We start from the raw sequence: 45,375 nt of genomic DNA, 5'->3' as shown, positions 1-45,375 counted from the left end.
CTATTCATTATTAATTAATTTCAAAGCTTTCCAACCGCAGCCCCTTCTCACTGTCCGCCACAATCTGCCAGCCCAGCTTGCCCCAATCACCCAACACCCAGCGTTTTCCCTGGCCATCGGCCAGCGCGACGTCATGGATGTTGGGACGGTGGGTGTGACCGTGGATCAGGTGTTTGACGCCAGCTTCGTCCATCACCCGGACGACTTCTTCCGGGGTCACGTCCATGATGTTTTCGGCCTTGTTGGCGTTATTGCCCTGGCTTTGCATGCGCATGCCCTGGGCGATCATACGGCGTTCTTCCAGGGGTTTGGCCAGCATACCCTGCTGCCACTGGGGGCTGCGGGCCATGGTGCGGAATTGCTGATAGGCCGTATCCAGGGTGCACAGGCTGTCACCGTGCATCAGCAGGGCAGAGGTGCCATACAGATCGACCACGGTGCCTTCTTCCAGCAGGTTGCCACCACAGGCGGCAGCGAAGCCCTCACCGAGCATGAAATCCCGGTTGCCATGCATGAAATAGAGCTGGCTGCCGTTGTCGCTGAAACTGCGGAAGGCACTGATGGCTTCCTGATTGAACGGCGTGTCATCGTCATCGCCGATCCAGGCCTCGAACAGATCGCCCAAAACATAGAGCGCATCTGCCTTGCCGGCATGGGCTTCCAGCAGTTTGCCCAGAGCTTCCAGATGTTCCGGTCGGGCCGGGTCCAGATGCAAGTCGGAAATAAACAGGGTGTAGCTCATGGTTACTGAGGCCCTTTCTCTGTGTCACCGGCTGCATCCAGGCGGTAGGCCCGGGTAATCAGAATGGGCACTTCCGGCACATCCCGTGCCATCATGCCATTAAGGCGCTGGCTGGTGGTGCGCTCGCGGGCGATATTGTCCACCACGGACATGCCGTCCGTGACTTTGCCGAACACGGCATAGCCCCAGCCGCGCGCGTTCTTGCCGGAAAAATCCAGATTGCCGTTGTCGACCAGATTGATAAAGAACTGGGCAGTGGCGGAGTGCGGGTCGCCGGTACGGGCCATGGCCAGAGTGCCACGCTCATTGCTCAAGCCGTTGTCCGCCTCATTCTGGATCGGGGCGCGGGTCGCCTTGCGTTGCCCGTTCTGGTCAAAACCGCCACCCTGAATCATGAAACCCCGAATGACCCGATGGAACAGGGTGCCGTCGTAGAAGCCCGCATCCACATATTTGAGGAAGTTGGCGACTGTCAGTGGGGCCTTGTCCTCGTAGAGTTCCACGGTGACAGGCCCGGCAGAGGTTTCCAGGCGAACCTGCGGGTTGGCGAGCAGCAGGGTCGGTACCAGGGTAAGCAGGGCGATGGCCAGAACGCGCATGGGCTCAGTCCTCGATCAGTTCAGCGGATTCGATCAGCACGGGTTCCACCGGCACATCCTGGTGGAAGCCGCTGTTACCGGTGGGCACATTGCGGATCTTTTCCACCACGTCCATGCCCTCGACCACAGCGCCGAAGACCGCATAGCCCCAGCCATCCTGGCTGCGTTCCTTGTCCAGGAAGTGGTTATCGGCCACGTTGATGAAAAACTGGGCGGAGGCGGAATGCGGGTCCGGTGTGCGCGCCATGGCGATGGTGCCCACCTTGTTGGACAGACCATTGCCCGCCTCGTTCTGGATGGTGTCGCGGGTGGGTTTTTGCTGCATATCTTCGGTGAAACCGCCGCCCTGGATCATGAAATTGCTGATAACACGGTGGAAGATGGTGCCGTCGAAGTGGCCATCCTTGACGTATTGTACAAAGTTCTCGGTCGTGATCGGCGCCTTCTCTGCGTCCAGTTGCAGGGTGATTTTGCCGTAGGTTGTTGTCAGCACCACTTTCATCAGGTTTTCTCCGCAAGATGGGGCCGCTGGGCTTTTTGTTCCCGGGCTGGCCCTGAGTCTTTGACTGTTGGGGGGCGTACAGTACACTAGCGCACCTTCATTTTCACCGTGAGAGCCTGCCCATATTGAGGCTCTCAGCCTTCCGGACTGGCCAAGACCCATGAGCGAAACGAAAGCGCCCAGCAATTTTATCAGACAGATCATCGACCGTGACCTCGCAGAAGGTAAAAACGACGGCCAGGTGGTGACCCGTTTTCCGCCGGAACCCAATGGCTACCTGCATATCGGTCATGCCAAATCTATTTGTCTGAACTTCGGTATTGCCGAAAGCTATAACGGTACCTGCAACCTGCGCTTCGACGATACCAACCCGGAGAAGGAAGAAGACGAGTACATCCAGTCCATCAAGCAGGATGTGCAATGGCTGGGCTTCACCTGGCATGGCCAGGAACGGTTTGCCAGTGACTATTTTGATCGGCTTTATGAGCTGGCAGTGGAGCTGATCCACAAGGGGCTGGCCTATGTGGACAGCCTGAGCCCGGAGCAGATTGCCGAGTACCGGGGCAATTTCACCACCCCGGGCAGGCCAAGTCCCTACCGCGAGCGAAGCGTGGAAGAAAACCTGGCGCTGTTCGAGCAGATGCGCAGCGGCGAGCTGGATGAAGGGGCGGCGGTACTGCGTGCCAAAATCGACATGCAGAGCCCCAACCTGACGTTACGGGATCCGATTCTCTATCGAATCCGCAAGAAAGTGCATCACCAGACCGGTGACAAATGGGTGATCTACCCCATGTACGATTTTACCCATCCGCTGTCCGATGCCCTTGAGGGGATTACCCACAGCCTTTGTACCCTGGAGTTCGAGGATCATCGCCCCTTCTATGACTGGATCATTGAGAACACGTCGGTGCCCGCCAACCCGCGCCAGTATGAGTTTGCCCGGCTCAACCTGAATTACACGGTGACCAGCAAGCGCAAGCTCAAACAGTTGGTGGATGAGGGCCATGTGGAAGGCTGGAACGACCCCCGCATGCCGACCATCAGTGGCCTGCGGCGTCGCGGTTACACCCCGGCGTCCATCCGTACCTTCTGTGAGTCCGTGGGCGTCAGTCGAGCGGATTCCGTGGTGGATATGGGCATGCTGGAAGCGGCCATTCGCGATGATCTGAATCACCATGCACCCCGCGCCATGTGTGTGCTGCACCCCTTGAAAGTCGTCATCGAAAACTGGCCGGAAGGGCACGAGGAGTCCCTCACTGCGCCGGTTCACCCGCAGAATGAAACCATGGGAACCCGGCAGGTGCCCATGACCCGTGAGGTGTATATCGACCGGGAAGATTTCCGCGAAGAGGCCAACAAGAAATTCAAGCGTCTGGTGCTGGGTGACCGGGTGCGCCTGCGCTATGGCTATGTGATTCGTGCCACGGACGTTGTGCGCGATGACAATGGCGAGATTCTGGAAGTACGGTGTACCTATGACCCGGATACCCTGGGCAAGAATCCGGAGAACGCGGAGGATCAGGGCAAGCTGCGGGGGGTGATCCACTGGGTCAGCGCCAGCAAGGGAGTGCCTTGCGAAGTGCGTCTTTACGACCGCCTCTTCACTGCCGCGAATCCCAACAAGACCGAAGAAGGGCAGACCTTCCTTTCCCACATCAACCCTGATTCCCTCAACGTGCTGGAAGGTTGCTGGGTGGAGCCGGGTCTGCGAGGGGCGCTGGCAGAAACCCGCTACCAGTTCGAACGTGAGGGCTATTTCTGCGTGGATCAGGAGAGCAAAGAGGACAAGCTGGTGTTCAACCAAACGGTGGGACTGCGTGAGTCCTGGCCCAAGGAGGCCTGATTCCGGCGACAGTCTGAAAAAAGGGGCCGCACAAGCGGCCCCTTTTTGTATCAATCAGTCAGATCGTCTACGGGGGCATCCGGGGCATTGTTTTTGACGGACTCGATGCCGTTTTCCATGCCACTGGTGCTTTTGTACATCTGGCTCTGGCCAATGATCTGGTGGTTGGCCGCTTTCAGGGAAAAATAATGCCTGCCGTCCTTGGCCTCCTTGCGTTCGTAGCGGCTGTCGTCCGGGGCATTCTTTTTTACTGAGTCCACACCGTTCTCACAGGCACCTTTGCTGGTGTACTGCTCGCTGGAGAGAATAATTTCTCCGTTACCGGCTTTCAGGCGAAAGATGTACTGCCCGTTGCTGGCCTTATCGATCTCGAATTTCCCTGCCATTGTCGTTCTCCCTGGGGCGATTGAAGGGCCTCGCGGATGAGGCTCGAGAAACTATAGGCCGCGGGAGAAGACAATAATGTTACCGCCGGTCGTGACTGCGTAGCGTAGCGTTGCTTTGCTGGAGGGTATCGCAAACAGGGAGAGGACGGTGCCACCTGTGGCGGCACCGCGGAGCGGGGAGGGGTTAGCCGAGCGCTTTCTCACCAGACTGAAGGGTCTGGAAAATCAGGGTATTGATCGTCATTGGACCCACGCCGCCGGGTACCGGGGTATAGGCGCTGACCCGGTCCACCAGAGGCGTAAGCTCGATATCGCCACATTTCTCCGGGTGGAAGCCGGCATCAACTACGACGGCTCCATCCTTGATCCAGTCCGCCTTGATGAATTCCGGCTTGCCCACGGCGCCGACTACAATATCCGCTTGCTTGACCAGGTCCGGCAGGTTGCGGGTGCGGCTATGGCAGATGGTCACGGTGGCGTTGGCTTCCAACAGCATCATCGCCATGGGCTTGCCCAGGATGGCACTGCGCCCGACCACCACGGCGTGCTTGCCTTCCAGCTCAACCCGATAGTGCTCCAGCAGGCGCATGATGCCTTTCGGTGTGGCGCAACCGTAGGCCGCTTCGCCCATACTCATGCGACCAAAACCCAGGCAGGTGACGCCGTCCACATCCTTCTCCAGGCTGATGGCGTCGAAACAGGCCCGCTCGTCAATCTGCTCGGGCACGGGGTGCTGCAGCAAAATGCCGTGTACATCCGGGTTATGGTTCAGTTCACTGATCTTGGCCAGCAGTTGTTCGGTGGTGGTCTCCGCGGGCAGCTCGATGGCTTCGGATTCCATGCCGACACGGCGGCAGGCGTTCCCCTTCATCTTGACATAGGTGGCCGAGGCCGGGTCGGCGCCGACCAGGATAGTGGCCAGAATAGGAGTGCGGCCGCCGGCCTTGGCCTTCAGGGCGTCAACACGCTCACGCATTTCCTCTTCAAACTGCTGGGCCAGGGCTTTGCCATCAAGAATCTGGGCGGTCATGATCGGGTCTCTCTAACATTGGCTGAAAATAGGCAAGGGAGTTGGGGCGAAAACGGCGCGATTCTCGCACGCACCGGCCATGGGCGCAAAAGTTGTCTAAAATCTGTACGTTAGGCATATTTTTGTTGCCAGGTCCGTTGACGCTCCCGGGGGTGGCGAGTATTATGCGCGCCTCGCTTTCAAGCTATGTAGGCGTGAAGAACATCGGGGTGTAGCGCAGCCTGGTAGCGCGCCTGCTTTGGGAGCAGGATGTCGGGGGTTCGAATCCCTCCACCCCGACCATTTTAGAGAAGGCGAAACCTGCAATGCGCCTGTAGCTCAACCGGATAGAGCAACGGCCTTCTAAGCCGTCGGTTGCAGGTTCGAGTCCTGCCAGGCGCGCCATTAGCCATTGCGGCGACGCGCAGGACAAACAATGTGGTTTATGGTGACTGTAGCTCAGTTGGTAGAGCCCCGGATTGTGACTCCGGTGGTCGGGGGTTCAAATCCCCTCAGTCACCCCAATTGAAAAGCCTCCGGGAACTCCCGGAGGCTTTTTCGTATGGGCCCCGGTAGAAGCTATCGCTGGGCTCTGTAGGCACAGTGGGCGCCTTTTGATTATAATCTGCGCCCGCTGAGCCTGATTGGGATCTGTACACAGCGTTTTAGCGACAACCGGAAGGGCCGGGCCCCTTATTGCCGCCAGGCTGCGATTACGATTGTTTATGTAGAGTGACTACAGCGCGCAATCGTAACTACGACCTGGCGACACACTCTAACGGGTGAAGAGGGACGCCGGCACGGCTGTGTATAGATTCCAATCAGGCTCATTCAGGCCGTCTGCTCTATCATGCGACGGCGAGCAGCAAAAAGTCTTTTTAAAGAGGATGTTATGCAGGTTTCTGTTGAAACGACTTCAGGTCTTGAGCGCCGTCTGACGGTGGGTGTGCCGGCGGAGAAAGTGGACTCTGCAGTAGAAGGCAAGCTCCAGGAAGCCCAGAAGAATGTCCGTCTGGACGGTTTCCGCCCGGGCAAAGTGCCCATGCGTGAAGTAAAGCGTCGCTTTGGCAGCGCCGTGCGTAACGAAGTGCTGGCCGATGTGATGCGTGAAGCGTTCATCGAAGCCGTGGAGCAGGAAAAACTGCAGCCAGCGGGTATGCCGGGCTTTGAAGCCACCAAGAACGAAGCGGGCCAGGATCTGGAATTTGTTGCCACCTTCGAGGTATACCCGGATGTGGAGCTGTCTGCCTTTGATTCCATCGAAGTGGAAAAGCCCCAGGCAGAAGTCACCGATGCTGACGTGGACACCATGATCGAAACCCTGCGTCAGCAGCGTGCCCAGTTTGAAGAAGTGGACCGTGCTGCGGAAAGCGGTGATCGCGTTAACATCGATTTCAAGGGTCTGAAAGACGGTGAAGCCTTCGACGGCGGCAGCGCCGAAGGGCAGAACCTGGAGCTGGGCTCCGGTCAGATGATCCCCGGTTTTGAAGACGGCATCGTCGGCATGAAAGCCGGTGAGGAAAAGGATATCGATGTGACCTTCCCGGAGGACTACCAGTCCGAAGAGCTGAAAGGTCAGGCTGTGGTCTTCCAGATCAAGGTCAACAAGGTAGAGGGCAAGGCCCTGCCGGAAGTGGACGCCGAGTTCATGAAGGCCTTTGGTGTTGAAGATGGCGATGAGGCCAAATTCAAGGCGGAAGTGCGCAAGAACATGGAACGCGAGCTGAAGAATGCGGTCACCGGCAAGGTAAAAGAGCAGGCGATGGATGGCCTGGTCAACTTGCACGAGTTTGACCTGCCGGGCGCCCTGGTCACCCAGGAAATCCAGCGCATGCGTCAGCAGATGATGCAGCAGTTTGGTGGCGGTCAGCAGTTTGACGCTTCCATCCTGCCGGATGATCTGTTCAAGGAGCAGGCTGAGCGCTCCGTGCGTCTGGGTCTGGTGGTTCGCGCGATTCTCGACAAGCACGAAATCAAGGCTGATGCCGACAAGGTCAAAGCCCGTGTAGAAGAGATTGCCGAGCAATACGAGAAGCCGGAAGAAGTCGTTAACTGGGTGTACAGCAACCCCCAGCAGCTGCAGCAGATTGAAGGTGCGGTGCTGGAAGAGCAGGTTGTCGACCTGGTACTGGATAGTGCCAAGGTGGAAGAAAAAGCCATGTCCTACCAGGACGCGGTGAAGCCCCGCGAGCAAGCGCAAGGCTGATTCTTTCCGCTTTTTGACACCAAAACGGGGCCTTCTGGCCCCGTTTTGCGTTATTTATGCACAATTTGCGCAAGTTTTGCGCATTCAGACCCCGCCTGAGCCCACTTTTATAGACGCCCCCCATACACCGTCATAAGATGCTGGAAGACCTGTTCGTCCGGCCTGCCTTGTTTTCGGCTATGCCAGCCCCCATTGCAGCAATCAGGATGAGGTCGGCTACCGCCGATACCAACAAATCACAAGAGCGTCCCCGGACGATCGACGAGAAGGAAAGCGCTACATGATCGACTTGAGCCGTATCAACTCCATGACCCCGGAAATGCAGCAACTGAGCAAGGACCCCACCAATCTGGGTCTGGTGCCGGTGGTGATCGAGCAGACCGCCCGTGGCGAGCGTTCTTTTGATATTTATTCCCGCCTGCTCAAAGAGCGGGTGATTTTCATGATCGGCCAGGTGGAAGACCACATGGCCAACCTGATCGTGGCCCAGATGCTGTTTCTGGAGTCCGAAAACCCGGACAAGGATATTCACCTGTATATCAACAGCCCGGGTGGCTCTGTGACGGCGGGTATGTCTATTTATGACACCATGCAGTTCATCAAACCGGATGTGTCCACCATGTGCGTCGGGCAGGCTGCCAGCATGGGCGCCTTCCTGTTGGCTGCCGGTGCCGCTGGCAAGCGTTATGCCTTGCCGAATGCGCGGGTGATGATTCACCAGCCGCTGGGGGGGTTCCAGGGCCAGGCGTCGGATATCGAAATCCACGCCAAGGAAATCCTCAAGATCAAGGGGCAGCTCAACAGCTTGCTGGCGCACCACACCGGTCAGCCGCTGGAGCGGCTGGAGAAAGACACGGACCGTGATAATTTCATGGGCGCTGAAGAAGCCCAGGAATACGGCATCGTTGACGCGGTGTTGCGTCAACGTCCGGTGTAATTCGGTAAGCGTCGTACAAAAAGTGTCCTAACGGAAGGCCTGAGAGGCCCGGCGGGCTTGAAAAACCCCCCGTCTCCCTGCATCTTCAAAGAGACGCAAATACTCAAATACACAGGTTTAGAGGCGATTCAATGACCGACTCCACTGGCAAGGGCGACGACGGCAAGCTGCTGTACTGCTCTTTTTGTGGCAAAAGCCAGCATGAGGTCCGCAAACTGATTGCGGGGCCCTCGGTCTTTATCTGCGACGAATGCGTGGATCTGTGTAATGACATTATCCGCGAGGAAGTGCAGGAAGACACCGGAGATACCGGCGGAGAGAGCCTGCCGAAGCCCAACGAAATCAAGGAAACCCTTGATGAGTATGTCATTGGGCAGGAGCGAGCCAAACGTGTTCTCGCTGTAGCGGTGTACAACCATTACAAGCGTCTGCGCAGTACTGGCAAGGGCCGTGATGAAGTGGAGCTAGGCAAGAGCAATATTTTGCTTATCGGCCCCACCGGTAGTGGTAAGACACTATTGGCAGAGACCCTGGCCCGACTGCTCAATGTGCCTTTCACCATTGCGGATGCCACCACCCTCACCGAAGCTGGTTACGTGGGTGAGGATGTGGAAAACATCATCCAGAAGCTGCTGCAGAAGTGCGACTACGATGTGGACAAGGCCCAGCGCGGCATTGTCTATATCGATGAAATCGACAAGATTTCCCGCAAATCCGACAACCCGTCCATCACCCGTGATGTGAGCGGGGAGGGTGTGCAGCAGGCTCTGCTCAAACTGATTGAAGGCACGGTGGCTTCCGTGCCCCCGCAGGGCGGTCGCAAGCACCCCCAGCAGGAGTTCCTCCAGGTGGACACCTCCAACATGTTGTTCATCTGCGGCGGTGCGTTTGCCGGGCTGGACAAGGTGATTCGCGAGCGTTCCGAGAAAGGTGGGATCGGCTTCTCCGCAGAAGTGAAGAGCAAGGACGATGCCCGTAACCTGGGCGAGCTGCTGGTGGATGTGGAGCCGGAAGATCTGGTCAAGTATGGCCTGATTCCCGAATTTATCGGCCGTCTGCCGGTGATTGCCACACTGGAAGAACTCAGTGAAGAGGCTTTGGTGCAGATCCTGACCGAGCCTCGCAACGCCCTGACCAAGCAATACGCCCGCCTGTTCGAGATGGAAGGGGTGGAGCTGGATTTCCGCGATGATGCCCTGCGGGCCGTGGCCCACAAGGCCATGGAGCGCAAGACCGGGGCTCGTGGCCTGCGCTCCATTCTGGAAAGCGTGTTGCTCGATACCATGTATCAGGTTCCGTCCATGGACTCTGTCGCCAAGGTGGTTATCGACAGCCCCACCATCAAGGGTGAATCCGATCCGTTGTTGATTTACGAAAACAACGAGCAGTCTTCCAAGGTGGCACCGGATTAAGGTGCCGCCACGGCAATAGAGGCAATACGTGCTGAAAGATATCCCGCTTTTACCACTGCGTGACGTAGTGGTGTATCCCCACATGGTGATCCCGTTGTTTGTTGGCCGGGAAAAGTCCATTGCTGCGCTCGAAACAGCCATGGCCGACGACAAACAGATCATGCTGGTCGCCCAGCGCAATGCCTCCGACGACGACCCGGGCGTGGATGACATCTACCGGGTTGGTACTGTTTCGACCATCCTGCAGCTGCTGAAACTCCCTGACGGTACCGTCAAGGTGCTGGTGGAAGGCGGGCAGCGCGCCCACGTGGTCAAGGCCGAGTTCGGTGATCAGGGTGGTATCGCGGATGTGCGCGAGCTGGAAGAGGGGCTGCCTGAAGAGGGCGAGCAAGAAGCCCTGTCCCGTTCGTTGCAATCCCAGTTTGAGGATTACGTAAAACTTTCCAAGAAAGTCGCGCCGGAAGTCACCGGCTCCGTGTCTTCCATCGATGAAGTCAGCCGTCTGGCCGACACCATTGCCGCGCATCTGCAGCTGAAACTGGAAGAAAAGCAGGATGTCCTGGAGATGGTGGATGTCCGTGAGCGTGTCGAGCATCTGATTGCCCTGATGGAATCCGATATTGACGTGCTCAAGGTGGAAAAGCGTATTCGTGGGCGCGTCAAGAAACAGATGGAGAAAAGCCAGCGCGAGTACTATCTGAACGAACAGATGAAAGCCATCCAGAAAGAGTTGGGTGATCTGGACGACAGTGGCAACGACCTGGAAGACCTGGAAAAGAAAATTGAAAACGTGGGCATGCCCAAGGAAGCCCTCGAGAAGTCCATGAATGAGCTGAACAAGCTCAAGATGATGTCACCCATGTCTGCGGAAGCCACGGTAGTAAGAAGCTATCTTGACTGGATGACATCGGTGCCATGGAAAAAACGCAGCCGCGTTCGCCATGATCTGGCCCATGCCAAGGAAGTGCTTGATCGCGACCACTATGGTCTGGAAGAAGTGAAAGACCGTATTCTGGAATTTCTGGCCGTGCAAAGCCGTGTGGGCAAGGTCAAGGGGCCGGTATTGTGTCTTGTGGGCCCTCCCGGTGTGGGCAAAACCTCCCTGGGACAATCCATTGCCCATGCCACCAATCGCAAGTTTGTGCGAATGGCCCTCGGCGGGGTGCGCGATGAGGCGGAAATTCGTGGACACCGTCGCACCTACATTGGTTCACTGCCTGGCAAAGTGGTCCAGAAATTGTCCAAGGTCGGCGTAAAAAACCCGCTGTTCCTGTTTGATGAAGTCGACAAGATGGGCATGGATAACCGTGGTGATCCGGCCTCCGCGTTGTTGGAAGTGCTCGATCCCGAACAGAACGATACCTTCAGCGATCATTATCTTGAAGTTGACTACAATCTGTCGGAAACCCTGTTTATCTGCACCTCTAACTCCATGAACATTCCGGCACCCTTGCTGGACCGCATGGAAGTGATCCGTCTGCCAGGCTATACGGAAGACGAAAAGGTCAATATTGCCCTCCAGTACTTGGTCCCGAAACAGATCAAGAACAATGGCCTGAAGAAAGACGAAGTGGTTTTCGACGAGAGCGTGCTGCGCTATGTGGTTCGTCACTACACCCGTGAAGCCGGGGTTCGTGGGCTGGAGCGGGAAGTGAGCAAGATTTGCCGCAAGGTGGTCAAGGAGCACTTGCTGGCGAACGAGGCCAAGACCGTTACCTTGTCTGAAGAGCTGATCGAACATTACCTTGGTGTGCGCAAGTTCAGTTTCGGTCGTGCGGAAGAGCAAGACCAGGTTGGACAGGTTACCGGGTTGGCATGGACCTCCGTTGGCGGCGAGCTGCTCACCATCGAAAGTGTTTCCACTCCGGGCAAAGGCCGCGTAATCTCTACCGGTTCCCTGGGTGATGTGATGCAGGAGTCTATTCAGGCTGCATGGACAGTTGTGAAAAGCCGTGCCGGTACCCTTGGAATTCGACGCCGCACACTGGAACGCAACGATCTGCACATGCATGTGCCAGAGGGTGCGACTCCGAAAGATGGGCCCAGTGCAGGTATTGGCATGTGTACCGCCATGGTTTCTGTACTGACCGGGATCCCGGTCCGTGCGGATGTGGCTATGACCGGTGAAATTACCCTGCGCGGTCAAGTGCTTCCCATCGGTGGCCTGAAAGAAAAATTGCTGGCCGCTCACCGTGGTGGCATCAAGACGGTATTGATACCGGAAGAAAATGAGAGGGACCTCAAAGAGATCCCTGACAATATCAAGTCGTCCCTGGATATCCGTCCTGTCAAATGGATTGACCAGGTGCTTGATGTGGCGCTAACTCATCAACCCAGCCCGCTGAGCGAAGCGGAACAGGAAGAGGATTTGGCGCTCGCAGAAGAGAAAAACCAGGAAGGCACAAAGCGTCCCAGTACACATTAACGGGTCGGATTTGAAGCTTTTTAAATTATTGATCTATATGGTTTTTCATTTTTTTTAACTTGGGTGCGATGATACCTTTCCTTTCTTGACGCTCCTTATACCCGTTGGTATAAAGGCGGCTTGCTCAGGAGGAGAGTACATCACGCCTCGACCATAAAACCGGGAAAAACAGAAAGGGGAACTTTGTGAATAAGTCAGAGTTGATTGATGCGATTGCCGCTAGCGCGGATATTTCCAAGGCCGACGCAGGTCGTGCACTGGATGCTACTTTGGAAGCGGTAACTGGCGCCCTGAAAAAAGGTGACAGCGTTTCTCTGGTAGGTTTTGGCACTTTTGCTGTGAAAGAGCGCGCTGCTCGTGAAGGCCGCAACCCGCAAACTGGCCAGACCATTCAGATCGCCGCCGCCAAAGTACCGGGCTTCAAAGCCGGTAAGGCACTGAAAGACGCGGTGAACTAAACTGTTTGCGGGAGCGGTAGTTCAGCTGGTTAGAATACCGGCCTGTCACGCCGGGGGTCGCGGGTTCGAGTCCCGTCCGCTCCGCCAGTTTGAGGAAGCGCAGCCGTAAGCGGGTGCGCTTTTTTCCGTTTAGGGAACCTGCAGTCATTATTGCGGTTCTCATATAACAAGATTGAATTCGACAGTTTTTACCTGAGGCCATGTTGAAGTGACCGGCTCAGGTTTTAATAAGAGTCCCTACGGAGTATTTTCATGCAGGAGTTCAGACGGTTTGTCCGCGGTCCCGTGGGCAAGGTCCTGCTTGCCGCGATTATCCTTCCTTTTGTCATTTCCGGCTTCTATGGGTATTTCACCGGAGGCGGAAGCGGGGATGTGGTTGCCGAAGTGGAAGGCAACAAAATCACCCGAAGTATGGTCAATCAGCGCGTTGAACGCGTTCGTGACATGCTGCGACAGCAAAGTCCGAACATTGACCCCTCCATGCTGGATTCCTTTGTGCGTCCTGAAATGGTTCTTGAGGGGCTGGTCAATGAACAGCTGATTCTGGCAGCAGCACAAAATGCCAACCTGGCATTCAGTGAAACCCAGGCCGCACGCGATATTTATCAGATCCCCCTGTTTCAGGAAAATGGCAAGTTTTCCGAAACCCGTTTCGAGCGGGAGCTGCGTAGCCGGGGTATGACTCCGCAGAGCTACATTCAGGGCCTGCGTCAGGATGTGATCAAAGAGCAGTATCGTAGTGGCTTCGTGGCGACCAATTTCGCGCTTCCTGCGGAGTTGAGCGAACAGCGCCGCCTGGGCGAACAGGTTCGTGATATTCGCTATGTGGCCCTGGATATGAATGCCCTGCGTAGCGAGTTCACCGTGACCAGCGAGGACGTTCAGGCCTACTACGATGAAAACCAGGCAGAGTTCATGCGCCCGGAGGAATTCCGCATCAGCTATGTGAGGCTGGCGGCTGAGGATTATGCGGATCAGGTCTCTGTCAGCGACGAGGACGTGGCGGCAGAGTATCAGGTGCGTCGTTCCATCATGGAAGAATCCGGAGCCGGTGCGGCCCGTAAAGTGGCGCATATTCTGGTGGAAATTAACGGCGACAGGGACCTGCAGCAGGCGCAGGCGCGTGCCAGCGAGGCGGCTCAGGCTATCGCTGCGGGGGCATCTTTTGCTGATGTGGCTGCCGAGTATTCCGACGATCCGGGCTCCGCCAATGCTGGCGGTGATCTGGGTGTGGTCTCCAAAGGCGCGCTGCCTGAAGAGATGGAAGAGGCCATTGCCAGTCTTGAGCCCGGGATGGTTTCCGAGCCGGTTGTCACCGATGCGGGTGTTCACCTGATCAAGGTGTCCGAGGCTGTTCGTGAGCAGGACCTGCCCACACTGGAGGCGCTTAGCGAACAGATTCGTGCTGATCTCAAGCAGGGTCGTGCAGAAACCCTGTTGAATGAAGATGTGGCGCGTCTTGAAGAGCTGCTGTACGAACACAGTGATATGGCTGTTCCGGCCGAACAGGTGGGGGCAGAAGTCCAAACCACCGAATGGGTTGCCTTGTCAGCCCTGCCAGCGCCACTGTCTGCGCCCCAGGTTCAACAGGCACTTAACAGCGATCAGGTGCGTAAGGATCGCCATAACAGTGATCTGATCGAAACGGCGCCGGGTGAGTATCTGGCGGTTCGCATTGCTGAAGAAAAGCCTGCCGAAGCTCTGCCACTGGAGGACGTTGCCGCTGTGATTCGCGAGCGGCTCAAGGCCGAGCTGGCAGCGGACAAGGCCCAGCAATTGTCCGCCCAGGCAGAGGAGCAATTACAGCAAGGGGCAACACTGGATGAGATCGCCTCCCTGTTTGGTAGCGAAATCGAGGAACAGGAAGGGCTTCAGCGCGGTGGCGCCGAGCCGTTCATGGAAGTGGTCAACGGTGCTTTTGCCTTGCCCAAGAGCAATGAAGGTGCTCCTTCCTCCATCGAGCTGACTCGGGTGGGAGATGGTTCCCTGGTTGCTTATCAGGTAACCCGTGTGGAAGACGGTAACGTTGAGCCTCTGTCCGAAGTCCAGCAACAGGCCGCGCTGCTTCAGCTTGGTAATATTGAAGGGCAACGCAGTTTCCGCCAGGTGGTGGCACTGCTGCGCGATGAGGGCGACGTGGACCTCAACCTGGGACGGCTGAGCAGTAACACTGCCGATCAGTAGCCTGACCAGGGCACAAAAAAAAGCTCACCATCGCTGGTGAGCTTTTTTTTGTGCTGAATGATCTGTTTTGGGGTTACTCGCTATCCATTTCGAAAGGCATGGATACGGTGCTTGCCCCGGCATCGACGTAGGTGATTTCACCGGTAATGCCGGAAGCCAGATCAGAGCACAGGAAAGCGGCTACGTTACCCACTTCCTCGATGGTCACATTGCGACGCAAAGGCGCTTTGGCGGCATTGTAGTCCAGCATGCTGCGAAATTTCTTGATACCGGATGCTGCCAGGGTGCGGATGGGGCCGGCAGAAATGCCGTTCACGCGGATGCCATCCGGGCCCATACTGGAAGCCAGATACCGGACAGAGGCTTCCAGGCTGGCCTTGGCCAGACCCATCACGTTGTAGTTCGGCACGGTTTGTCGGGCGGCATGATAGGTCAGGGTCAGCAGGGAACCATTGCGGTTGGCCATCATCTGGCGACCGGCCTTGGCCAGGGCAACGAAGCTGTAGCTGGAAATATCATGGGCGATACGGAAGCCTTCCCGGGTGGCTACGTCGGCAAAGTTGCCATCCAGCTCATTGCCGGGGGCAAAGCCCACCGCATGGATAATGCCATCCAGGCCGTCCCATTGCTTGCCCAGGGAGGTGAACACTGCCTCGATTTCTTCATCGCTTGCCACATCGCAGGGGTAGCACAGGGCTTCGCTACTACCATAGCGTTCGGCCGCTTTCACGACCCGGCTTTTCAGTTTCTCGTTCTGGAAGGTAAAGGCCAGCTCAGCACCCTCGCGATGCATTGCTTCGGCGATACCTGTGGCAATGGAGCGGTCACTGGCGACGCCGACAATCAGGTAGCGTTTGCCTGCTAGAAATCCCATGGTCATCCCTCGTGGTTCTGGTTGTTCCGATTGGTGGCCAACATAACGACTGGGCCAAGTATAGGCAATTAAAGCGGGTTTGACGTCTCTTCACGGGCTGACAAATGCAACGGTGTGTTTCCCGGTGCCTTCCTCAGGCAAAGGCGGCGGACATCAACTTAAGGGTGTAACCGTGTTGCGGCTGGTCGAAAACGGCCTCGGTCTCGCCGTGTTCCACCACTTTGCCATCTTTCATCACCATAACCCGGTGACAGATGGACCGTATGACTTTCAGATCATGGCTGATAAACAGATAGCTGAGATCATGTTTCTTCTGAAGAGACTTCAGTAGCTCGAGAATCTGATATTGGACGCTCCGATCCAGGGCTGACGTGGGCTCATCCAGAATCAGCAGCTCCGGTTCCATGATCAAGGCCCGGGCGATGGCGATACGCTGTCGCTGGCCACCGGAAAACTCGTGGGGGTAACGGGTCTGTGCCGATGCCGGGAGATCCACTTCCTCGAGGATCTGCGCCACCTTCATGTCCCGTTCCTGGCGGGACAGGTTGCTGGCATGTACTGCCAGGCCTTCCGCCACAATCTGGCCCACGGTCATGCGGGGGTTGAGGCTGCCGAACGGGTCCTGAAAGACCACCTGCAGGCGACGGCGCCAGTCACGCATCTGGCGCTGATTCAGGCTATGCAGGTCGTGGCCGTCCATGATGATGCGCCCCTCGCTCCTGATCAGCCTCAGCAGCGCCAGGGCCAGAGTGGACTTGCCCGAACCTGACTCGCCGACAATGCCCAGGGTCTCCCCGCGGCGAAGGTTGAGATCAATACGGTCCACGGCATGGAACAGTGGGGCAGGTGAAAAGAGGCTGCGTCGACGTTCCTTGAAGGTCACGGCGATGTCACTGGCATCGAGCAGGAGAGGGGCGTCATCATTCAGCGGGGGCATCTTTCCCCGCGGCTCCGACTCGATCAAATGACGGGTGTAGGCTTCTTTGGGTGACTGGAGCACCTGAGCGGTGGGCCCGGCCTCTACCTTTTTGCCGTTATGCATAACGACAATATCATCGGCAAAACGGCTGACGACGCCCAGGTCATGGCTAATCAGTAGGATGGAGAGTCCCAGCTCATTCTGAAGGCGTTTGATCAGGGTAAGGATGGTTTCCTGAACCGTCACATCCAGTGCCGTGGTGGGCTCGTCGGCAATCAGAATCTGGGGATCGTTGGCCAGCGCCATGGCGATCATGACACGTTGCCGCTGGCCGCCGCTGAGCTGATGCGGGTAGCGCGCCAGCATCTCGTCGGTGGTGGGCAGCTCAACCTGCCCAAGCAGTTCCAGGCAGCGCTCACGGGCTTTCTGCCGACTCATGCCCTGGTGGACGAACAGGCTTTCACTGATCTGCTTTTCCACCGTGTGTAACGGATTCAGCGCGGTCAGCGGTTCCTGGAAAATAGTGCCGATACGGCCACCACGCAGGGAACGCTTGCGATTCTCGTTGAGACCCAGCAGGTTCTCACCGCCCAACGTCAGCGTCTCGGCTTCCCAGATGGCGCTCTCGGGCAGTAAATCGAGCAAAGACATGGCAGTGAGCGACTTGCCGGAACCGGACTCTCCTACCAGTGCCAGCATGTGGCCTGGCTCGAGATCCAGTGACATATCATCGACAACCCGCTGTTGCCCAAAGCGGATGGTCAGGCCACGTAAGGTCAGCAAGCTCATTGCAGGAACTTCCTCGTGTCGAATGCATCCCGGACGGCCTCACCGATGAAGACCAGCAAGGTCAGCATCAGCGTCAGCGTGGCAAACACACTGATACCGATCCACGGAGCATGCAGGTTGGCCTTGCCCTGGCCGACCAGGCGTCCCAGTGAAGGGGCATCGGGTGGCAGCCCGAAACCGATAAAATCCAGGGAGGTGAGGGTGACCACCGCGCTATTGAGAATGAACGGCAAGAAGGTCAGCGTTGCCACCATGGCATTGGGCAGCATATGGCGAAACATGATGACCGGTGTCCCTACGCCCATGGCTTTGGCGGAACGGACATAGTCCATGTTGCGACAGCGAAGAAACTCCGCCCGTACCAGATCGACCAGTGTCATCCAGGAGAACAGCAGCATGATGGCCAGCAGTGTCCAGAAACTGGGAATCAGGAAGCTGGAAATAATGATGATCAGGAAGAGGGTGGGCATGCTTGACCAGATTTCGATGAAACGCTGCCCGAACAGGTCCAGCTTGCCGCCATAGTAACCCTGGATAGCGCCGACAATGATCCCCACGATGCTCGAGAGGATGGTCAGTATCAGCCCGAACAATACCGAAATACGAAACCCGTAGATCAGACCGGCAAGAATATCGCGGCCCTGATCGTCAGTGCCCAGCCAGTTTTCTGAAGAGGGCGGTGCCGGGGCGGGAACGTCCAGGTCGTAATTGATGGTGTTGTAGCTGAAACGAATGGGAGGCCAAAGCATCCATCCCTTGTCGTTGATCAGGTCCTTGACCACCGGATCCCGGTAGTTGGCTTCGGATTCGAAAAAACCGCCGAACGTGGTTTCCGGATAAACCTTTGCCACCGGCACATAGAACTCACCCTCGTAGCTCACCAGTAATGGCTTCTCATTGGCTACCAGCTCGGCGCCCAGGCTGAGGATAAACAGAAATAGAAATAACCACAGGGACCAGTAGCCACGCCGGTTACTGCGGAATGCCTGCCACTGCCGGGCCCACACGGGATTCGACCAGGCTGGCTTGAGGAACGTGGACAGAGGCATCAATGATCCCTCCGCTCGAAATCAATACGCGGGTCCACCCACATATAGGTCAGATCACTGATCAGTTTCATCACCAGACTGAACAGGGTGAAGATGAAGAGGGTGCCGAACACCACCGGGTAATCCCGACTGATCACCGATTCGAACCCCAGCAGTCCGAGACCGTCCAGCGAGAAGATATATTCGATCAGCAGCACACCGGTGAAAAACATGCTGATAAAGGCCGCCGGAAAGCCGGCGATGATGATCAGCATGGCATTGCGAAACACATGGCCGTAAAGCACCTGTTTTTCGGTAAGTCCCTTGGCACGGGCGGTCTGCACATATTGCTTGCGAATCTCGTCCATGAAGGAATTCTTGGTCAGCATGGAGAGGGTGGCAAAGTTGCCGGCGACGATGGCGATGGTGGGCAGAGTAATGTGCCAGAGATAATCGCCCACCTTGCCCAGCAGGCTCAATTCATCGAAATTATCCGAGGTCAGCCCCCTCAACGGGAACCACTCGAAGTAGGAGCCGCCCGCGAAGAGGACGATCAGCAACAGGCCGAGCAGGAAGCTGGGAATGGCAAAACCGATGATGATGGCAGTGCTGCTCCACACATCGAAGCGGCTGCCGTCCTTCACTGCCTTGCGGATGCCCAGCGGTATGGATACCAGATAGGCGATCACGGTACTCCACAGACCGAGAGAAATGGACACCGGCAGACGCTCCAGGATCAGTTCGGTCACCGAGCGGTCACGGTAATAGGATTCACCAAAATTGCCGGTGAAGTAATTCTTGATCATTAACCAGAAACGCTCGTGGGCGGGCTTGTCGAAGCCGTACATTTTCTCGATGCGCTCCACCAGCTCAGGGGGCAGGCCCTTGGCATTCTGGTAGTTGCCCCCCGTCATGGTGTCGGCGCTGCTGCCGGCAAAACTGCTGCCGGCACCGCCGGTGCCAACCCCCTGGAGTTCGGCCAGTGTCTTTTCAACCGGGCCACCCGGAGCGGCCTGGATAACGACAAAGTTCAGCAGCAGAATACCGAACAGGGTCGGCAGCACTAACAGCAGGCGTTTGCTGATATAGAGTTTCATTTCGCGGTGCTATCCCACCAGGTATCCAGCGAGGTATCGAGTGGGACGTACTTGCCAAACTCCGGGTGTCGCAGCCGCGACTGGTAGGCGATACGGTGCTGATCCGTGTACCAGTTAAGCACACTGTAATAATTCCATTGCAGCACCCGATCCAGGGCCTGGCAGCTGGTAACCAGTGCCTCCCGGCTCGGAGCGGCAATAATCTTGTCTACCAGAGCGTCAACCACCGGGTTCTGGATGCCGATCAGGTTGCGGCTGTCAGTCTGTTTGGCGGCTTCCGAGCTCCAGTATTCTTTCTGCTCGTTACCCGGGGAGCTGGACTGGCCGATACGGCCCACCACCATATCGAACTCAAAGTGCCGAAGGCGTTCCACGTATTGGGCGGAATCAATGGTAACCACATTGGCCTTGATACCGAGGGCCTTCAGATTGCGGGAGAAGGGCAGCACGATCCGTTCAAACGCGGGGGAACCCAGCATGATTTCAAATTGCACCGGGTTACCATCGGGCGTGTACAGGGTGCCTTCACGAAATTGGTAACCGGCGGCTTTCAGCAGCTCCTGCGCCGTGCGCAGGTTTTCCCGGGGCCTGCCTGAACCGTCGCTTTTCGGGGGCTGATATTCCCGGGTAAAGACTTCTTCCGGGAGTTGGTCGCGGTAGGGTTCGAGCAGGGCCAGCTCGGCTTTGGAGGGAAGTCCGGTGGCCGCCATATCGGAGTTTTCAAAGTAGCTCCGGTTACGCTTGTACTGGCCGTAGAAGAGATTGTTGTTGGACCATTCGAAATCAAAGGCATAGCCGATGGCCTTGCGCAACGTCTTGTCCTGAAAAAGCGGTTTGCGCAGATTGAACAGGAAGCCCTGGGCGCCCCAGGGATTATGATGCGTGACGGATTCGGTCTTGATCTCACCCTTGGCGAACGCGGGTCCCTTGTAGGCGGTGGCCCACAGTTTGGAATTGTTTTCGTGGCGCCAGTCGTAGTTGCCGCTTTTGAAGGCTTCCAGTGCCACGTTGGATTCCAGATAGTAATCATAGGTGATGGTGCCGAAGTTATTCCGGCCTTTCATCACGGGAAGGTCCCTGGCCCAGTAATCGTCGCGGCGCTGATAAACGATCTGTTTGCCCGGATCTGCCTTGATAATGCGGTACGGGCCGGACCCCACGGGAATGGCCATGCCGTCCTTGCCGAATTCTTTTTCCTCCCAGATATGCTTGGGAAGAATCGGTAACTGGCCAATGATCAGTGGCAGCTCCTTGTTGACGCTGTCGTTGGCGAAGTGAAAGGTCACGGTAAGCGGGTCCTGCACTTCCACCCGGTCTACTTCCGCATAGTAGTAGCTGTAGAAGGGGCGCCCTTTTTCTAACAGGGTATTGAAGGTCCAGGCCACGTCTTCCGCGCGCACCGGGTGGCCATCCGAGAAAGTGGCCTCTTCGTGCAGGTGGTAGCGGACCCAGCTGCGGTCATCGGGCCATTCGATGGTTTCTGCCAACAGGCCGTATTGGGTGAAAGGTTCATCTTCGCCGCGAACGGTCAGTGAATCGTAAAGGTACGAATTGTCGGTGGCGCCCATGCCGGCGGCAGGCCGTCCCTTGGGCACAAAGGGGTTGAGCGAGTCAAAGCTGCCGACAACGTGCAGGCGCAGCTCGCCGCCCTTGGGGGCATTCGGGTTGGTGTAGTTGAAGTGGGTAAAATCAGCGGGGTAGAGCGGCTCGCCATGCATGGCGATGGCATGCCCCCTGTGAATCTCGGCATTTGCCAGGCCGGTGCAAACACACAGACCAAGAAACAGCCCACGCAGCATTCGCGTGCGAATGGTGCCGTGAATGGCCATATCGACTCCTTGTTATTGTTTCATCCACCAGGTATCGAGACCCAGGCCATAGGGGATTGGTTCCGGGGGCCTGGCGAACTTGTCCCACCAGGCGATCCTGTGATGGCGGATATGATAGTTCAGTACACCGTAGTGCTGGTAGCGTAAACGACGGTCCAGCGCTTTCAAGGCAAGGGTATAGTCGGCTTCGGTATCAGCCGCCAGCGCACGTTTGGCCAGGAAGTCCACCACCGGGTCGGCAATGCCTGCCAGGTTACGGCTGCCGGAAATGTCAGCACTGCTGGACAGGAAATAGTCTTTCAGTTCCGGGCCGGGGTAGTCACGCATGGGAAGCACGAAGAGCACCACGTCGTACTGGAAATTATCCAGTTTTTCCTTGTAGGCCGAGGGGTCGACCTCCCGATAGTCGGCATCGATTCCCACGCGTTTCAGGTTGCGAAACCAGGGGGCCAGAATGCGGTAGATGCCGGGATTGTGGTAGTTGAGAACCGTAAAACGCAGCGGTTTGCCGGCATCATTCACCAGTCGGTTACCTTGCAGCTGCCAGCCGCTCTCTTTCAGCAAGGCCAGCGCTTCACGCATGCGGTTGCGAATCTGGCCGCTACCATCATTGACCGGAGGGGTAATGTCTGCGGAAAAGTAGTCCGCCGGCAGCGTCTTGCGGAAGTCCTCCAGCAAGGCCTGCTCTTCGGCGCTGGCCGGAATATCGGCAGAGTAGGGGCTATTGGGAAACCAGCTCACCGTGCGTGTGTAGGCATCGGCAAACAGGTTGCGGTTGGACCATTCAAAGTCGAACAACAGGGCGGCAGCTTCACGGACATTGGGGTCGTCAAAGGGGGCCCGCCGAGTGTTGAAGAAGAAGGCCTGCACCGGTCGAGGCACGCTGTGGGGAATTTCCGCCCGTTTCACTCTGCCATCCTTCATGGCCGCAAAGTCGAAGGCAGTGGACCAGCGTTTTGAGCTGTAGGTGTAGTGAAGGTCATAGGCACCGGATTTGAAGGCTTCGAATCCCACATCCGCATCCCGATAGAATTCGAATACCACTTGGTCAAAGTTGTACCGTCCCCGGTTCACCGGCAGGTCTTTGGCCCAGTAATCCGCCACCCTCTGGAATGTGACCTGCTTGCCGCCCTGAACGTCGGCAACCCGGTAGGGCCCACTGCTCACCGGCGCTTCCAGGGTAGACCGTTCAAAATCATGGGTCTGCCAATAATGGCGGGGCAGGATCGAGATGGCTCCCACCAGCAGAGGCAGGTCGCGGCGGCCCTCGGTAAAGGTGAACCTGACCGTGCGTTCGTCCAAGGCTTCAACGCTGGCCACATCCGCCAGGCGAAGACTGTATTCGGGGTGACCCTTTTCGCGCAGGATATTGAAGGTGAATACCACATCGTCAGCACGGATCGGCTCACCATCATGGAAACGGGCCTGGTCACGGAGGCGGAATACGCACCAGCTCCGGTCCTCGGGGTATTCCAGCCACTCAGCGATCAGACCGTAGGCGGCACCGGCTTCATCGCCCAGGGAGTTATGTGGCTGGCTGCCCATCAGCAGGCTGTCCGCCAATTCGGTCACCCCGTACATCTGCATGCCGGGGGTGTCCGCAGGGCTGCGACCCTTGAGGATATAGGGATTGAGGCTGTCGAAGGTGCCGTTGCCGAACAGGGTGATGGAGCCCCCTTTCGGGGCGTCGGGATTCACGTAGTCGAAATGGCTGAAATCGGCGGGATACTTCAGGTCCCCGAAGGGATGATAGCCGTGGCTGCGGGTTACCTCGGCGTGGCAGACCACGCCGAGGAACAGGGCCACAAGGGCAAGGAAGGGTCTAGAACGTTTTGCGAATATCAACGTAGAGTGTCAGCCGTTGCCCGGGTTGAATGTAACGATTGCTGGCAACGCGGTCGTTCCAGCTCTTGATGTCATTGACCGATACATTAAAACGGTCTGCGATGGCATACAAGGAGTCACCATTGCGAACAGCGTAGCGCAGCTTGCGGACCATCTTGTCGTTTTCCGGTGGAACGGCGCTGGCGGCCTGGCGGGATTCGCTCCACACAGCCAGGGACTGGCCGATACGCAAGCTGTCGCCGGGAGCCATGTTGTTCCACTTGGCCAGCTCTTTTACGCCCACGTTATAACGTCTGGAGATATCCCAGAGGGTATCCCCGGACTGTACCGTGTAATTGATCCGTTGCCGGCCTTTGCGCTCCCGGGACTGGTTGGCAGTCAAGCGCGCCTCTTCACTCAGGCTGTAGTCGTCATCACCGGAAGAGGGGCCCGGAATCAGCAAGGTTCGCCCGGCGATGATGGTGTTGCCGTTGAGTTTGTTGATGCTGCGCAGTACCTGGGGGGTGGTGCGGTGTTTGCGGGCAATGGCGCCCAGGTTGTCACCGGGACGAATTTCATAGCGAGCCCAGCGCATACGCTGATCTTTCGGTAATTCGGCCAGGCCAGTCAGAAAGCGTTCCTCCCGGTCTGCCGGGACCAGAAGCCGGTGAGGGCCATCCGGGGAGGTGGCCCAACGATTGTAGGCCGGATTCAGCAGGTAGAGTTCTTCCACGGAAATATCAGCCAGTCGCGCAGCCTGAGCCAGATCAATCTGGCCGCCCGTATCCACGGTGCTGAAGTAGGCCTCGTTGCGGATCGGGTGCAGGGTCACGCCGTAGCTGTCCGGGTCCTGAACGATCTGGGCAATGGCCAGAAGCTTGGGAACGTAGGCGGTGGTTTCCCGTGGCAGGCTCAGGTTCCAGAAATCCGTTGGTTTGCCGGCTTCTTCGTTGCGGCGAATGGCCCTGGATACCGTACCGCCGCCGGCATTGTAGGAGGCCAGCGCCAGCAACCAGTCACCCTCAAATCGGTCGGACAGCTGCTGAAGGTAATCCAGTGCGGCATTGGTGGACTTGAGAATGTCCCGTCGCTGGTCCTGCCACCAGGTACGCTTCATGCCGAAGTAGTCGCCAGTGGAAGGAATAAACTGCCAGGGCCCGGCGGCACGACCATGGGAATAGGCGAAAGGGTCGAAAGCGCTTTCCACGATAGGCAGTAATGCCAGCTCGAGAGGCATATCGCGGGCTTCGGCTTGCTCGATGATGTAATGCAGGTAGCGTTCGGAGCGGGTGGTGACGCGGGTGAAATACTGCGGGTGGCGGGCGTACCAGTCTCGTTGTACGCGGATACGATCGTTTTCTATCGACAGATCAAGGCCATAACCCTGTCGAAGCCTAACCCATATATCATTGTTTTCCTGCGTTTTTTCCTTTTTTCTCTCCAGAGGAGAGGGTTCTGTCATGCCGTTGGCGAGATTGACATCGTCCACCGAAGGCTCGGCGGCTGGCATGGGCGGGAGTTCATCCAGTGACTGTTTCGAGGCACAACCACTGAGGACTCCCAGGCCCACACAAAGGGCGAGAGTAATAATTCTTTTCATAAATATAACGACAGCAAAATATTTCAATCATTCTAGGGGCAGGGAAAGGGGCGCCACAAGCCGTGTCGGTCAAAAGTTGTCTTTCCAGCGACGCAAGGTGGCAAAACACTGCATATCACTGTTGCCAGCCCCGGGTTCCCGTGCCTCACAGGCATGCTTGAGGGCCGGTTCATGGGCACGCAGGAAAGGGTTGCTGCGTGCCTCTTCGGCAAGCGTCGATGGCAGGGTGATTTGCCCGGCGTCACGGGCCTCTTTTACGGCCTCAAGCCGTTGGGTCACTGCCGTGTCATCCGGCGTCACTGCGGCTGCAAAGGTGAGGTTGGCGAGGGTGTATTCGTGGGTGCAGTACACCAGGGTGGAGGCGGGCAGGCTGGCCAGACGTTGCAGTGAGCCATACATCTGCTCTGGAGTGCCCTCGAAAAGGCGACCACATCCCCCGGCGAACAGGGTGTCGCCGCAAAAAAGCCAGTTCAGGTCAGCATTGTGGAAGGCGATATGTCCAAGGGTATGGCCGGGGACTTCCATGACTCTCAAGCTGATGTCGAGTCCGGCGGGTTGAATGACATCGCCTTCAGCCAGTGGGTGGGTCATTGCGGGGATGGTTTCCCTGGCAGGCCCATACACGGGGATCTCCCGTTGCTTGAGCAGAGCCGGAATGCCGCCCACATGGTCCGGGTGATGATGGGTAATCAGAATACTGGTGAGTTGCAGACCGTTTTCCTGCAGGAACTGCTCCACCGGTTCTGCATCGCCAGGGTCCACGACCACGCAGCGGTCTTCCTGGCGAATGGCCCAGATGTAATTGTCTCTGAATGCGGGGATGGCAGTAGGGCTGGGCAACATGTCGTGCTACGCTCCTGATAAAACGGCAATCTTTTGTGGGAGTCATTGTCCGTCATGCAGCTGCCTCCACTCAACCGTATTTCCTATAACGCCTCTTCCCCGGAGCTGGGGCGCAATTTTGATAACTGGCTGGACAGTGAGCCCGGTCAGGCCTTGCTTGCAGCGGAGCGTGAAATGCTCGGTGAATGGTTGCGCAGTCAGGCGGGCCAGCGAGCGGTCGCCCTGTACAGCGGCACGGGGAGAGATTTGCTGGCGGAAAGCCCGCTGCCCTGGCAAACCAGTATTTCCACAGAGGGTTTTGGCGGCACCCGGGTTCAGGCCCGTTTGGAGTTGTTACCCTTGGCGAAGGCCAGTGTGGATCTGCTTCTGCTGCACCATGTCATGGATTTCAGCCAGGACCCCCATCAGGTACTACGGGAAGCAACGCGCAGTATCGCCCCGGGCGGCAAGGTGGCCATCATCGGCTTCCATCCGGTCAGCTTGATGGGGCTGGCACGCTGGTTTTTCTGGCGGAAACGGCCGGGCTGGTCCGGGCGGTTTTATCGCCCCAATCGTCTTACCGACTGGTTGCAGGTATTGGGATTTGAGGTCGATGGTATGGCCAGCGGCTTCTATACTATGCCGCTTTCCGGTCGCGGCCGTGAGCGTCTGCGGCTGCTGGAATGGTTGGGTAGCCTGCTTTGGCCTCGCCATGGCAATACCTATCTGCTGGTTGCCCGCAAGCGGGCCGGTATGGCCAAGCTATTGCCCAACCGGCAAAAAAGGGTGCCGCGAAATACCGTTGTCCCGGTACCGGTTGCCCGCTGGGGGCAGCAAAACAAGGAGTCCTGATTCATTGAAGCAAGTGATGATATTTACCGACGGCGCCTGCCGCGGCAATCCCGGCCCCGGTGGCTGGGGCGCCGTGCTGCGTTATGGCAGTACCGAAAAGACCCTTTCCGGTGGGGAGCCTGATACCACCAACAACCGGATGGAACTGATGGCGGCGATCATGGCCCTGGAGGCCCTGACGCAGTCCTGTGAGGTGGTGCTGACCACCGATTCCCGCTATGTCATGGATGGCATCACGCAGTGGATGGCCAACTGGAAAAAGCGGGGCTGGAAAACGGCGTCGAAACAGCCGGTAAAGAATGCGGATTTATGGCGGCGTCTGGATGCGGCCTGCAGCAAGCACACCATTGAATGGCAATGGGTGAAGGGGCACAGCGGTCACCCCGAGAATGAAAAAGCCGATGCGCTTGCCAATCGTGGCATCGATGAACTTCTCCAGAAAAAAGGAATGCCAAGCTGATGCGTCAGGTAGTACTGGATACGGAAACAACGGGTCTTGAACCCAACGATGGCCACCGGGTGATCGAAATTGGCTGTGTGGAAGTGGTCAACAGACGTCTGACCGGCAATAGCCTGCATTTGTATCTCAATCCCCAGCGAGAGATTGATGAGGGCGCCCTGGCGGTCCACGGGATCAGCACTGAATTTCTCGCGGACAAGCCGACGTTCGACAAGGTGGTGGATGAGTTTCTGGCTTTTGTGGACGGTTCGGAACTGGTGATCCATAACGCGCCGTTCGATGTGGGCTTCCTGAACCATGAGTTACGTCGCCTGGGCAGCCGTTATGGCACCATCGAGCAACGCTGTGGTGTCCTCGATACCCTGGTGATGGCACGCCAGAAACACCCTGGCCAGAAAAACAACCTGGATGCGCTGTGCCGGCGCTATGGGGTCGAGAACAGCCATCGCGAGTTGCACGGTGCCTTGCTGGATGCGGAGATTCTCGCCGACGTGTATCTGGCCATGACCGGCGGCCAGACCCGCTTGTCACTGGATGGTAGTGACGGTGCCAGCCAGGGCGGGGAAATGGCTGCTGAGGCGATTCGCCGCCTGGATGGTCAGCGCCCCGGGCTGAAGGTTGTACGAGCCTCTGACCAGGAGCTGCAACGGCATCGCGACAAGCTGGCCGCCATTGCCGACAGCAATGGTGAAACCACGTTGTGGGACCGCCAGAAGGAAGAAAGCCCGCTTCATTAAGCGGGCTTTCCGGGGTCAGTGACTCTTGTTCGGTGACAGCTGGAACTCGCTCACATCGTGGTGTTCGATCCACTCATTCTCGTAGAGGTAATCCGTGGCCGGCCCCAGTGCCATCATGGACATCAGTAAGCCGGTAATCGACATGACGATGGTGTAGGGCAGGGCCATGACCACCATTCGTCCGTAAGAGAGCCGCACAAGGGGAGCCAGCGCCGAGGTGAGCAGGAACAGGAATGCGGCCTGGCCATTGGGGGTGGCCACCGAAGGAATGTTGGTGCCGGTGTTGATTGCCACCGCCAGCAGGTCAAAAGTGTCCCGGTCGATCTCGCCTTTCAACAGTGCCTGGCCAACCTCATCCACATAGACCGTGGCCACGAAAACGTTGTCGGAAACCGCCGAAAGCACCCCGTTCGCCACATAGAATGCCGGCCCCTGGATCTGCTTCTCCAGACTCAGCACATACTCAATGACCGGGGCAAAGAGCTGTTGGTCTGCAATAACCGCCACCACGGCGAAAAAGACCGTCAGCAGGGCGGTGAACGGGAGAGCCTCCTCAAAAGCGGCGCCCAGTCGGTGTTCCTCAATGATGCCGGTAAACGAGGTAGCGAGAATAATCACCGTCAGGCCCACCAGCCCCACGGAGGCGGCATGGGTGGCCAGGCCGACCACCAGCCACACGGCGGTGAGCGCCTGTATGACCAGCGCAGCCCGATTTTGTACGGTGCGTTTGCGGTCCTGCTCCAGCGCGTACTGGCGCATAATGCCGCGCACCTTTTCAGGAATGTCCTCGCCGTAGCCGAAGCTGCCGCTGATTTCCAGGAAGACACAGGTCAGCAGGCCCATTACCAGGACAGGCAGGGTAATCGGCGCCATGCGCAGGAAAAACTCACCAAATTCCCAGCCGGCCTTGTTGGCGATAAGCAGGTTCTGGGGTTCGCCGACCAGGGTGCAGACTCCACCAAGGGCAGTGCCTACTGCAGCATGCATCAGCAGGCTGCGCAGGAAGGCCCGGAAGCGGCGCAGGTCTTCCCGGTGCAGGTCTTCGACGCTGGTATCGTCGCCATGATCATGCTTCTGCTGAAAGGTCTTGCCGGAAGCCACTTTGTGGTAGATCCCGTAGAAGCCGGTACACACCGCGATGACCACGGCGGTGACGGTGAGCGCATCCAGAAACGCGGAGAGGACGGCCGCCGCGACACAGAACAGCAGGCTCAGGCGAACCTTGGACTTCACCCCCAGAAGGATGCGAGTAAAGAGGAACAGAAGCAGATCCTTGAGGAAGAAAATCCCCGCCACCATGAAAATCAGCAGCAGCATGACTTCCAGGTTGCTTTCTACCTTGTGCAGCACGGTCTCAGCGGAAGTCAGCCCGATCAGCACTGCCTCAATGGCAAGCAGCCCGCCCGGCTGGAGCGGGTAGCACTTGAGGGCCATGGCCAGGGTGAAGATAAACTCGGCCAGCAGCAGCCAGCCTGCGACAACGGGGCCCAGTGTCAGAAAAATCAGCGGATTGACGGCCAGAAAGGCAATGATGGTGTATTTGTACCAGGCAGGGGCTTGCCCAAGGAAATTGTGCAGAAAGGCACGGCCAAGCGTGGCGGACATGGCGAAATCCTGTGCGAGGGATGAACGGAGTCGAGGCGGCCGCAATCATACGGATTTGCTGTGCCCCGGTACAGTGCAGAAAGGCAAGAAGTGGCCAGGACCATGGTCGGGATTGACAGGGTTATGGCGGGATTCGGGTTAGGGGCCGATTAAGTGCCGTTTCCAGAGTGTGGCCAGGTTAACAAATAGCCAATAAATCAGTTGCTTACAAATGAAAGTTGACGCATTGTTTGATGACGTGCAAAAGTTGATGCGCCTTTCGCGGTGGGTGTCGAAAGTGGGCTTCAGGCCTTTTCGGCCCGCCTTATTGGTAGATTCTGCCCACGCTGAACAGAGTCAATTGCGATGACTCTGTTGATGGGGAAGGGGCCTTTTTCTTGTCTGCCAAGTGGGTTTAAACCCTATGTCGACACTTCTATGATGAGAAATGCGGCGTATGCGGGGGTTGCACGGCGTACGACCGATGATAATAACAGTTGGGTGCTTGCGGAGAGTCCATGGTCGCCATAACGAATACCACCTCCCTGACTTTTCTCAAGGAAGCGATTGACGCCACCCTGACGGAAGCGGAAACCAGCCTGGAGGCGTTTTCCGACGATCCCTCCCGTCAGGAGGAGCTGGCACGGTGTGCCGAAGACTTCCAGCAATTACGGGGTATCTGCCAGGTGGTTGAGCTGCCTGCAGCGGCGCTGATGAGTGAAGAAATGGCACTCGCCGCCCGGGAGCTGCGTGAAAAGCAGTCTGATGCCCGCGTTCAGGCCCTCAGTAATGCCATTGTCCTGCTGACCCGCTATTTCGATTACGTGCAACTCAAGAACCGCACGCTGCCGGCATTGCTGATCGGCGGTATCAATGAATTACGTCGCGCTGGTGGCAAAGCACTGATTCAGGAAAGCCATTTTTTCAGTGCCAATCTGTCTCGCCCGCGCACACCGCCCGCCCCCGAGAGTGATTTGCCCCGCGCCGAACTGCCGGCCCTGGCCCGGCGCCTGCGGCATATGTATCAAACCGGGTTGTTAGGCGTACTCCGGGACCTGAATCCCTCGGTCAACCTGCGTCTGATGGGCCGCGCCATGGTGCGCCTGGATCGCGCTGCCGGCGACTGTGGCCTGAGTCGTTTCCTGTGGATTGGCCAGGCGGTGATTACGGCCATGGTGGCGGACGACATGGCCATCACCCCGGCCAGGAAGGCCTTGCTCTCCCAGTTCGACAGGCAATTGAAGAAGCTGGTTTACGGTGGCGATCAGGCGCTCAGCGAAGAAGCGCCGCTTTTGATGATCAAGGAAAGCCTCTACTTGGTGTCCCTGTCTTCTCTGAATTCCGGGGTTGTCGGGCAAGTGAAGCAGGCGTTTGCCCTGGACAGCGATGTGTCCGATGCCATCCTGCAGCGTGAATTGGCGTTGATGACCGGAGCCAGTGGTTCGGTGATCCGGTCGGTTGCCAGTGCCATGCGTGATGAAATCAGTGAACTCAAGGAAAGCCTGGATATGGCATCCCAGGGTGTGGCAGATACCAATTACCAGTCTGTGGCCGCCAGCCTTAATCGCCTCGGCAGTACCCTGGCCATGATCGGCAAGGATGATGAGGCCGGTGTCATCAAACAACAGGCCACCAAGGTCAATGACTGGCAGGCGGACCAGAATGTGGAGAGCGACGCTTTTCACTCGCTGGTGGATGACCTGCTGATGGTGGAGAACGTTGCCGCCAATCTCGAGCGCAGTATCAGCCCGGAAGATGATATCCACCGTGGCAGCAACAACAGCGGCATTTCCCTCTATCAGCTGGACGATGCCCGGATGACCGTGGTGGGGGAGTGTCGCGCCGGCCTGGCCCTGGCAAAACGCTCCATCAGCTCGTTCATGGATAACAACTGGGATGCCATGCACCTTTCCAATCTTCCGGGTACCTTCGCATCCATTGCCGGGGGGCTGATGTTCCTGGAGCTGCAGCGGGCCCGTGGTGTGACGCAGGCCTGTCATCAATATATTGTTCACCAGCTCATCGAGGGGGGCACGCCTCCTACGAGAGAGAACATGGAAACCCTCGCGGACGCTCTGACCGGAGTCGATTACTACCTGGAAAGCATGGAAGAGCAGAAGCCTATTGGTGACGGCGTGCTTGAAGTGGCCGAAGAAAGCATGAAAGCGCTGGGTTACCCGGTTGCCAAAGTGGCCTGATGCCCATGATTGATCTGTCCAGCCCCGAACCGAAGCACGCCGAGCACGCACGCTGCTATGTGATTCATGAACAGAATATCCTGATTGCTGCGGATCCGTGGCAATTACCGGTCTTACCGGCGTACATGCTGCGTCAGCATCCGCATTACTATTATCTTGGCCTCCTTAATGGTGAGCCCTGCTACGTCTGTGAGCTGAGCAACCACGAGCTCGACGACGGCTCCCTGCAACCGGTGCCGTTGCGGCGACTGATCGCCGGTGGGCTCGATGAAGCCGGGTTTACCATGGTCAGTCGGGCCCTGCAGTTCTTGAGTTGGCAGAAAAATCACAGGTTCTGCAGTCGTTGTGGTTCGCCCACCGAGCCCCATCACCGTGATCTGGCAATGACGTGCCCGGCCTGTGGCTATTTTCAGTACCCGAGAATCACGCCTTGCATCATTGCGCTGGTGACGCGCGGGGAACATGCCCTGTTGGGGCGTTCGACACGCTTCCCGGAGGGCATGTATTCCTGTTTGGCCGGTTTCATGGAAGCCGGGGAGTCCGCTGAACAGGCTCTGGCCCGGGAAGTCCGGGAAGAGAGCGGTATCGAGGTGACCAACCTGCAATATCTGAGCAGTCAGTCCTGGCCGTTTCCTCACTCCCTCATGTTGGGATTCCATGCGGATTATGCCGGCGGGGAAATCTGCATTGATGATGACGAAATTGTCGCGGCGGACTGGTTCCACTACCAGTCATTGCCGATGATACCGCCCCCGGGCAGTATTGCCCGGACACTGATTGACCATTGGGTAGCGCGCTTCCAATAAGGGATAGAATCAATGAATTACACACTCGCGCCTCTGGTAATATTTATTTTCAGCCTGGTGTTCGTATTGCTGGGCGCCTGGGTGCTGCTGCGACAGCAATGGCTGCTGCAATGGCTCAAAGGCACAGCCGGCCTGCTAATGGTGGGGCTGGCCATTTACCTCAGCCTGTTTGCCCTGAATATCTACGGTTATCGGGAATACGCCCAGGAAGTCTCCGTAGCCACAGTGAGCTTCCGCCAGTCAGGTGATCAATCCTTTATCGCCACCGTGACCCGCACGGACGGAACCACCGAAGATTTCCGCCTGAAAGGCGATCAATGGCAACTGGATGCCCGCATTATCAAGTGGAAGATGCCATTCAGCCTGCTGGGCCTGCAGCCGGGCTATCAACTGGATCGCATCTCAGGCAGATACTATGCCCTGGAGGATGAACGCTCCCGTGATCGAACCGTCTACAGTCTCCATCGTGACCCGGTGGGCATTGATGTCTGGGAAATGGCGCGAGAGGGCTGGAGCCTGCTGGTCGATGCCAGCTATGGCAGTGCCGCCTATTTGCCCATGGCTGAAGGGGCCTTGTTTGAGGTCAATGCAGGCCCCACTGGATTGGTCGCTCGCCCCATGAACGGCAGTGCCCAGCAGGCCATCTCCGGCTGGGATTGAGGTTTTCCGTCACCACAGGCCCTCCCTGTGGTGACTGCCATACCCCATTGGGGCTCTGTTAGGTAGAATCACCCCACTTCTTTTCATCTGTCGATATTGGGCAGGTGCCAATCCCACGGACAAGCAGGTAACCAGTGATCGCGTTTTTATCCGAATACGGCATGTTTCTGGCCAAGGTTGCCACCCTGGTGGTGGCAATCTTGTTTGTGATCGGCGGCATCGCCGCCACCGCGTCCCGTGGCCGGCAAAAGGCCGGCCAGGACGGGGAGCTGAAGGTGCGTCACCTCAATGAGGAATTCGAGGACCTGAAGGATTCCCTGGAGGCAGAGATTCTCCCCGAGGCCCAGCGCAAGAAAGCGCACAAGGCAAAGCGCAAACAAGAGAAACTGGAGGCCAAGCAGAAGAAAAAGGCCGGAACGGAAGACAAGGTGGAGCCGCGTCTGTTTGTACTGGATTTTGATGGCGATGTGCAGGCCAGTGCGGTGGATCATCTGCGACGTGAAATCAGTGCAGTGCTGCAGGTTGCGACCCAGAATGATGAGGTGCTGGTACGGCTGCAGAGCCCGGGTGGGCTGGTACACAGCTATGGATTGGCCGCGTCGCAATTACGCCGTATCCGCAATAGTGGCATCAAACTGACGGTCACCGTTGACGAGGTGGCTGCCAGTGGCGGTTACATGATGGCCTGCATTGCTGACCGCATTGTCGCTGCGCCATTCGCCGTCATCGGTTCCATTGGCGTGGTTGCCCAGATTCCCAACTTCCACCGGTTGTTGAAGAAAAACGATATCGACGTGGAGTTGATGACCGCTGGTGAATACAAGCGGACCATGACCATGCTGGGGGAAAATACCGAAAAAGGCCGAGCCAAGTTCCAGGAAGAACTGGAAGAGACCCACCAGCTGTTCAAGTCCTTTGTCCGCGATAACCGCCGTGGTCTGGATCTGGACAAGGTGGCCACCGGCGAGCACTGGTTCGGCTCTCAGGCCAAGGAGCTGGGCCTGGTCGATGAGATCATGACCAGTGATGAATTGTTGCAACTGCGGCAGAGTTCCCATGCACTCTATCAGGTACAGTGGGAAGCCAAGCGCAAGCTGGGAGAGCGACTTGGATTCTCCCTGGAGAGCAGCCTGCAGCGTGCTGTGGAGAAATTCTGGCACCGTGGCAGTCAGCGCCAGATTCATTAACGCTTAGCCTTAGCGAGTTATCCCGTGTTGTAGGGGCGTCGCTGGCGCCGCGATAACCCGACAGTCACGAGAGACGAGCAGCGAGTTTCGAAAACCAAAACCCGGAAGTCGGAAAAGTCAGGTTTTCGCTGCTCGCTCCCCCGTCTCTCGCAACGCAAAGGAGTCGACCATGAGTTTCCAAGCCCTGCTGACCCGCGAAACCGAGAACGGCTATGAAAACGCGGTTGAAGAACGCGAACTGGCCGATCTTGGGGAGGAGGGTGTGCTGGTGCGGGTGCACTGGTCATCCCTGAACTACAAGGATGCCCTCTCCGCCACCGGCAACAAGGGCGTCACCCGCCAGTTCCCTCACACGCCGGGGATTGACGCGGTGGGTGTGGTGGAGGAAACCTCTGACGGCCCGTTCAGTGTGGGGGATGCCGTAATCTGCACCGGTTATGACCTGGGCATGAATACGGATGGAGGTTACGGCCAGTATATCCGTGTACCGGCCGAATGGTTGGTTCCTTTGCCCGAAGGTCTGGCTCCCCGTGATGCCATGGTGCTGGGCACCGCTGGACTGACCGCAGCCCTGTGCGTGGAATCCTTGCTCGATACCGGCCTCAATCCGGATCAGGGCCCGGTGTTGGTAACCGGTGCCACCGGTGGTGTGGGGAGCATCACTGTGGCCATCCTGGCCAAGCTGGGCTTTTCCGTCAGCGCCGTCAGCGGCAAACAGGCATCCCATCAGTGGCTTCAGTCCCTGGGCGCCAGTGAGGTGATTGACCGCGACCGTTTTCTGGAAAATACCGGCAAGCCCATGCTCAAAGAACAATGGGCCGGGGCCGTGGATTGTGCCGGTGGTGACATGCTGACCACGGCACTGAAAAGCCTGAAGTATGGTGGCTCTGCCGCCTGCTGTGGTCTGGCGGCGTCCCCCAAGCTGGAAATGACCGTATTACCGTTTATCCTGCGCGGCGTGAACCTGCTGGGTGTGGACAGTGTTGAGCTGCCCTGCGAGATAAAGCAGCAGATGTGGCAGTTGCTTGCGGACGAATGGATGCCCGCGGATCTGGCCTTGCTGGAAGCGGATGAGGTAGCGCTTGATGGCGTCAATGCCTGGGTGGAAAAAATCCTTCAGGGCGGTGTTCAGGGGCGAGTCGTGGTGCGGTTGCCTTGATTCATTGATGTGGTGCCAGTGAAAGTAAAAAAGCGCGAATTACCGCGCTTTTTTATTTGTCTGACGAAATCTGCTCACGCATTCTATGGGTAACAGAACACAGGGGCATAGGCCGCAATGAGTGACAACAACTGGCTGAAAATTGCACTTCAGTTGACCGGAAACGGGGGCGCACAGCCACTGGACCCCCAGCAGCAACTGGCTGACACCACGGGTTACTGGGTTCACCTGGATTATACCCGGGAAGAGAGCGAGCAGTGGCTGCAGAACGAAGCCGTTCCCCAAGCCGTCATAGATGCCCTGACCGCCGCGGAAACCCGTCCCCGGGCATCGGAAGTCGCCGGGGGGGTGTTGGTGTATCTGCGGGGTGTGAATCTTAACCCGGGGGCACGGCCGGAGGACATGATTGCTTTGCGCATGTGGGTGTCACCGGGAGGATTGATCAGCACACAGAAGCGCACCTTGCTCAGTGTCGAGGCGGTCCGGAAGACTCTGGACAGTCAGCAAGGGCCGGAATCCATTAGTGCGCTGGTGGCAGAGTTGATCGACCAACTTATCTGGCGAATGGAAGAGGTCATTGAGAATCTTGAGCTGGAGGTGGAGGCCTGTGCCCAGCAGCTGGAGGAATCGCCCACCGCCAGCCTGACGTCACATTTGAGTTTGCTGCGTCGCCGGGCGATTACCCTGCGGCGATACCTGGCGCCACAGCGGGAAGCTCTGATCAAGCTGCAGAACGAAAGTCTCTTTGCGGCAGCCGATACCCTGTTGATCCGTGAAGCCACGGACAGGCTGCAGCGCTTGCTGGAAGATCTGGATGCGGCAAGAGAGCATGCCACGCTGCTTCAGGAAGAAGTGTTCTCGGTACAGAACGAGGCGATCAATGATCGCATGTATCTGTTGGCAATTATTTCGGCTTTATTTTTGCCGTTGGGGTTTCTCACCGGTCTGTTCGGCATCAACGTGGGCGGTTTGCCCGGTGTCGAGGATCCAAATGCGTTCTGGTGGTTCTGTTCCGGTGTCGCAGTGATTGCCCTTGGAGTGGGTGTCTGGATGCGAAAACGCCGCTGGTTGTAACCAGCGGCGTTTCAGAATCTACCGTCAGAGCCTGATCAGGCACGTCGATAAATTGGTCTCGGGTCGTTCACGTCTGCCTGGTAGGTGACGCTGAAGTCCTTGAGGCCTTGTAGTGCTTCTTCAATATTACGATCTGCACGAACCTCGAAGGCATTGAATCCGCAACGGGTCATGTAGAACAACTGGTCACGGAGTACGTCGCCAGTGGCGCGCACCTCACCGTCAAATTTGTAGCGGGTACGCAGCTCCCGGGCGTAGGAGTAGCCGCGTCCGTCCTTGAAGGCAGGGAAGTGGATTGCCACCAGCGGCAAAGCGGCAAGGTCGTCTTCAAGATCTTTCGGCTCCTCGCCGGGGGCCAGCCAAACCGCCACGTCGCCACGGGCGATCAGGGCTTCGCGATTTTCCTGCCAGTAGGCCAGCGGCACAATGATCTTGCCCTGTGCCGGGACGCCATTTTCCAGCGCATCTGTTTCCAGACGCTGCCACTGGTTGTCCACGATGGCGCCATCGATGATCAGCTTACCCATAGATGCGCTCCTTGAATGGTTCCATGCCAATCCGCTCGTAGGTGTCGATGAACGGCTCGTTTTCGAGGCGTTTTTCCACGTAGAGCTTGATGATGTTTTCTACCACATCGGTGATCTGGTCAGACTCGAAGGACGGGCCCAGTTTCTCACCCACCCGGGATTCCCTGTCACCACGACCGCCCAGGGTGATCTGGTAAAACTCCTTGCCTTTCTTGTCCACGCCGAGAATGCCGATGTGGCCAATGTGGTGATGACCACAGGCGTTCATACAGCCGGAGATGTTCAGGTCAATGGGGCCGAGATCGTGAACATAATCCATATTGTCGAAGCGGCGCTGGATGGATTCCGCCACTGGAATGGATTTGGCGTTGGCCAGGGCGCACAGATCGCCGCCGGGGCAGGCGACGATATCGGTGATCAGACCCAGGTTGGGGGTGGCGAAACCCAGGGCATCCAGGGCTTTCCACAGGTCGTAGAGATCCGAGGCAGCCACATCCGCCAGCACCATGTTCTGCTGATGGCTGTTACGCAGCACGCCGAAGCTGTACTGGTCTGCCAGGTCGGCGACGGCTTCCAGCTGCTCATCGCTGATATCGCCGGGAATCCGACCGGTTTTCTTCAGGGTCAGGGTCACCGCACGGTAACCGGCCTGTTTGTGAGCACGGGTGTTGGTGTGATACCAACGATTGAATGCCTTGTCTTCGGCCAGTTTGCTGTCCAGGGCTGCAGTGTCCACTGCCTGGTAGGCCGGAGCGGTAAAGCAGGACTGGATGCGCTCCACTTCTTCCCGGGTCAGCGTCATGGGGCCATCTTTCAGCTCGGCGAACTCCTGCTCTACCAGTTCCCGATACTTGTCGGCACCCAGGGCCTTCACCAGGATCTTGATGCGCGCCTTGTACTTGTTGTCCCGGTTACCGTACTTGTTGTACACCCGCAGGATGGACTCCAGGTAGGGCAGCAGATCCTGCCAGGGAACAAACTCGCCGATCAGCGAGCCCGTCATCGGGGTACGGCCCAGGCCACCACCTGCCCAAACCTGGAAGCCGGTCTCTCCGTCGGCACCGTGAACCAGTTGGACACCGATGTCGTGAACGCCAATCAGGGCCGGGTCCGCATCGGGCACCGCATTCACGGCAATCTTGAACTTCCGTGGCAGGTAGGCGAACTCCGGATTGAACGTGGACCACTGGCGAATGATTTCACACCAGGGGCGAGGATCTTCAATTTCCTTCGGGTTCACACCGGCGAATTCATCGGTGGTGATGTTTCGGATACAGTTGCCGCTGGTTTGGATGGCGTGCATCTGCACCTCGGCCAGCTCGGCCAGAATGTCCGGCACTTCCTCTACGGACGGCCAGTTCAGCTGAATGTTCTGACGGGTGCTGACGTGGCAGAAGCCCTTGTCATAGGTGCGCACAATATGAGCCAGACGGCGCAACTGACGGCTCGCCAGTAAGCCATAAGGAACGGATATGCGCAGCATCGGCGCATAACGCTGAATATAGAGGCCGTTCTGGAGACGCAGGGCGAGAAACTCGTCTTCGCTCAGTTCTCCAGCCAGATAACGACGGGTCTGGTCGCGATACTGCGCAACCCGCTCTTCCAGCAATCGCTGGTCATGTTCCTGATAGACGTACATGGGACCGATTCACCGTCCTTTATGCTTGAACCCGAATCCATGGCAAATCACAGATTCGGGTTAGAATTCAACAGGTAAGCGCCTCCCTCGGGGGAGGGAGAGCGGCACTCTAACAAAGCGCCCTTATAGTGAAAAGAAATATCTTGGCATATCGCTATAACGGCGGGCCATTAAAAGGGCTTACTTTGCGGCGGCGTCCAGCACCATATTGACCGTGACCACCATGCCGATGACCAGTGCCAGAACCAGCACCACATAGACACCGATATAGTTCCCGGCATCGCCCTTGGTAAAGTCGCGCTCGCGGTTTTTGGCGCTCTGGACCCCGAACAAGGCGGCCAGAATACTGCTGATGGTCTGAATCAGGGTGGGTTTCTTGTCCTGATTGGCGGGGTTGTGATGTTGCTCGGACATGGAAAATCCTGCGTTTTGGCGTTGGGCTAAACGTTGAAGCTACTGGTCCCTATTGTACGCTTGCCGGGGCCCGGGTAACAGCGCAGAAAGGCAGGGTTGAATTCGCTTCACAACAGCACCATTGCAACTGGGGAGTACCTGACTAAAATAGTCAGGAAAGCATCACCACCCCCAGGTGGCCATTCATCCCGAACAGGAATCATGATGGCAGAGCAGTTGATCAACATTACCGAAACCGCCCAGGACTACTTGCGTGACCTGTTGGGCAAGCAGGATCAGGGCAACATCGGCGTGCGCATTTTTGTAGAGCGTCCGGGTACCCCCCATGCGGAGTGCTGCATGGCTTACTGCCCGGAGGGTGAGCAGGAAGAGAGCGACGTTCGCTATGACTACGAGGGCTTTCATGCCTGGGTGGAAGGCAAGAGCGTGCGCTACCTGGAAGATGCGGTGATCGACTACAAGAAAGACAGCATGGGCGGTCAGCTCACCTTCCGCGCCCCGAAATCCCGGGTGCCGGACATCAGTGAAGATGCCAGCATCGAAGAGAAGATCAATTACGTGCTCTATGCCGAGATCAACCCCAACTTGGCGGCCCACGGCGGTAGCGTCCAGCTGCTGGAGCTGACCGAGGATAACGTGGCGGTGCTGGAGTTCGGTGGCGGCTGCCAGGGTTGCTCTGTGGTCGACGTAACACTGCGAGATGGCGTGGAGAAGACCCTCAAAGAACGCGTGCCGGACCTGACCGGTGTCCGCGACAAGACCGACCACTCTGTCACGGATAACGCTTACTACAGTTAAAAGTGGCAAGTTCAAAGTTGTAACACGAGTAAGGCGATTCAATAGCCCGAAAGCAAAAAGGCCGCGCCCAAAGTCTGGACGCGGCCTTTTGCATTTCAGGACAGAGTTAACCTGTCCCGCGCGCTATTAACTATTCACTGTTAACGGTTAATTGCTTTCCTCACCCACACTGCGGTTTACGACCCGCAGCCTGGGCCTGCTGATACAGCGGCATCACTTCCGGTATGCGCGCGCGCAAACCTTCAATCCGGGTGGAATTGGACGGGTGAGTGGACATGAATTCCGGTGGCTCGTTACCCCCATTGGCAGCGGCCATGTTCTGCCACAGGCCCACGCTCTCACGGGGATCGAAGCCGGCCTGGGCCATCAACTGCAGGCCAATGATATCGGCTTCGGCTTCATGCTTGCGGCTGAAGGGCAGGGCGAGACCGTATTCTGCGCCCACACCCAGGGCTGCCATGATTCCCTGTTTAGCGGCGCTGTCCTGGCCCGCCAGGGCGCCCAATAGCTGCATGCCACTTTGGGTGGCATATTGCAGGGACATGCGCTCGTTGGAGTGCTGCGCTTGCACATGACCAATCTCATGGCCGATCACAGCCGCAAGCTGACTCTGGTTATCGGCCACTTTGAGCAGCCCGGTATGAACGCCGATCTTGCCACCGGGCAGGGCAAAGGCATTGGCACTGTCTTCCTGGAATACGGTCACTTCCCACTGCTGACTCCCCCCTAGGGTGCTGGTGATGGCATTGCTGACGCAAAGGACATAATTCACTTCACGGCTGTTCTTGCTCTGGGGCTTTTCTTGCTTCATCTGGGCGTAGGCGGTGCTCCCCATCTCATCCATCTGGTCCGCTGGCATCAGCAGGAACTGGTTGCGTCCCAGTGGTGAGGTGGCGCAGGCCAGCAGACCGGCGGTGAGGACGGAAACCGTGATCAAACGGCGACATTTCATTGTTCAGTTACTCCCATTCCCGCAGAAAACGGCGGGATACAAACATAAGCCAGCCTGCCTAGCCGGCGCTTCCGGGGAAGATGATAAGGCCAAACAGGGAAATTTCCCATGGTGCCGGGAGCCAGCATCAGCCCGAAGCCGGTAAAACCGGCTGATACCAGCAGGCCTGCAGCAGATGATATTTGGCCAGATTGCAGGCATGACATCAGCCTCTCCCGATGGTGCGGATCGATATACCTTTCTGTGGGGCGGCCGTTTGCCGGTATCAGGGATTCTCATGGGGTATGTCCTGCTGTGGTTCGCTCCTGCTCCAGTAATTGCTGTTTCAACTCTGCGCCCCAGTAAAAGCCGCCCGCACTACCATCGGCACGGGTAACCCGGTGGCAAGGTACCAGTATTGCCAGGCGGTTCTTGCCCACCGCTTGCCCGACAGCCCGCGCCTGGCTGCCTATTTGCCGGGCAATGTCACCATAGTGCCGGGTGCTGCCGGCGGGGATGTCGAGCAAGGCGTGCCAAACCTGACGCTGGAATGAGCTTCCGCACAGATGCAATGGGGCGTGCGAGGTGCCCGGGTTTTCCAGGGCCGAGAGCAGTGCAGGGGTCGGCTGCTCGTTAAGGCACGCATCCTGAAAGCGCTGCTTCAATCTGGTCACAGCGTCGTCCTTGTGGTCACAGAAATCGAAATGGATCAAGCCATGAGGCGACTCGGCGACCAGGGCGTTGCCGTAACCGCTTTCACCGTAGTACCAGGTTAGTGAATCCGCATAATCATCGGACTGATAAATGCGGTGAGCGGCTGACGCGGGCGGTTGCCCAGTGTCAGTTTGTGCAGGGGGTTGAAGCCATTGCCCGATCGCCTCAGCGATGGCCTTGGGGTTATCTTCCTGCACATAGTGTAGTCCGCGTCCGCAATCGGAAATATCCAGATTGGGGATCTGGTCCAGCAACCAACGGATTCGAGCCGGGCCGAGTACTGCGCCAGGGCGAAAACGCAATAAAAGCATGGGCTGCGACATGCGTCTGAGGCCCATTTCAATCTGCTCGATGGCTTGCCAGGTTTCATCCTGACGATCATTGATCGGCAACTGGTTGGGCCAGACATACACCGGATAGCGGGACTCGCGCTGACGAAAAGGACGTTGATAGATACGTCTGACACTGCGTGGCAGATGGCGGATAACCCCGAAGGGCAGCACCATCCTGACAAACAGGTTACGGTTGATGATCAGAAACCGGCCCAGCCGTTCCTGCCGAAAGGCAAAGAAAACGGGCCGCAAGGGCAGGGGTAATTCATCCCAGTCAAAGGTGAACGGGAAGGTTTCCATAAAACACAGACGGCTGACCTTCCCGGGATGCTGTTGAGCCAAACGGAAGCCCAGCGGACCGCCCCAATCGTGCAGAACCAGGGTGATATCGGTGAGTGCCAGGGCGGCAACGAACTCTTCCAGGTACTGGTAATGGGTGAGAAAGCGGTAATCCAGGTCGGGCTGGTCACTTTTGCCGAAACCGATCAGGTCCAGGGCAATACAGCGGTATTTGCCGCGCAGGGGTTTGATGACATTACGCCACAGATAACTGGATGTGGGGTTGCCATGGATGAACAGAATAAGCGGTCCTTCACCTTCATCGATGTAATGCAGGCGATGCCCATTCAGCGTGACGAAACGTGACTCAAATGGAAAATCCGCAAAACCCATGACATGCATCCCTTGCATCGAATTTTTCAACTGTTAGCGCTTTTCTGGCAAGATGCCATGGCCGTGTTATCAACGTAAAGTGCAAAAAAATGCCAAAACCCTACCTGCGTGACGATTTACTGGAAGTGCGCCGAAGCGCAGTCCATGGCCGAGGCCTCTTTGCCAGCCTGCCGATCAAGAAGGGGACCGAGCTGGGTCTGTGTAAAACCAAGCCTGCCAAAAAAGATGGCCCCTATGTGTTATCGCTGGATGACGAGGGCAATGAGCGCTACCGGGTGCTGTGCGATCTGCGTTTCATCAACCACGGCAAGAAGCCCAACGTAGCTTACTATGACGACCTGACCGTGGTGGCACTCAAGTCCATCAAGCCCGGCGAAGAGCTGCTCCACGACTACGGCGACGATTGGGATTAACCGCAGGAGCTATGCGTAGGGTGCACCGATTGGGTCGCCTCAGAACGGGCAGGGCGAGGTGAATTCCTGCCAGAGCCCGGTCAGCGGGTGGTTGAAGGCCAGCCACTGGGCGTGCAGCAGCAATCTCGGGCTTAGTGCTTCAACCTCCGGCGGCGCATACATGTCGCAGCCGATGATGGGGTGGCCAAGCTCCCGGCAGTGAATACGCAGTTGATGGCTGCGGCCGGTGACCGGACTTAACGCCAGCCGCGTGCGGTTGTGGACTTCGTCCCGTTCCAGCACCTGGTAATGGGTCAGGGCGGGCTTACCGGTCTCGTAGCAGACTTTCTGCAGCGGACGGTTGGGCCAATCCGCGATCAATGGCAATTCGATGCTTCCCTGATCCTTTTCGACCAGACCGTGTACTACTGCCTGATAACGTTTCTTGACGGTCCTTTGCTGAAACAGTCGGCTCAGTTGGCTTTGTGCCTGACGGGTCAGGGCGAACACCATGATGCCGGAGGTATCCAGATCCAACCGGTGTACCAGTCGTATATCCGGATCCTTGATCGCCAGCCGTCTAACCGCACAATCCTTATTTTCCGGTGCCCGCCCGGGCACACTCAACAGATAGGCTGGTTTGTTGATCAGCAGAACATGATCATCCCGGTATATTGTGCCGACCCGCTCATGGCAGGTGGGCACAATATAGTAGGGTTTGTCGGCGAGGGAACTCATGAGGCAATTCGCCGTAGGGAGTCGCAAGTGTCGAGTGACGAAGCACCGGCCCGGTTTTGCCTTTCGCTATGCATTACTCGCTTCTCGCCACTTATTTTCCCCAGAGAATCGCAAACACGTCGTCATAACGGCTGGCGAAGTGCACGGTGAGGCCGGCTTTCAGATACTGGGGCAGCTCATCGAAATCACGTTGGCAAGCGTCCGGAAGGATTACCTCACGGATACCCACCCGCCGGGCGGCGATGACTTTCTCGCGGATGCCTCCCACGGCCAGTACCTGACCGGTGAGGGTCAGCTCGCCGGTCATGGCGACCTTGCGGGGCAGACGCTTTTTCAGTAACAGAGACAGCAGGGCAGTGGCCATGGTAATGCCTGCACTGGGGCCATCCTTGGGAGTGGCTCCCTCCGGCACATGAAGGTGAATGAAGGCCTCATCCAGCTGCTCCTCGCTGAGACCGTAATCCTTCAGATGGCTGGCCACGTAACTATAGGCAATCTCCGCGGACTCCTTCATCACATCGCCCAGCTGGCCGGTGAGTTTGAAACCGCGCTGTTTGCTGTGGACCAGGCTGGCTTCCACCGAGAGGGTGGCGCCGCCCATGGAGGTCCAGGCGAGCCCGGTGACCACTCCGACACCACGTTGGGTTTTTTCCGTCTGGAAGTAGGGCTGGCCCAGAAAATCCGCCAGGTTCTTGCCGGTGATACTCAGTTTCTTTTCCCCGGCGAGCAGTTTGACGGCCGCCTTGCGGATAATCTTGTTGAGCTGCTTCTCCAGGTTTCGAACCCCGGCTTCGCGTGCGTAGCCCTCGACAATTTGCCGAAGTGCACTGTCGCTGATGCGAAGTTGTCCCGATTTTACGCCGGCACGTTCAAGGGCCCGGGGCCACAGATGCTGGCGAGCAATTTGCACCTTCTCTTCGGTGATGTAACCGGACAGACGGATCACTTCCATGCGATCCAGCAACGGCCCCGGAATACTGTCCAGCGTGTTGGCAGTACAGATAAACAGGGCGTGGCTCAGGTCCAGCCGTTCATCCAGGTAGTGGTCGAGAAAGTCCTGGTTCTGTTCGGGATCCAGTACTTCCAGCAGGGCCGAGGCCGGGTCACCCTGAAAAGACTGGCCCAGTTTGTCCACCTCGTCGAGCATGATCACCGGATTGGCGGTGCCGGCTTCCTTGAGTGCCTGCACCAGTTTGCCGGGCATGGCACCGATGTAGGTGCGCCGGTGGCCCTTGATCTCGGCCTCATCGCGCATACCGCCAAGACTGAAACGATAGAACTGCCGACCGAGGGCATCGGCTACGGATTTGCCGATACTGGTCTTGCCCACACCAGGCGGGCCCACCAGCAGAATGATGGAGCCTTTCACTTCACCACGCAGGGCGCCGACGGCCAGGAACTCGACAATACGGTCCTTTACATCATCCAGACCACTGTGGTGCGCTTCGAGAATGCGGCGGGCGTGTTGCAGATCCAGGTTGTCGTCACTGTACTGCCCCCAGGGCACACTGGTGAGCCAGTCCAGGTAGTTGCGGGTAACGCCATATTCCGGGGAGCCGGTTTCCAGCACCGATAGTTTCTGTAACTCGTCCTCAAATCGCTTCTGTACCGATTCCGGGGGAGCCAGCGCGCTCATGCGCTCACGGAACTCCTCGGCTTCGGCGGTTTTGTCGTCCTTGCTCAGGCCCAATTCACGCTGGATGATCTTAAGCTGCTCGCGCAGGAAAAACTCACGCTGGTGCTGACTGACTTTCTCGTTCACCTCTTCGGAGATCTGGCTTTGCAGGCGAGCGACTTCCAGTTCTTTTTTCACCAGGGTGAGCACTTTTTCCATGCGTGGTTTCAATGGCACGGTTTCCAGAATGGCCTGGAGCTCCGAACCATTGGCACTGGTCAGTGCTGCGGCAAAGTCGGTAAGCGGTGACGGTTCGCTGGGGGAAAAGTTCTGCAGATAGTGCCTCAGCCCCTCATTGTAGAGAGGGTTCAACGGCAGCAGTTCACGAATGGTATTGATGA

At 57.5% G+C, this 45,375-nt stretch carries 39 protein-coding genes and 4 tRNA genes; 22 read left to right on the top strand and 21 right to left on the bottom strand.

What is annotated here, in order from left to right:
• Positions 1-10: 10 nt before the first annotated feature.
• From A3714_RS03045 to A3714_RS03035, 3 genes are read right to left on the bottom strand one after another with little or no spacing between them, the layout of a single operon-like run.
• Complete coding sequence (locus A3714_RS03045) at positions 11-742, bottom strand: UDP-2,3-diacylglucosamine diphosphatase (RefSeq protein ID WP_063508345.1); 732 nt, start codon at positions 740-742, stop codon at positions 11-13.
• Between the two features lie 2 nt (positions 743-744).
• Positions 745-1,341 (bottom strand): peptidylprolyl isomerase, encoded by a 597-nt coding sequence (locus tag A3714_RS03040; protein ID WP_062816126.1) that lies wholly within the window; start codon positions 1,339-1,341, stop codon positions 745-747.
• Positions 1,342-1,345: 4 nt separating this feature from the next.
• Positions 1,346-1,843, bottom strand: a complete 498-nt coding sequence (locus tag A3714_RS03035; RefSeq protein ID WP_062816125.1) for a peptidylprolyl isomerase — start codon at positions 1,841-1,843, stop codon at positions 1,346-1,348.
• Between the two features lie 160 nt (positions 1,844-2,003).
• Between A3714_RS03035 and A3714_RS03030 the strand changes: the two genes are divergently transcribed.
• Positions 2,004-3,686, top strand: a complete 1,683-nt coding sequence (locus A3714_RS03030) for a glutamine--tRNA ligase/YqeY domain fusion protein (protein WP_062816124.1) — start codon at positions 2,004-2,006, stop codon at positions 3,684-3,686.
• Positions 3,687-3,736: 50 nt separating this feature from the next.
• Here A3714_RS03030 and A3714_RS03025 read toward each other — a convergent pair whose 3' ends face one another.
• Complete coding sequence (locus tag A3714_RS03025; protein ID WP_062816123.1) at positions 3,737-4,072, bottom strand: YegP family protein; 336 nt, start codon at positions 4,070-4,072, stop codon at positions 3,737-3,739.
• A gap of 184 nt (positions 4,073-4,256) precedes the next feature.
• Positions 4,257-5,102 (bottom strand): bifunctional methylenetetrahydrofolate dehydrogenase/methenyltetrahydrofolate cyclohydrolase FolD, encoded by an 846-nt coding sequence (gene folD, locus A3714_RS03020; protein WP_063508346.1) that lies wholly within the window; start codon positions 5,100-5,102, stop codon positions 4,257-4,259.
• Positions 5,103-5,307: 205 nt separating this feature from the next.
• On the opposite strand from folD, the gene A3714_RS03015 reads away from it, so the two are divergent.
• The 10 genes from A3714_RS03015 (at position 5,308) to A3714_RS02970 (ending at position 14,703) form a co-directional block, all read left to right on the top strand.
• Positions 5,308-5,384: transfer RNA gene (locus tag A3714_RS03015), tRNA-Pro, on the top strand.
• Between the two features lie 25 nt (positions 5,385-5,409).
• A tRNA-Arg gene (locus A3714_RS03010) sits at positions 5,410-5,486 on the top strand.
• 43 nt (positions 5,487-5,529) lie between these two features.
• A tRNA-His gene (locus A3714_RS03005) sits at positions 5,530-5,605 on the top strand.
• Between the two features lie 368 nt (positions 5,606-5,973).
• Positions 5,974-7,287: a trigger factor gene (gene tig / locus A3714_RS03000; protein ID WP_062816121.1), complete on the top strand. Its 1,314-nt coding sequence runs from the start codon at positions 5,974-5,976 to the stop codon at positions 7,285-7,287.
• Between the two features lie 280 nt (positions 7,288-7,567).
• Complete coding sequence (clpP, locus tag A3714_RS02995; protein WP_103916937.1) at positions 7,568-8,224, top strand: ATP-dependent Clp endopeptidase proteolytic subunit ClpP; 657 nt, start codon at positions 7,568-7,570, stop codon at positions 8,222-8,224.
• Positions 8,225-8,355: 131 nt separating this feature from the next.
• Positions 8,356-9,636 (top strand): ATP-dependent Clp protease ATP-binding subunit ClpX, encoded by a 1,281-nt coding sequence (clpX, locus tag A3714_RS02990; RefSeq protein ID WP_062816120.1) that lies wholly within the window; start codon positions 8,356-8,358, stop codon positions 9,634-9,636.
• A 28-nt stretch (positions 9,637-9,664) separates the two neighbouring features.
• The gene (gene lon, locus A3714_RS02985; protein WP_062816119.1) at positions 9,665-12,061 is read left to right on the top strand and encodes an endopeptidase La; all 2,397 of its coding nucleotides are present in this window, start codon (positions 9,665-9,667) and stop codon (positions 12,059-12,061) included.
• 185 nt (positions 12,062-12,246) lie between these two features.
• Complete coding sequence (locus A3714_RS02980) at positions 12,247-12,519, top strand: HU family DNA-binding protein (RefSeq protein ID WP_035244197.1); 273 nt, start codon at positions 12,247-12,249, stop codon at positions 12,517-12,519.
• A gap of 10 nt (positions 12,520-12,529) precedes the next feature.
• A tRNA-Asp gene (locus A3714_RS02975) sits at positions 12,530-12,606 on the top strand.
• Between the two features lie 165 nt (positions 12,607-12,771).
• On the top strand, positions 12,772-14,703 hold the full coding sequence (locus tag A3714_RS02970) for a SurA N-terminal domain-containing protein (RefSeq protein ID WP_063508347.1): 1,932 nt from the start codon (positions 12,772-12,774) through the stop codon (positions 14,701-14,703).
• A 73-nt stretch (positions 14,704-14,776) separates the two neighbouring features.
• On the opposite strand, the gene A3714_RS02965 is transcribed toward A3714_RS02970, so the two are convergent.
• From A3714_RS02965 to gloB, 8 genes are all read right to left on the bottom strand, one after another.
• Complete coding sequence (locus A3714_RS02965; RefSeq protein WP_062816334.1) at positions 14,777-15,577, bottom strand: enoyl-ACP reductase; 801 nt, start codon at positions 15,575-15,577, stop codon at positions 14,777-14,779.
• Between the two features lie 133 nt (positions 15,578-15,710).
• Positions 15,711-17,285, bottom strand: coding sequence for an ABC transporter ATP-binding protein (locus A3714_RS02960; protein WP_063525631.1), 1,575 nt, complete (start codon positions 17,283-17,285; stop codon positions 15,711-15,713).
• Complete coding sequence (locus A3714_RS02955; RefSeq protein ID WP_063508541.1) at positions 17,282-18,334, bottom strand: ABC transporter permease; 1,053 nt, start codon at positions 18,332-18,334, stop codon at positions 17,282-17,284. The genes A3714_RS02960 and A3714_RS02955 overlap by 4 nt, the downstream gene beginning before the upstream one ends.
• A complete protein-coding gene (locus A3714_RS02950) occupies positions 18,334-19,410 on the bottom strand; it encodes a microcin C ABC transporter permease YejB (RefSeq protein ID WP_063508540.1) in 1,077 nt (358 codons plus the stop codon). The genes A3714_RS02955 and A3714_RS02950 overlap by 1 nt, the downstream gene beginning before the upstream one ends.
• Positions 19,407-21,239: an extracellular solute-binding protein gene (locus tag A3714_RS02945; protein WP_156492923.1), complete on the bottom strand. Its 1,833-nt coding sequence runs from the start codon at positions 21,237-21,239 to the stop codon at positions 19,407-19,409. Before A3714_RS02945 ends, A3714_RS02950 begins: the two co-directional genes overlap by 4 nt.
• Positions 21,240-21,251: 12 nt before the next feature.
• A complete protein-coding gene (locus A3714_RS02940; protein ID WP_063508539.1) occupies positions 21,252-23,045 on the bottom strand; it encodes an extracellular solute-binding protein in 1,794 nt (597 codons plus the stop codon).
• 16 nt (positions 23,046-23,061) lie between these two features.
• Positions 23,062-24,663 carry a LysM peptidoglycan-binding domain-containing protein gene (locus A3714_RS02935; protein ID WP_063508538.1) on the bottom strand — a complete coding sequence of 534 codons (1,602 nt, stop codon included), beginning with the start codon at positions 24,661-24,663 and terminating at the stop codon, positions 23,062-23,064.
• 69 nt (positions 24,664-24,732) lie between these two features.
• Positions 24,733-25,506, bottom strand: a complete 774-nt coding sequence (gene gloB / locus A3714_RS02930) for a hydroxyacylglutathione hydrolase (RefSeq protein WP_063525632.1) — start codon at positions 25,504-25,506, stop codon at positions 24,733-24,735.
• A gap of 54 nt (positions 25,507-25,560) precedes the next feature.
• On the opposite strand from gloB, the gene A3714_RS02925 reads away from it, so the two are divergent.
• The 3 genes from A3714_RS02925 to dnaQ are packed head-to-tail and all read left to right on the top strand — an operon-like array spanning position 25,561 to position 27,534.
• Entirely contained in the window at positions 25,561-26,337 is a 777-nt protein-coding gene (locus tag A3714_RS02925) for a class I SAM-dependent methyltransferase (RefSeq protein WP_062816111.1), read from the top strand.
• A gap of 4 nt (positions 26,338-26,341) precedes the next feature.
• Positions 26,342-26,797, top strand: coding sequence for a ribonuclease HI (gene rnhA, locus A3714_RS02920; RefSeq protein WP_063508379.1), 456 nt, complete (start codon positions 26,342-26,344; stop codon positions 26,795-26,797).
• On the top strand, positions 26,797-27,534 hold the full coding sequence (gene dnaQ / locus A3714_RS02915) for a DNA polymerase III subunit epsilon (RefSeq protein WP_062816109.1): 738 nt from the start codon (positions 26,797-26,799) through the stop codon (positions 27,532-27,534). Before rnhA ends, dnaQ begins: the two co-directional genes overlap by 1 nt.
• A 15-nt stretch (positions 27,535-27,549) precedes the next feature.
• Here dnaQ and nhaB read toward each other — a convergent pair whose 3' ends face one another.
• Entirely contained in the window at positions 27,550-29,139 is a 1,590-nt protein-coding gene (gene nhaB, locus A3714_RS02910) for a sodium/proton antiporter NhaB (protein WP_062816108.1), read from the bottom strand.
• A gap of 497 nt (positions 29,140-29,636) precedes the next feature.
• Between nhaB and A3714_RS02905 the strand changes: the two genes are divergently transcribed.
• The 6 genes from A3714_RS02905 to A3714_RS02880 all read left to right on the top strand — a co-directional run bounded on the left by A3714_RS02905 (position 29,637) and on the right by A3714_RS02880 (position 36,202).
• Positions 29,637-31,316: a hypothetical protein gene (locus A3714_RS02905; RefSeq protein WP_063508378.1), complete on the top strand. Its 1,680-nt coding sequence runs from the start codon at positions 29,637-29,639 to the stop codon at positions 31,314-31,316.
• Positions 31,316-32,122: an NAD(+) diphosphatase gene (gene nudC / locus A3714_RS02900; protein ID WP_231866022.1), complete on the top strand. Its 807-nt coding sequence runs from the start codon at positions 31,316-31,318 to the stop codon at positions 32,120-32,122. The genes A3714_RS02905 and nudC overlap by 1 nt, the downstream gene beginning before the upstream one ends.
• A 12-nt stretch (positions 32,123-32,134) precedes the next feature.
• Entirely contained in the window at positions 32,135-32,782 is a 648-nt protein-coding gene (locus A3714_RS02895; RefSeq protein WP_062816106.1) for a hypothetical protein, read from the top strand.
• A 134-nt stretch (positions 32,783-32,916) separates the two neighbouring features.
• Positions 32,917-33,969 (top strand): protease SohB, encoded by a 1,053-nt coding sequence (gene sohB / locus A3714_RS02890; protein WP_082844625.1) that lies wholly within the window; start codon positions 32,917-32,919, stop codon positions 33,967-33,969.
• A 169-nt stretch (positions 33,970-34,138) separates the two neighbouring features.
• Complete coding sequence (locus A3714_RS02885; RefSeq protein WP_062816105.1) at positions 34,139-35,128, top strand: YhdH/YhfP family quinone oxidoreductase; 990 nt, start codon at positions 34,139-34,141, stop codon at positions 35,126-35,128.
• Positions 35,129-35,245: 117 nt separating this feature from the next.
• Positions 35,246-36,202 (top strand): zinc transporter ZntB, encoded by a 957-nt coding sequence (locus A3714_RS02880; protein WP_063508225.1) that lies wholly within the window; start codon positions 35,246-35,248, stop codon positions 36,200-36,202.
• 35 nt (positions 36,203-36,237) lie between these two features.
• Here the strand turns inward: A3714_RS02880 and A3714_RS02875 are convergent, their stop codons facing one another.
• From A3714_RS02875 to A3714_RS02865, 3 genes are all read right to left on the bottom strand, one after another.
• Positions 36,238-36,729, bottom strand: a complete 492-nt coding sequence (locus A3714_RS02875) for a DUF934 domain-containing protein (protein WP_062816103.1) — start codon at positions 36,727-36,729, stop codon at positions 36,238-36,240.
• Positions 36,722-38,368 (bottom strand): nitrite/sulfite reductase, encoded by a 1,647-nt coding sequence (locus A3714_RS02870; protein ID WP_062816102.1) that lies wholly within the window; start codon positions 38,366-38,368, stop codon positions 36,722-36,724. The genes A3714_RS02875 and A3714_RS02870 overlap by 8 nt, the downstream gene beginning before the upstream one ends.
• A gap of 180 nt (positions 38,369-38,548) precedes the next feature.
• The gene (locus A3714_RS02865; protein ID WP_062816101.1) at positions 38,549-38,782 is read right to left on the bottom strand and encodes a DUF2970 domain-containing protein; all 234 of its coding nucleotides are present in this window, start codon (positions 38,780-38,782) and stop codon (positions 38,549-38,551) included.
• A gap of 201 nt (positions 38,783-38,983) precedes the next feature.
• Here A3714_RS02865 and nfuA point away from each other — a divergent pair, with 201 nt between their 5' ends.
• Entirely contained in the window at positions 38,984-39,580 is a 597-nt protein-coding gene (gene nfuA / locus A3714_RS02860) for a Fe-S biogenesis protein NfuA (RefSeq protein WP_062816100.1), read from the top strand.
• Positions 39,581-39,740: 160 nt separating this feature from the next.
• Here the strand turns inward: nfuA and A3714_RS02855 are convergent, their stop codons facing one another.
• Entirely contained in the window at positions 39,741-40,532 is a 792-nt protein-coding gene (locus A3714_RS02855; RefSeq protein WP_063525795.1) for a M48 family metallopeptidase, read from the bottom strand.
• Between the two features lie 275 nt (positions 40,533-40,807).
• Complete coding sequence (locus A3714_RS18350; RefSeq protein ID WP_063509754.1) at positions 40,808-42,229, bottom strand: haloalkane dehalogenase; 1,422 nt, start codon at positions 42,227-42,229, stop codon at positions 40,808-40,810.
• Positions 42,230-42,318: 89 nt separating this feature from the next.
• Between A3714_RS18350 and A3714_RS02845 the strand changes: the two genes are divergently transcribed.
• Positions 42,319-42,642, top strand: a complete 324-nt coding sequence (locus A3714_RS02845; protein ID WP_062816097.1) for an SET domain-containing protein — start codon at positions 42,319-42,321, stop codon at positions 42,640-42,642.
• Between the two features lie 39 nt (positions 42,643-42,681).
• Here the strand turns inward: A3714_RS02845 and A3714_RS02840 are convergent, their stop codons facing one another.
• Together A3714_RS02840 and lon (A3714_RS02835) are read right to left on the bottom strand one after the other, a co-directional pair.
• A complete protein-coding gene (locus A3714_RS02840) occupies positions 42,682-43,359 on the bottom strand; it encodes a pseudouridine synthase (protein ID WP_063509755.1) in 678 nt (225 codons plus the stop codon).
• A 91-nt stretch (positions 43,360-43,450) separates the two neighbouring features.
• Positions 43,451-45,375, bottom strand: a 1,925-nt coding sequence (lon, locus tag A3714_RS02835; RefSeq protein ID WP_063527152.1) for an endopeptidase La, incomplete at its 5' end; no start/stop codon positions are given.

It is taken from the genome of Alcanivorax sp. HI0007 (genome assembly GCF_001635525.1).
Lineage (GTDB): Bacteria > Pseudomonadota > Gammaproteobacteria > Pseudomonadales > Alcanivoracaceae > Alcanivorax.
The sequence above is the reverse complement of the archived record's forward strand: the minus strand, read 5'-3'. Positions and strand labels throughout refer to the sequence as shown.

Coding starts and splice junctions, on each gene's coding strand:
- A3714_RS03045 (WP_063508345.1), bottom strand. CDS start 742: ATGAGCTACACCCTGTTTATTTCCGACTTGCATCTGGACCCGGCCCGA.
- A3714_RS03040 (WP_062816126.1), bottom strand. CDS start 1,341: ATGCGCGTTCTGGCCATCGCCCTGCTTACCCTGGTACCGACCCTGCTG.
- A3714_RS03035 (WP_062816125.1), bottom strand. CDS start 1,843: ATGAAAGTGGTGCTGACAACAACCTACGGCAAAATCACCCTGCAACTG.
- A3714_RS03030 (WP_062816124.1), top strand. CDS start 2,004: ATGAGCGAAACGAAAGCGCCCAGCAATTTTATCAGACAGATCATCGAC.
- A3714_RS03025 (WP_062816123.1), bottom strand. CDS start 4,072: ATGGCAGGGAAATTCGAGATCGATAAGGCCAGCAACGGGCAGTACATC.
- folD (WP_063508346.1), bottom strand. CDS start 5,102: ATGACCGCCCAGATTCTTGATGGCAAAGCCCTGGCCCAGCAGTTTGAA.
- tig (WP_062816121.1), top strand. CDS start 5,974: ATGCAGGTTTCTGTTGAAACGACTTCAGGTCTTGAGCGCCGTCTGACG.
- clpP (WP_103916937.1), top strand. CDS start 7,568: ATGATCGACTTGAGCCGTATCAACTCCATGACCCCGGAAATGCAGCAA.
- clpX (WP_062816120.1), top strand. CDS start 8,356: ATGACCGACTCCACTGGCAAGGGCGACGACGGCAAGCTGCTGTACTGC.
- A3714_RS02970 (WP_063508347.1), top strand. CDS start 12,772: ATGCAGGAGTTCAGACGGTTTGTCCGCGGTCCCGTGGGCAAGGTCCTG.
- A3714_RS02965 (WP_062816334.1), bottom strand. CDS start 15,577: ATGGGATTTCTAGCAGGCAAACGCTACCTGATTGTCGGCGTCGCCAGT.
- A3714_RS02960 (WP_063525631.1), bottom strand. CDS start 17,285: ATGAGCTTGCTGACCTTACGTGGCCTGACCATCCGCTTTGGGCAACAG.
- A3714_RS02955 (WP_063508541.1), bottom strand. CDS start 18,334: ATGCCTCTGTCCACGTTCCTCAAGCCAGCCTGGTCGAATCCCGTGTGG.
- A3714_RS02950 (WP_063508540.1), bottom strand. CDS start 19,410: ATGAAACTCTATATCAGCAAACGCCTGCTGTTAGTGCTGCCGACCCTG.
- A3714_RS02945 (WP_156492923.1), bottom strand. CDS start 21,239: ATGGCCATTCACGGCACCATTCGCACGCGAATGCTGCGTGGGCTGTTT.
- A3714_RS02935 (WP_063508538.1), bottom strand. CDS start 24,663: ATGAAAAGAATTATTACTCTCGCCCTTTGTGTGGGCCTGGGAGTCCTC.
- gloB (WP_063525632.1), bottom strand. CDS start 25,506: ATGTTGCCCAGCCCTACTGCCATCCCCGCATTCAGAGACAATTACATC.
- A3714_RS02925 (WP_062816111.1), top strand. CDS start 25,561: ATGCAGCTGCCTCCACTCAACCGTATTTCCTATAACGCCTCTTCCCCG.
- dnaQ (WP_062816109.1), top strand. CDS start 26,797: ATGCGTCAGGTAGTACTGGATACGGAAACAACGGGTCTTGAACCCAAC.
- nhaB (WP_062816108.1), bottom strand. CDS start 29,139: ATGTCCGCCACGCTTGGCCGTGCCTTTCTGCACAATTTCCTTGGGCAA.
- A3714_RS02905 (WP_063508378.1), top strand. CDS start 29,637: ATGGTCGCCATAACGAATACCACCTCCCTGACTTTTCTCAAGGAAGCG.
- nudC (WP_231866022.1), top strand. CDS start 31,316: ATGCCCATGATTGATCTGTCCAGCCCCGAACCGAAGCACGCCGAGCAC.
- A3714_RS02895 (WP_062816106.1), top strand. CDS start 32,135: ATGAATTACACACTCGCGCCTCTGGTAATATTTATTTTCAGCCTGGTG.
- A3714_RS02885 (WP_062816105.1), top strand. CDS start 34,139: ATGAGTTTCCAAGCCCTGCTGACCCGCGAAACCGAGAACGGCTATGAA.
- A3714_RS02880 (WP_063508225.1), top strand. CDS start 35,246: ATGAGTGACAACAACTGGCTGAAAATTGCACTTCAGTTGACCGGAAAC.
- A3714_RS02875 (WP_062816103.1), bottom strand. CDS start 36,729: ATGGGTAAGCTGATCATCGATGGCGCCATCGTGGACAACCAGTGGCAG.
- A3714_RS02870 (WP_062816102.1), bottom strand. CDS start 38,368: ATGTACGTCTATCAGGAACATGACCAGCGATTGCTGGAAGAGCGGGTT.
- A3714_RS02865 (WP_062816101.1), bottom strand. CDS start 38,782: ATGTCCGAGCAACATCACAACCCCGCCAATCAGGACAAGAAACCCACC.
- nfuA (WP_062816100.1), top strand. CDS start 38,984: ATGATGGCAGAGCAGTTGATCAACATTACCGAAACCGCCCAGGACTAC.
- A3714_RS02855 (WP_063525795.1), bottom strand. CDS start 40,532: ATGAAATGTCGCCGTTTGATCACGGTTTCCGTCCTCACCGCCGGTCTG.
- A3714_RS18350 (WP_063509754.1), bottom strand. CDS start 42,229: ATGGGTTTTGCGGATTTTCCATTTGAGTCACGTTTCGTCACGCTGAAT.
- A3714_RS02845 (WP_062816097.1), top strand. CDS start 42,319: ATGCCAAAACCCTACCTGCGTGACGATTTACTGGAAGTGCGCCGAAGC.
- A3714_RS02840 (WP_063509755.1), bottom strand. CDS start 43,359: ATGAGTTCCCTCGCCGACAAACCCTACTATATTGTGCCCACCTGCCAT.